Annotated in this window: 57 protein-coding genes and 4 tRNA genes (1 of these 61 only partly in view); 23 read left to right on the top strand and 38 right to left on the bottom strand. The window is 64.0% G+C overall.

What is annotated here, in order from left to right; genetic code table 11:
- Both H578_RS0109505 and H578_RS0109500 read right to left on the bottom strand, forming a co-directional pair.
- Positions 1–13, bottom strand: partial view of a prenyltransferase/squalene oxidase repeat-containing protein gene (locus H578_RS0109505; RefSeq protein WP_022873452.1) — the beginning only. The gene continues 1337 nt to the left of window position 1, outside the view; only the first 13 of its 1350 coding nucleotides appear in the window; it begins with the start codon at positions 11–13; the stop codon falls past the left edge of the window.
- Entirely contained in the window at positions 3–695 is a 693-nt protein-coding gene (locus tag H578_RS0109500; protein ID WP_022873451.1) for a phosphoribosylanthranilate isomerase, read from the bottom strand. Before H578_RS0109500 ends, H578_RS0109505 begins: the two co-directional genes overlap by 11 nt.
- 16 nt (positions 696–711) lie before the next feature.
- Here H578_RS0109500 and H578_RS0109495 point away from each other — a divergent pair, with 16 nt between their 5' ends.
- Positions 712–1392 carry a class I SAM-dependent methyltransferase gene (locus tag H578_RS0109495; RefSeq protein WP_022873450.1) on the top strand — a complete coding sequence of 227 codons (681 nt, stop codon included), beginning with the start codon at positions 712–714 and terminating at the stop codon, positions 1390–1392.
- An 18-nt stretch (positions 1393–1410) separates the two neighbouring features.
- On the opposite strand, the gene H578_RS0109490 is transcribed toward H578_RS0109495, so the two are convergent.
- Together H578_RS0109490 and H578_RS0109485 are read right to left on the bottom strand one after the other, a co-directional pair.
- Entirely contained in the window at positions 1411–1698 is a 288-nt protein-coding gene (locus H578_RS0109490; RefSeq protein ID WP_022873449.1) for a hypothetical protein, read from the bottom strand.
- A gap of 537 nt (positions 1699–2235) precedes the next feature.
- Positions 2236–3522 carry an adenylosuccinate synthase gene (locus tag H578_RS0109485; protein WP_022873448.1) on the bottom strand — a complete coding sequence of 429 codons (1287 nt, stop codon included), beginning with the start codon at positions 3520–3522 and terminating at the stop codon, positions 2236–2238.
- Positions 3523–3641: 119 nt separating this feature from the next.
- On the opposite strand from H578_RS0109485, the gene H578_RS16210 reads away from it, so the two are divergent.
- On the top strand, positions 3642–3788 hold the full coding sequence (locus tag H578_RS16210) for a hypothetical protein (protein WP_022873447.1): 147 nt from the start codon (positions 3642–3644) through the stop codon (positions 3786–3788).
- A gap of 34 nt (positions 3789–3822) precedes the next feature.
- Entirely contained in the window at positions 3823–5319 is a 1497-nt protein-coding gene (locus H578_RS14540) for a hypothetical protein (RefSeq protein WP_022873446.1), read from the top strand.
- Between the two features lie 609 nt (positions 5320–5928).
- Here H578_RS14540 and H578_RS0109470 read toward each other — a convergent pair.
- The 8 genes from H578_RS0109470 to fbaA form a co-directional block, all read right to left on the bottom strand.
- The gene (locus H578_RS0109470) at positions 5929–6354 is read right to left on the bottom strand and encodes a DUF3151 domain-containing protein (protein WP_028464134.1); all 426 of its coding nucleotides are present in this window, start codon (positions 6352–6354) and stop codon (positions 5929–5931) included.
- A gap of 240 nt (positions 6355–6594) precedes the next feature.
- On the bottom strand, positions 6595–7818 hold the full coding sequence (gene phnE, locus H578_RS15695) for a phosphonate ABC transporter, permease protein PhnE (RefSeq protein ID WP_022873445.1): 1224 nt from the start codon (positions 7816–7818) through the stop codon (positions 6595–6597).
- Positions 7815–8891, bottom strand: a complete 1077-nt coding sequence (locus H578_RS15690; protein ID WP_156837284.1) for a PhnE/PtxC family ABC transporter permease — start codon at positions 8889–8891, stop codon at positions 7815–7817. The genes phnE and H578_RS15690 overlap by 4 nt, the downstream gene beginning before the upstream one ends.
- Positions 8892–8896: 5 nt before the next feature.
- Positions 8897–9757, bottom strand: a complete 861-nt coding sequence (gene phnC / locus H578_RS14525) for a phosphonate ABC transporter ATP-binding protein (RefSeq protein ID WP_022873443.1) — start codon at positions 9755–9757, stop codon at positions 8897–8899.
- Between the two features lie 128 nt (positions 9758–9885).
- On the bottom strand, positions 9886–10968 hold the full coding sequence (locus H578_RS14520) for a phosphate/phosphite/phosphonate ABC transporter substrate-binding protein (RefSeq protein WP_022873442.1): 1083 nt from the start codon (positions 10966–10968) through the stop codon (positions 9886–9888).
- A gap of 137 nt (positions 10969–11105) precedes the next feature.
- Positions 11106–12005 carry an HAD family hydrolase gene (locus tag H578_RS0109445; protein WP_022873441.1) on the bottom strand — a complete coding sequence of 300 codons (900 nt, stop codon included), beginning with the start codon at positions 12003–12005 and terminating at the stop codon, positions 11106–11108.
- Between the two features lie 20 nt (positions 12006–12025).
- Positions 12026–14713 (bottom strand): HAD-IC family P-type ATPase, encoded by a 2688-nt coding sequence (locus H578_RS0109440; RefSeq protein WP_022873440.1) that lies wholly within the window; start codon positions 14711–14713, stop codon positions 12026–12028.
- A 123-nt stretch (positions 14714–14836) separates the two neighbouring features.
- Entirely contained in the window at positions 14837–15859 is a 1023-nt protein-coding gene (gene fbaA, locus H578_RS0109435; protein WP_022873439.1) for a class II fructose-bisphosphate aldolase, read from the bottom strand.
- Between the two features lie 211 nt (positions 15860–16070).
- Between fbaA and H578_RS14515 the strand changes: the two genes are divergently transcribed.
- A complete protein-coding gene (locus H578_RS14515) occupies positions 16071–17078 on the top strand; it encodes a universal stress protein (RefSeq protein ID WP_022873438.1) in 1008 nt (335 codons plus the stop codon).
- Between the two features lies 1 nt (position 17079).
- Here the strand turns inward: H578_RS14515 and H578_RS0109425 are convergent, their stop codons facing one another.
- Both H578_RS0109425 and H578_RS14510 read right to left on the bottom strand, forming a co-directional pair.
- Positions 17080–17391: an AzlD domain-containing protein gene (locus H578_RS0109425; RefSeq protein WP_022873437.1), complete on the bottom strand. Its 312-nt coding sequence runs from the start codon at positions 17389–17391 to the stop codon at positions 17080–17082.
- Complete coding sequence (locus H578_RS14510; protein ID WP_084710148.1) at positions 17388–18191, bottom strand: AzlC family ABC transporter permease; 804 nt, start codon at positions 18189–18191, stop codon at positions 17388–17390. Before H578_RS14510 ends, H578_RS0109425 begins: the two co-directional genes overlap by 4 nt.
- Positions 18192–18346: 155 nt before the next feature.
- Between H578_RS14510 and H578_RS15685 the strand changes: the two genes are divergently transcribed.
- Positions 18347–19411 (top strand): DUF4349 domain-containing protein, encoded by a 1065-nt coding sequence (locus H578_RS15685; RefSeq protein WP_022873435.1) that lies wholly within the window; start codon positions 18347–18349, stop codon positions 19409–19411.
- Positions 19412–19465: 54 nt separating this feature from the next.
- Here H578_RS15685 and H578_RS0109410 read toward each other — a convergent pair whose 3' ends face one another.
- Together H578_RS0109410 and H578_RS0109405 are read right to left on the bottom strand one after the other, a co-directional pair.
- Entirely contained in the window at positions 19466–19996 is a 531-nt protein-coding gene (locus H578_RS0109410; RefSeq protein ID WP_022873434.1) for a DoxX family membrane protein, read from the bottom strand.
- A gap of 184 nt (positions 19997–20180) precedes the next feature.
- Positions 20181–20459, bottom strand: a complete 279-nt coding sequence (locus H578_RS0109405) for an amphi-Trp domain-containing protein (RefSeq protein WP_022873433.1) — start codon at positions 20457–20459, stop codon at positions 20181–20183.
- 125 nt (positions 20460–20584) lie between these two features.
- Here H578_RS0109405 and H578_RS0109400 point away from each other — a divergent pair.
- Positions 20585–20660: transfer RNA gene (locus H578_RS0109400), tRNA-Ala, on the top strand.
- Between the two features lie 47 nt (positions 20661–20707).
- On the opposite strand, the gene H578_RS0109395 is transcribed toward H578_RS0109400, so the two are convergent.
- Together H578_RS0109395 and H578_RS14500 are read right to left on the bottom strand one after the other, a co-directional pair.
- On the bottom strand, positions 20708–21772 hold the full coding sequence (locus H578_RS0109395; RefSeq protein WP_022873432.1) for a PDDEXK nuclease domain-containing protein: 1065 nt from the start codon (positions 21770–21772) through the stop codon (positions 20708–20710).
- 291 nt (positions 21773–22063) lie between these two features.
- Positions 22064–22711, bottom strand: coding sequence for a TrmH family RNA methyltransferase (locus H578_RS14500; RefSeq protein ID WP_022873431.1), 648 nt, complete (start codon positions 22709–22711; stop codon positions 22064–22066).
- 111 nt (positions 22712–22822) lie between these two features.
- On the opposite strand from H578_RS14500, the gene H578_RS0109385 reads away from it, so the two are divergent.
- A complete protein-coding gene (locus tag H578_RS0109385; protein ID WP_022873430.1) occupies positions 22823–24010 on the top strand; it encodes a MalY/PatB family protein in 1188 nt (395 codons plus the stop codon).
- Positions 24011–24049: 39 nt separating this feature from the next.
- Here the strand turns inward: H578_RS0109385 and pyrE are convergent, their stop codons facing one another.
- Positions 24050–24598, bottom strand: a complete 549-nt coding sequence (gene pyrE, locus H578_RS0109380) for an orotate phosphoribosyltransferase (RefSeq protein WP_022873429.1) — start codon at positions 24596–24598, stop codon at positions 24050–24052.
- A 134-nt stretch (positions 24599–24732) separates the two neighbouring features.
- On the opposite strand from pyrE, the gene nadE reads away from it, so the two are divergent.
- On the top strand, positions 24733–25560 hold the full coding sequence (gene nadE, locus H578_RS0109375) for an ammonia-dependent NAD(+) synthetase (protein ID WP_022873428.1): 828 nt from the start codon (positions 24733–24735) through the stop codon (positions 25558–25560).
- 27 nt (positions 25561–25587) lie between these two features.
- Positions 25588–26391, top strand: a complete 804-nt coding sequence (locus H578_RS0109370; RefSeq protein ID WP_022873427.1) for an exodeoxyribonuclease III — start codon at positions 25588–25590, stop codon at positions 26389–26391.
- A gap of 75 nt (positions 26392–26466) precedes the next feature.
- Here H578_RS0109370 and H578_RS0109365 read toward each other — a convergent pair whose 3' ends face one another.
- The 4 genes from H578_RS0109365 to H578_RS0109350 form a co-directional block, all read right to left on the bottom strand.
- Complete coding sequence (locus H578_RS0109365; protein ID WP_022873426.1) at positions 26467–27222, bottom strand: DUF4282 domain-containing protein; 756 nt, start codon at positions 27220–27222, stop codon at positions 26467–26469.
- Positions 27223–27397: 175 nt separating this feature from the next.
- A tRNA-Phe gene (locus H578_RS0109360) sits at positions 27398–27470 on the bottom strand.
- A gap of 22 nt (positions 27471–27492) precedes the next feature.
- Positions 27493–27566 (bottom strand) — tRNA-Asp (locus tag H578_RS0109355).
- Positions 27567–27649: 83 nt separating this feature from the next.
- Positions 27650–27722 (bottom strand) — tRNA-Glu (locus H578_RS0109350).
- Positions 27723–27910: 188 nt separating this feature from the next.
- Here H578_RS0109350 and H578_RS0109345 point away from each other — a divergent pair.
- Both H578_RS0109345 and H578_RS15680 read left to right on the top strand, forming a co-directional pair.
- On the top strand, positions 27911–28276 hold the full coding sequence (locus tag H578_RS0109345; protein WP_051130851.1) for a metallopeptidase family protein: 366 nt from the start codon (positions 27911–27913) through the stop codon (positions 28274–28276).
- 381 nt (positions 28277–28657) lie between these two features.
- Entirely contained in the window at positions 28658–30856 is a 2199-nt protein-coding gene (locus H578_RS15680; RefSeq protein ID WP_022873424.1) for a C40 family peptidase, read from the top strand.
- A 148-nt stretch (positions 30857–31004) separates the two neighbouring features.
- Here the strand turns inward: H578_RS15680 and H578_RS0109335 are convergent, their stop codons facing one another.
- From H578_RS0109335 to H578_RS14485, 4 genes are all read right to left on the bottom strand, one after another.
- Complete coding sequence (locus H578_RS0109335; RefSeq protein WP_022873423.1) at positions 31005–32060, bottom strand: universal stress protein; 1056 nt, start codon at positions 32058–32060, stop codon at positions 31005–31007.
- 63 nt (positions 32061–32123) lie between these two features.
- Positions 32124–33128 (bottom strand): glycerophosphodiester phosphodiesterase family protein, encoded by a 1005-nt coding sequence (locus H578_RS0109330; protein ID WP_022873422.1) that lies wholly within the window; start codon positions 33126–33128, stop codon positions 32124–32126.
- Positions 33129–33270: 142 nt separating this feature from the next.
- Positions 33271–34365: a hypothetical protein gene (locus H578_RS15675; protein WP_022873421.1), complete on the bottom strand. Its 1095-nt coding sequence runs from the start codon at positions 34363–34365 to the stop codon at positions 33271–33273.
- A gap of 58 nt (positions 34366–34423) precedes the next feature.
- Entirely contained in the window at positions 34424–35791 is a 1368-nt protein-coding gene (locus tag H578_RS14485) for an endonuclease/exonuclease/phosphatase family protein (protein WP_022873420.1), read from the bottom strand.
- Between the two features lie 223 nt (positions 35792–36014).
- Between H578_RS14485 and H578_RS14480 the strand changes: the two genes are divergently transcribed.
- Positions 36015–38177, top strand: coding sequence for a BCCT family transporter (locus H578_RS14480; RefSeq protein WP_022873419.1), 2163 nt, complete (start codon positions 36015–36017; stop codon positions 38175–38177).
- A gap of 166 nt (positions 38178–38343) precedes the next feature.
- Here the strand turns inward: H578_RS14480 and H578_RS0109310 are convergent, their stop codons facing one another.
- The 4 genes from H578_RS0109310 to H578_RS0109295 all read right to left on the bottom strand — a co-directional run bounded on the left by H578_RS0109310 (position 38344) and on the right by H578_RS0109295 (position 41770).
- Positions 38344–39174: an aldo/keto reductase gene (locus H578_RS0109310; protein WP_022873418.1), complete on the bottom strand. Its 831-nt coding sequence runs from the start codon at positions 39172–39174 to the stop codon at positions 38344–38346.
- A 116-nt stretch (positions 39175–39290) separates the two neighbouring features.
- On the bottom strand, positions 39291–40061 hold the full coding sequence (locus tag H578_RS0109305; protein WP_028464130.1) for a LytR/AlgR family response regulator transcription factor: 771 nt from the start codon (positions 40059–40061) through the stop codon (positions 39291–39293).
- 49 nt (positions 40062–40110) lie between these two features.
- Positions 40111–41283 carry a histidine kinase gene (locus H578_RS14475; protein WP_022873416.1) on the bottom strand — a complete coding sequence of 391 codons (1173 nt, stop codon included), beginning with the start codon at positions 41281–41283 and terminating at the stop codon, positions 40111–40113.
- A gap of 4 nt (positions 41284–41287) precedes the next feature.
- Positions 41288–41770: a hypothetical protein gene (locus H578_RS0109295; RefSeq protein WP_022873415.1), complete on the bottom strand. Its 483-nt coding sequence runs from the start codon at positions 41768–41770 to the stop codon at positions 41288–41290.
- Positions 41771–42052: 282 nt separating this feature from the next.
- On the opposite strand from H578_RS0109295, the gene H578_RS14470 reads away from it, so the two are divergent.
- The 3 genes from H578_RS14470 (at position 42053) to H578_RS14465 (ending at position 44509) form a co-directional block, all read left to right on the top strand.
- On the top strand, positions 42053–42367 hold the full coding sequence (locus H578_RS14470) for a DUF4212 domain-containing protein (protein ID WP_022873414.1): 315 nt from the start codon (positions 42053–42055) through the stop codon (positions 42365–42367).
- Between the two features lie 5 nt (positions 42368–42372).
- Positions 42373–44031, top strand: a complete 1659-nt coding sequence (locus tag H578_RS0109285) for a sodium:solute symporter family protein (RefSeq protein ID WP_245554966.1) — start codon at positions 42373–42375, stop codon at positions 44029–44031.
- Between the two features lie 127 nt (positions 44032–44158).
- Positions 44159–44509: a helix-turn-helix domain-containing protein gene (locus H578_RS14465; RefSeq protein WP_022873412.1), complete on the top strand. Its 351-nt coding sequence runs from the start codon at positions 44159–44161 to the stop codon at positions 44507–44509.
- 4 nt (positions 44510–44513) lie between these two features.
- Here H578_RS14465 and cutA read toward each other — a convergent pair whose 3' ends face one another.
- Positions 44514–44876, bottom strand: coding sequence for a divalent-cation tolerance protein CutA (cutA, locus tag H578_RS0109275; RefSeq protein WP_051130850.1), 363 nt, complete (start codon positions 44874–44876; stop codon positions 44514–44516).
- A 287-nt stretch (positions 44877–45163) separates the two neighbouring features.
- Here cutA and H578_RS0109270 point away from each other — a divergent pair, with 287 nt between their 5' ends.
- The 3 genes from H578_RS0109270 to H578_RS0109260 all read left to right on the top strand — a co-directional run bounded on the left by H578_RS0109270 (position 45164) and on the right by H578_RS0109260 (position 50360).
- Positions 45164–46438 carry an ATP-grasp domain-containing protein gene (locus H578_RS0109270; RefSeq protein ID WP_022873411.1) on the top strand — a complete coding sequence of 425 codons (1275 nt, stop codon included), beginning with the start codon at positions 45164–45166 and terminating at the stop codon, positions 46436–46438.
- Between the two features lie 98 nt (positions 46439–46536).
- The gene (locus H578_RS0109265; RefSeq protein WP_022873410.1) at positions 46537–48567 is read left to right on the top strand and encodes a CocE/NonD family hydrolase; all 2031 of its coding nucleotides are present in this window, start codon (positions 46537–46539) and stop codon (positions 48565–48567) included.
- An 80-nt stretch (positions 48568–48647) separates the two neighbouring features.
- On the top strand, positions 48648–50360 hold the full coding sequence (locus H578_RS0109260) for an ABC-ATPase domain-containing protein (RefSeq protein ID WP_028464128.1): 1713 nt from the start codon (positions 48648–48650) through the stop codon (positions 50358–50360).
- A gap of 26 nt (positions 50361–50386) precedes the next feature.
- On the opposite strand, the gene H578_RS0109255 is transcribed toward H578_RS0109260, so the two are convergent.
- The gene (locus H578_RS0109255; RefSeq protein ID WP_022873408.1) at positions 50387–51073 is read right to left on the bottom strand and encodes an IMPACT family protein; all 687 of its coding nucleotides are present in this window, start codon (positions 51071–51073) and stop codon (positions 50387–50389) included.
- 102 nt (positions 51074–51175) lie between these two features.
- Between H578_RS0109255 and H578_RS15960 the strand changes: the two genes are divergently transcribed.
- A complete protein-coding gene (locus H578_RS15960; RefSeq protein WP_084710138.1) occupies positions 51176–51478 on the top strand; it encodes a type II toxin-antitoxin system mRNA interferase toxin, RelE/StbE family in 303 nt (100 codons plus the stop codon).
- Positions 51475–51975 carry a GNAT family N-acetyltransferase gene (locus H578_RS0109250; RefSeq protein ID WP_211215195.1) on the top strand — a complete coding sequence of 167 codons (501 nt, stop codon included), beginning with the start codon at positions 51475–51477 and terminating at the stop codon, positions 51973–51975. Before H578_RS15960 ends, H578_RS0109250 begins: the two co-directional genes overlap by 4 nt.
- A 207-nt stretch (positions 51976–52182) precedes the next feature.
- Here H578_RS0109250 and H578_RS0109245 read toward each other — a convergent pair whose 3' ends face one another.
- From H578_RS0109245 to H578_RS16205, 5 genes are all read right to left on the bottom strand, one after another.
- Positions 52183–52599, bottom strand: a complete 417-nt coding sequence (locus H578_RS0109245) for a type II toxin-antitoxin system VapC family toxin (protein ID WP_245554962.1) — start codon at positions 52597–52599, stop codon at positions 52183–52185.
- Positions 52596–52847, bottom strand: a complete 252-nt coding sequence (locus tag H578_RS14460) for a type II toxin-antitoxin system Phd/YefM family antitoxin (RefSeq protein WP_022873405.1) — start codon at positions 52845–52847, stop codon at positions 52596–52598. The genes H578_RS0109245 and H578_RS14460 overlap by 4 nt, the downstream gene beginning before the upstream one ends.
- A 251-nt stretch (positions 52848–53098) precedes the next feature.
- A complete protein-coding gene (locus H578_RS14455; protein ID WP_022873404.1) occupies positions 53099–53767 on the bottom strand; it encodes an RES domain-containing protein in 669 nt (222 codons plus the stop codon).
- Positions 53768–53802: 35 nt separating this feature from the next.
- Positions 53803–54192: a hypothetical protein gene (locus tag H578_RS0109230; protein WP_028464127.1), complete on the bottom strand. Its 390-nt coding sequence runs from the start codon at positions 54190–54192 to the stop codon at positions 53803–53805.
- Between the two features lie 52 nt (positions 54193–54244).
- Positions 54245–54412, bottom strand: coding sequence for a hypothetical protein (locus H578_RS16205; protein WP_156837282.1), 168 nt, complete (start codon positions 54410–54412; stop codon positions 54245–54247).
- 18 nt (positions 54413–54430) lie between these two features.
- Between H578_RS16205 and H578_RS16200 the strand changes: the two genes are divergently transcribed.
- The 3 genes from H578_RS16200 (at position 54431) to H578_RS0109215 (ending at position 55295) form a co-directional block, all read left to right on the top strand.
- Entirely contained in the window at positions 54431–54616 is a 186-nt protein-coding gene (locus H578_RS16200) for a hypothetical protein (RefSeq protein WP_245554965.1), read from the top strand.
- Between the two features lie 65 nt (positions 54617–54681).
- Positions 54682–54882 (top strand): maleylpyruvate isomerase N-terminal domain-containing protein, encoded by a 201-nt coding sequence (locus H578_RS0109220; protein ID WP_156837281.1) that lies wholly within the window; start codon positions 54682–54684, stop codon positions 54880–54882.
- Complete coding sequence (locus tag H578_RS0109215) at positions 54879–55295, top strand: HXXEE domain-containing protein (RefSeq protein WP_022873400.1); 417 nt, start codon at positions 54879–54881, stop codon at positions 55293–55295. The genes H578_RS0109220 and H578_RS0109215 overlap by 4 nt, the downstream gene beginning before the upstream one ends.
- Positions 55296–56016: the final 721 nt, after the last annotated feature.

The raw sequence follows: 56016 nt of genomic DNA, 5'->3' as shown, positions 1-56016 counted from the left end.
TCTCAGTGGCCACGGCTCGCCTGACGTGCCTGGTTCAGCATGGCGGCGACTTTCTGAGCCGATTTTTTACCGCCGGTTTCCACCCCGCTGTTCACATTCACCGACCACGGCTGTACTGCCGCCACTGCTTCTGCCGTGTTCTCCGGTCGCAAGCCCCCAGAGAGAATCACCGGCAGCGGACAGCGACGGACAAGCTCTGCGGAGAGATCCCAGTTATGCGTCAGTCCTGTACCACCAATCCGGGCAGCACTCGGGTCTACCGAATCCACGATGAGCGCATCGACGAGCTCATGCCACACCGAAGTATCCGGCACGGTCTCGGCAATCGGGACTGCTTTGATGAGGCGCAGGTCCGGGCGTTCTGCGCGGATGGTAGCGACGTCCTCAGGGGAGATCTCGTCGTGCAGTTGCAGTGTGTCGATGGCCAGTGCGTTGGCTCCTGCCAACGCCTCCTCTGCAGTGACCGCATGAGTGACGGCATACCGCCCTACATAGGGCGGAACTCGCTTCAGCAGCTCAGCGGCAGTATCAAGCCCTACGGCATCTTCGGCTAGATGGCGCACCTGAATGAGCACCCCGACGGCGTCGGCGCCACCGGACACACAGGCGTGGATGTCCTCAGGACTTTGGTTGGCGCAGATCGATAGCCGCATGCATTCCTCCTCGGTGCGCCAGTGGTCCGGCGAATCGGTCATATAGGAGAATCATCGGGTGGCCCTTTATGACTCTCATGCCGAATCCTATGATGCCCACGCCCAGGTCTCGCCTTTCAACGCACTGTATGACCGGCCTGCCCTGCTCACTCTGCTGGGCGACGTCGCTGGGTTACGGGTGCTCGACGCCGGCTGCGGCTCTGGCCTCTACGCGCGTGAACTCATTGCGCAGGGGGCTAAGTTAACGGGGTTCGATGCCAGCGGGGAACTTCTTCAGTTAGCACGCCAACGGCTCGGCGAAACTGCCGAACTCCGGGTGCATGACCTAGCTGAACCCTTGCATTGGGCCGAGGATGGCACCTATGACCGAGTTCTGATGGCGCTGGTGCTCCACTACCTTCCAGATCCGGTGCCGGCACTGCGAGAACTGCATCGTGTCCTCACCGATGACGGCAAGCTAGTGCTCTCCACTCACCACCCTTCGTGGGACTGGGCACGCCTAGAGGGTAGTTACTTCACTGACACCATGATCGACGACGAGTGGTCCATCGGATTGAAGGTGCGCTACCGGCGTCGTCCTCTCCAAACTCTGGTGGATGAATTCAGTGAAGCAGGCTTCATAGTGGAACGTCTGGTGGAGCCCCGGCCCGTGAAGGCAATGGCGAAGACTCACCCGGAAATCTACGAGCAGCTCACCACCGAGCCAGGCTTCATCATGTTCCAACTCGCCAAGCGATAGCCGGAACCGTGGTGAGCGTTAAGCCGCGGCTTTGAACCCATGGGCAATAAGGCGGTCAACGTAGTCCTGGACCTCTGGATATCCTTCTTCTTCGAAGTCATCCTGCGTGAACCACTTCTGGATCTGGGCCAAATGATCCTGACTCAACCTCACGCGCGCTTCCGCTAGTTCCGGGAACAACTCCACAGCCGCACTGACGTATTCACGCCGACGCATGTCGCCCCTTGTATTGCGAACTACGTCTTGGGGCAAGGCGGGGCCATGCTCTACCAGCAACGCCTCAAGCAGTTGGCTGCGGTTGTCCATGTCTTGCAGTTTACGCCTCTCACGAGTCCATCTTGAAGTCTGGGTCGATAAAGGTTCGGTACTCTTCAAGTGTCGCAATGTGCACTAATTTTCCGCCATAGTAGGGAGTACCCCAGACATCTCGGCCGTACAGGGGAAATGCTGTGGTCACGCGGTGACGCTGATTGACCCGCACTTCGAGCCAAAAACCCTGAGTCTCCCCACGCAACCTGGTACCAACTCGTCGATGCACCACGTACTGGGGATTTTCACGAACGGCGAGAGTGGCACAAATGATGTCCCGCGGCGTCATCCCCGCTGGAAAAGTCGTTTTCCCTGGGTAATTTACTCCCGGACGATGGCCACCCTTGAGATCCCCGGAACGGTCCTTGTGCCCCTTCCAGATGTGATGACTTGTTTTGGCCGTCACCCATTCGGGCTCAATCGGCCAAATCTCTCCCGCATAGATCGCGCTAGGCCCGGCGTCGTATGACGGGTTACTCGAACCGGGGTCCTCCGGAGGCGTGAAGTCTACGTGTCGAGACATCACTGGGTGGTTTAGTCGATGAGGTCGCGGATCTGGATGACCTGGTCGCGGCCAGGGCCAACACCCACCGCGGAGAACCGAGTCCCCGACATCTGCTCCAAGGTGAGCACGTAGTTCCGCGCATTGGGCGGCAGATCCTCCAGGCTCCGGGCACCGGAGATGTCCTCTGTCCAGCCCGGCAGGTACTCGAACACCGGTTTGGCGTGGTGGAACTCCGTCTGCGTCATGGGCATCTGGTCGTGCCGGACACCATCGACGTCATAGGCCACGCACACCGGGATGCGCTCGATCCCGGTCAGCACGTCCAACTTTGTCAGGAAGTAATCGGTGAAGCCGTTGATCCGCGTCGCATACCGGGCCATGACGGCGTCGTACCATCCACAGCGGCGTGGCCGGCCCGTGTTCACCCCGAACTCTCCACCCACGGTCTGCAGGCGCTCCCCCCACTCGTCGAACAGTTCCGTGGGGAACGGCCCGGCCCCGACCCGCGTGGTGTAGGCCTTGATAATGCCAATGGACCGGGTAATCCGCGTCGGCCCAATCCCCGAGCCCACTGAAGCGCCCCCCGCCGTGGGATTCGACGAGGTCACAAACGGGTAGGTGCCGTGGTCGACGTCGAGATACGTGGCCTGTCCACCCTCCATCAGCACCACTTCCCCGCGGTCCAGCGCATCGTTGAGCAGGATTGTGGAGTCCACCACCATGGGGCGCAGTTGCTCGGCGAAGCTCAGGAAGTACTCGGCGATCTCATCGACGGTGATCGCCCGGCGGTTGTACAGCTTGACCAGCAGCTCGTTCTTCTGCCGCAGCGCTCCCTCGATCTTCTGCCGCAGGATGGACTCATCGAAAATATCCTGCACCCGGATGCCCAGCCGGCCCACCTTGTCCATATACGTGGGGCCAATCCCCCGCCCGGTCGTGCCGATCGCCCGCTTGCCGAGGAACCGTTCAGTCACCTTATCCATGGTCTGGTGGTAGGGAGCCACCAGGTGGGCATTCGCGCTGATCCGCAGCTTGGAGGTATCCGCCCCGCGCGCCTGGAGCCCTTCGATCTCGTGGAAGAGCGCTTCCAGGTTGACCACCACACCGTTACCGATCACCGGGGTCGCATTCGGTGAGAGGATCCCCGCCGGCAACAGCTTGAGCTCGAACTTCTCCCCGCCAACCACCACGGTGTGCCCGGCGTTATTACCTCCGTTGGGCTTGACCACGTAGTCCACGCGGGAGCCAAGCAAGTCTGTGGCTTTGCCCTTTCCCTCATCGCCCCACTGGGCGCCGACGATGACGATGGCGGGCATGGATGGTCCTTCCGGGGGTGTGCTGTAGGCCGCATTGAGTCTACCAACGCGCGGCACGCAGAGACCGTCAACCCGGTATCCAGCCGACATCGAGACGCACTGACTAGGGTGTTCGCCACATGGGTACAGCACTGAAGAAGATTCTCGCGACCGCTCTGAAAGCCCGCGTGCTGGCAAAGTTCGGCATGCCGAAGGTCCTAGCGCTCATCGCCGCCTACAAGGCGCTGCGGATGGTGCTGCGGTGGGCCGGAAGCCGCAGGGGGTGAGCAGGCACTCAGAATGGGTCAGAACAGGAACACTATGGGTCACCACGCGCAGAAGACCGGCGCACATCAGGTCACAGACTTCGAATCCTCCATTAACGCGGTCCGGGCTGTTTCCGGATTCCTCACCGGTGGCGGACACCCGGCCATGGGCACCGGCCCCAGTTCGGAGACGCTCGCGAAGCTCGCCACCCTGCCGCCACGCCGGGTGCGGGAGAAGGCCTTTGAACTGGCTGGCCGCAGTGAGGCTCTGCCGCAGCGCCACATCCCGGAGATCGATGTCGACGCGATCGATGCATGGGTTATTGGTGAGTACGACGACGCCATCTCTGCTGAGACGACCTACCCTGCCGTCGTCGTCGGCGCCGTCTCCGGTGCCGCGTTCTTCCTCTCCGCAGCTCTGGGGGTGCCCTATCTGCCTCAGACCACGTTGGTCTCGGTACGCGATGGCGAAACCCACCCCGATGAGATCACCTCCGCGATGGAGGCCTGGGCGCCGGCGGCCGAGCAGATCGCGCGCAATAACCCGCGGGTGAGCGTCTATCACATGCACGATCCGGCCCAAGATCGCCCCATGATGGCGCAGTCGGCGTTCTTCCGGCTCAAGCGGCGGGAACTGGGCGAGATCTACGCGGACTTTCTGCGCCGGCGTCTGGCACCCGGCGGGGTCATCATCACCCTAGAGAACACCCGCACCTGGCGGGTGACTGACACCTCCCAGTCCGCTGAGACGGCGCAGCGCAGTTGGTTCCAGTTCGGTTGTCTCGGTGGTCTGCCGGAGGAGGAGTACACCACCGGCAGCGAACGGGTCGCCGCCTTCCTTGAGGATCAAGGTTCGGAGCACCGGAGCTGGCAGGCCCCGGACCCGACCGGCCGGGTGCCCGATGGCGAATGGGGCTGGGATCCTGCACTCGGCGCGGAGATCGACGCGTTCGCCACCGAACACGGATACGCACGACGTCGGCTGCACCAGAATGAGCCCCAGGACGCCTCCGCGTTCCTCGCCGAGCTGTACCGGGACTGGTACCGCCGACTCGGCTGGCAGGACAATCGCCTCCTGGCCCAGACGTACACGCACCTAGACCCGTGGTGGACACTGGCGACCGGGTCGGTGCCGTTCTGGAACCGTTTCCACATGGAACCCAGCTTCCGGGTACTGCAGGAGTACTTGGAGAACAGTGCCCCCTACCGGGAGATCCTCATCAGCCTGTTCTCTCACGGGCTGGTCTCCCCTGGCCTGGTGGAACCGCAGCGTTGGCGTCAGTTGGCCCGAGCGCATGCGCAGGAGCGCGGCGAGGTGATCGGGATTGACGAGCAGGCCTATCCGGCGGACACCGGCGGGGCTTTCCGTTACCAGGAGGCGATGAAAACCGCTGGCGAGCATCGGGAGTTGCCCGAGCCCCTCAGCGTGCAGGACGTTGATGCCTTCGCCGAGCGGTACGGGGTCGCGGCGGGCTCAGCGGACTCGCTGCCGGAGCACACCGACGACGTCGAAGGGCACGGCCTCCGCAACCCCATCCGCTGGGCCCGCTGAAGGCACCACCACCCCAACCACTGGGCCCGCCAATCCCCTGTGCCACCTGCTTCCCACCCAAAATGACGTTTCCCACCGGAATTTCCGTGGGAAACGGGAATTTGGGTGGGAAACTCGGAGGTTGGGAAGGGGTTGAACGGGGTGAAGCGAAGGGCGGTCACCCGGATCAGCCCCGGAGACGGGCCATCACTTACCAGGCACCAGGATCGGAGTAGCGATCAGCCGCGGATACGGGCGATCACTTCCCGGGCAACAGGGTCGGAGTCGTCAAGCAGGGTGCGGAGACGGGCCATCACGTCCCGGACAATGGGGCCGGGGCGCAATCAGCCGCGGATACGGGCCATCACTTCCCAAGCAGTGGGCTGAGTTCTCGCAGGAACCGTTGGCGGCGCCGCGGAGACGGGCGGTCACTGCCCGGGCAACAGGGTCGGGGTCGTCAAGCAGCGTGTGGATACGGGCCATCACGTCCCGGACAATGGGGCCGGGGGCGCACTCAGCCGCGGATACGGGCCATCACTTCCCAAGCAGTGGGCTGAGTTCTCGCAGGAACCGTTGGCGGCGCCGCGGATACGGGCGGTCACGTCCCGGGCAGCGGGGCCGGCTGCGCGATCAGCCGCGGATACGGGCGATCGCTTCCCGGGCAACAGGGTCGGAGTCGTCAAGCAGGGTGTGGATGCGGTGAACTTCGTCGGTCTCCCCGATGGCCGCCGCCGCCTGGCCCAAGGCCGCCAGAGCACGCAGGAACCCGCGGTTGGGTTCGTGGCTCCACGGCACCGGCCCCTGGCCCCGCCACCCGGCTTTCCGCAGCGCGTCCAACCCCCGGTGGTAACCAACCCGAGCGTAGGCGTAGCCCTCCACGGTGTAGCCGGCGTCGAGCGCCTCTTCTGCCAGCAGCGCCCACACCAACGACGACGTCGGATGCTTCGCCGCCAAATCCACCGGTTCCTCACCAGCAGCCAGGGATTCGATGACCTCCGGCTCCTCGGGCAGCAACGTGGGGTCAGGCTCCATGAGGTTACGGCCAATCATGCTCATGCCCCACAGCCTAACCGCTGATCCCACCCTTTCAGCGCACGACGTCGGCGCGAACGCTCAACCATTCAACTCGCCGAAGTGCCCGGCCGCTTACGCCGAAGCCACGGTGCACCAGAACGGCCGACGCCAGTACTCAGCGGGGCTCTCAAGCAACCGGCACTCCACCGCAGCGGGGCTCAGCAGCGGGGTTTTAGCAACGGAGCTCTCCGCAAGCGGGGCTCTCAGCACAGCCGCGACCCCTTACACGGGGACCGCGGCGGCTTTGGGTCCGCCCTCATCAGGGGCGGGGTCGCCAGCGGGATCGCCACGGCGGGCAGGTCCACCCCCGCCTCGGGATTTCTTCTGGCGGACCCGTTTGCCGTGGATCACCCGATGCCGCACGAACGCGGAGATCTGGTCCACCGCCATGGTGATGACGATGATGACAAACAAGGTGATCCCGATTTCCTCCCACGGGTAGGGCCGTTGACCGAACAACCCGTTGGGCGGGCTAATCAGCCGGCCGATACCCCCGGCCCCCAGGGCACCGAGGATCGCCGAAGCCCGGATGTTCACTTCAAACCGGTACAACCAAATCGCCAGCACCTCCGGCAGCACCTGAGGCAGCACCGCCCACCGGATCATCTGAGCGTGAGTGGCGCCCGAGGCCCGGGAGGCCTCCAACGGACCGGGGTCAACCCCCTCGATCGCCTCGGAGATCAGCTTGGACAGGGTCCCGATCGAGCTGATCCCCAGGGCGAAGGCACCCGCCATGGCGCCACCGCGTTCAGCGGCCCCCACCCCCAGCAGCGGGATGAAGATCGCCACAGCGAACACGATCTCCGGCACCGCGCGGATGATTGAGAGAATGAACCGCATAGGGATGTACACACTCAGCGTGCTCATATTCCGGGCAGCGAGGATCCCGCACGGCAGGGAGAACACCGCCCCCACCAGCGTGCCGATCCAGGCGATCGCTACCGATTCGAGCATCGCGTCAAAGGCTGAACCCCAGGCGCTTTGGAGCTCCTCATCCGGCACCTGGAACACCCCGGAGGCCATCGCAGTGCTGAACTCCCACATCCGCGCGGGCATATCGAGGAAGGCCCGCAGTTCCATACCGGTGCCGGCAGCGGAGCTGACAAAGATCACCGCCACGGAGATCAGCGCCAGGTTGTACCAGAACTTCACCGGCTTCACCGGGCGCATATCCAGTCGGTCCGGGGTGTACTGCCCGGGGCGTTGCGTGCTCCCCGCCGACTGCCGCACAGCCTCTTGGGCACGTTGTTTCCCGGTGGCTGCATACGCCAACCCGTAGACCGCCAGCCCGAGCGCCACCACGCCGGCACCGGCGGCCAGTCCCCACATGGACCGGTAGAACACATCAGAGGTCGACGACGCCGGAGCACCCGTGAGCAGCACAGCCGCCGCGGCCACGAGCACCGCCCCGGTCAGCCCAACAACGATCTTGTACCCGTAACTCACAGCAGCTTCCTCCGGATCCACAGTGAGAGCAGATCCACCAGCAGCACCACCAGCACCAGTGCCCACAGGATCGCCCCGACGTTCTCATACCCCTGGGACATGCGGTTGATCTGGCGGCTGAGCTCTCCACCGATCCCGGCGACCCCGACGACGCCGAGCGCCGCCGAAGCACGGATGTTCAGCTCAAAGACGTAGAGGCTATAGGAGATGAAGCTGGGCATGACTGCCGGCAGCACGGCCACCCGGTCTCGCTGCAGCAGGTTCGCCCCGGAAGCATCAGCCGCCTCAATGGGGCCAAGCGGGATGGCGTCGATCGATTCGCCGAGCAGTTTGGCGACGATCCCGATATTGAACATGATGAGCGCCAGCACTGCGGCCAGCGCCCCGTACCCGTAGGCAGTGGAGCCGATAAACACGGCGAACAGCAGTGCCCAGGCGACGTCGGGAATCGAGCGGATCACCGAGTTGGCGGCCTTGATGGTCTGGCTGGTGGCTTTATTCGGGCTGGAGACCGGGGAGGCGGCCATCGCCAGCAGCAGTCCGATGAAACAGCCCACGATCGTCGCGACCACAGCCATACACAGGGTGATGAGCCATTCACCCCAGATGGGCCGGGATGTTCCGGCCACATTACTGAACAGCAGGTACTGCCAGTCCGGGTTGAAGTAGCCGATGAGCTGATCGCGGGTGTTGCCTCCGGTGAGCCGGCCGGGCACATCCACAATCCGGTCCAGGAAGTAGATATTTGATCCGGCCCAATAGGTGACAATCACCACCGACAGCGCACCCAGGGCACCCATGGGCCCGGTGCGGGTGAACCAGCAGAACCCCAGCACCGCCAGCATCACCAGGAAACCGATCAGCGGCCATTGCGGGGCCCACAGGGTGGTGAACCCCAGCGGCAGGAAAAGAACCGAAGTGTCCTCGCGGGTCCACCAGAAGAACGCGAAGGCCGCCACGGCGATGAGCACTAGACCCAGGTAGGCCCTCAGCGGTGGTTTCGGTGGTTGAGGCCGCTGCGGCGTCGTCGTGCTCGACGACGTCGTGGTGGTCGGTTCGGCGACTGCGGTCACGTGCCTCAGCGCTTCCCGTCGGCGTCGCCTGCGGCCGCGACGGCTTCTTCAAGATCCTCGACTGTGGCACCCTCAGGCAGGTCATCGAGGCTGATGGGCGCATCGAGGCTGGCGACATCCTCGGCGGTGAGGGAGCGCTGGTACACATCCTCAATGACGGCGTCGGTGGCTTCCTCGGTCCGCCCGTCGAAGACCACCTGGCCGGCACGCATCCCGATGATCCGGTCAGCGTAGTCGCGGGCGAGATCCAGGTGGTGCATATTCACAATGCAGGTGATGCCCAAGTCCTGTTGGATACGGCGCAGGTCACCGAGGACCTTACGGGCGGTGGGCGGATCCAGGGAGGCAACCGGTTCGTCGGCGAGGATGACCTCCGGGTCCTGGGCGAGCACCCGGGCGATCGCCACGCGCTGCTGCTGGCCTCCGGAGAGGGATGAGGCACGGTCGTAGGCCTTCTCCACAATGCCCACTCGTTCCAGGGATTGGAAGGCGACTTCCTTATCCGCCTCGGAGTACCACCCGATGAGTGAACGCCAGGTGGGGGTCACCGCAGAACGGCCGATGAGCACGTTGTTCAGCACACTGATGCGGCCCACATTATTGAACTGCTGGAAAATCATGCCCACTTTGGAGCGCAGCTTCCGCAGCTTGGATTTGTTCTTAGGATCCACCACGGTCTCCCCCACGGTGAGCACCCCCGCGGTGTAGGGGACCAGGCCGTTGACCGCCCGGATGAGGGTGGACTTGCCGGCGCCGGAGAGCCCGATGATGGCCACGAACTCGCCCTGGCTGATGTTCAGGTTGACGTCGTCCAGCCCTTTGAATCCATTGGGGTAGACCACATCGACGTTCTCGAACTTGATCATAGTTCTCTCAGGCCGCCGGGACGCCTCCGCCGGGGCGGAACACCCTGCCTCGTGGGGTGGCCCGCCCCGGCGTGGAGCGCGAGCGGCTTCTCCTCTCGGGGACGGAGGTGCCGCGGGTTGGTTACAGGTTACTCGTCGTCGCCGAACTCGTGGTAGACCTCACGAGCCAGGTCGAGAGCTTCGAGGTCGGCTTCCACCAGACCCTCAATCTCGTAGACCTGGTAGAGCGGGTCACCCTCAGTGCCTTCGTCCTCGTCAGCGACCTCAACCTCTTCACCGAAGCTCAGCCACGCCTCGGTGATGATCTCGAGTTCTTCATCGCTGAAGACATCGGCGGCGACGATTCCGTCATTGGGGATGGGACCAGCCCAGGCGAAGACCACGACCTGCTCGCCCACATCGGGGTAGTCCTCTTCGATGTTGCCGCGGGCGTCGTCGAAGGAGGTACCGATGGGGAACTCGCCGTTGTAGACGTTCTCCACGGCGGCGTCGTGGCTGCCGGCGAACTGAGCGTCAACTTCCACGCCGAGTTCGTTGAGCTGAGTCTGCGGGAAGTAGAACCCGGAGGCCGAGCCTTCCTCCACGTAGGCCACCGGGGTGCCGTCCTCGATCGCTTCCAGACCGGCCTCACCCAGCGGACCGGGCTCAGAGTCCGGGGTGATCCCGTTGCAGAAGAGGTAGCCGTCGATCTCCTCGGGCTCTTCCTCCACGCAGTAGGTGTCCGGGTCGTTGGTGAACCACTGGGTGACGTAGAGGTCGGAGCCGTGGCGGATGGACTGCAGGATCGGAGTGGCGTTGGCCTCTTCCTCAGCCTGAATCAGGCCGATCGGACCAGACATCACCAGGTGGATATCCCCGGACTGCATCCCTTGGATGACGCCGACGTAGCTGTCGGCCACATCGATGGCCACCGGGTGCCCGCCGAGGGCTTCGGAGAGCTGCTCGGCGATCTCGTCGGCGGCCTCTTCCTCAGCTGCGGCTGCTTCCGTGGAGGGGACCAGGCCGATGACGATCTCGTCGACGGATTCGATGCCGCTGCCGGCGTCAGCGTCGTCATCGCCGGTGTCGTCGGTGCCGTTGTCCTCGTCAGTGTCGGCGACGTCGTCGTCATCGTCGTCAGTGGTGACGTCCTCTTCGTCACCTGCGCAGGCGGTGAGCGCCAGAGTCAGCACACTAGCCAGGGCGAACGCAGACTTGGTGGTGGTACGCATGTGGAACTTCCTTAAGTTCGTCAAGATGCAGGTGCGGATACAGCCCACGGAGCCCCGCGGGTCTGGGCATCAGAGTAAGCGGTGGTGAACCTTGCCACAACCTGTGAGCGCCCGGTTCGGCAAGCTGTCACCTGTTGTTAACTTTCGGTTTCCGCCGAGGTGATGTGGCCGTGACGAAGTCCCGCCCAAGCGCTGAGGATGGGCGCAGCTTCAGCCCAGGAACGCACCCGGTGATCGGGGGTCCCGAGCCCGGTGGAGAACCGGTCGATAAGCACGGTGGTCCCGCCGCGGGCGTGGACGTGGGCAAGGTCATTGCCCCAGATGTCACCGACGGAGCAGATCGCTGTGTCATCGATGGGGGCAGGCGCAGCCTTTCGGGCCGAGTCGAGGGCCTCCGGCATGCCGAAAGGTTTGCGGGCGTCGTTGATGACGGCGTCGAAGGCCTCCTGCAGCCCGAGGGTTTCCAGCCAGGGGGTGAAACCAGCGGCCGGGGAGTTGGTGATGAGTACGACGACGACCTCGCGCCTCAGTGCCGCCAGAAGCCGGCGTGCCCCGGCAGGGGCGTGGAGATCGGTGTGCTCTAAGCCGGCGGTGACCAGGCTGTCCCGGGCGGCGCGGAAGGCGGCGGAGGATTCCTCGATGGGCAGCCCCGCCTGGGTGGCCAGTAGTTGCACCAGCTGGTAGCCGTCCTGCAATGGCCAGGCGACCGGGTGGGCGGGGGCAACCGCTGCGGATCCAGCACCGGGTGAGACCGCACCCGAGGGGAGACCAGCTCCGGAGGCAGAACGAGCACTGGGCGCCGACGGGGTGACTGCAGTGGGGTGGCCTGCCTGGGTGTAGGTGATGTCCTCGGCTAGCAGGGAGTCGGTGGCAAAGGCCTCGGCAACGATCTGCCGCACGGGGCGGGGCAGGTTGGTGGCGCGACCGGTGGCGGCCAACCGGGTATCAACCTGTTCGGCGTACGCCAGGACCGGGTCCTCACCCAGGCAGAGGGTGCCGTCAAAGTCCAGCACGAGCAGCTTGTCCCGCACACTCATCTGATGGTCCCCTTATGCGTTCAGGCGGTCTGCACCCGACGGTACATGGCCAGCTTGAAGACCTCGGTGATGAGGAAGACGATCACCCCGGCCCCGGTGATGATGAGCAGGTGGGCCGGGTCCAGGGCGGTGGAGTCGAACAGTGCCTGCAACGGTGGGGCGTAGATGAACAGCACCTGCAGCCCGGTCAGTCCCGCCACACAGCCCCAGGCCACCCGGTTGTTGAACAGGCTGGCGAGGTTCATACTGCTGGTCTCCAGCGCCTTGACGTTGAACAGGTAGAACGCTTGGCAGACCACCAGCACGGTAGTGGCGATCGTGCGGGCGGCGTCGAGCTCATCTCCTGCGGCGATCCGCCATTGGAAGACCCCGATGGTCGCTGCGGCGATGAGCAGCGAGACCACGGCAATCTGGACCACGTGACGGACTTCAACGATCCCCTTGGCCGGGTCCCGCGGAGGCCGCTTCATCAACCCCTGTTCGGCGGGTTCGAACGCGAAGGCGAAAGCCAGGGTCACTGCGGTGACCATATTGGCCCACAGCACCTGCAGCGGGGTCAGCGGCAGGGTCCACCCCAGGGCCACGGCAAAGAGCACCACTGCTGACTGCGCCCCGTTGGTGGGGAGCAGGAAGACGATGGCCTTGCGGAGGTTGTCGTAGATCCGCCGGCCCTCTTCGACGGCAACCTCGATACTGGTGAAGTTGTCATCGGCCAGGACAATCTCGGCCGACTCCTTGGTCACCTCGGTGCCTTTGACCCCCATGGCGACGCCGACATCGGCCCGCCGCAGGGCGGGGGCGTCGTTGACACCGTCACCGGTCATCGCCACGACTTCCCCCTCAGCCTGGAGGGCGGTGACCAGCCGGAGTTTGTGCTCCGGACTGGTGCGGGCAAAGACGTTGTGCTCGGTGGCTAGCCGACGCAGTTCGTCGTCGTCGGCTGCCTCGATCTGCGACCCGGAGACGGCCCCGGCCCCGTGGTCGAGTCCCATCTGCTGCGCGATGGCGGTGGCGGTACCAACGTGGTCGCCGGTAATCATCTTCACGCTGATTCCGGCCTCGTGGCAGACCTCCACCGCGGCGATGGCCTCCTCCCGTGGCGGGTCCACAATCCCCACGATGCCCAGGAAGGTCAGGTCCTCACCGAGGGAGTCGATGGTGAGTTTCTCCGCATCCGCGGAGGTGGCTTCGCGTTCGGCGGCAGCGAGGACCCGCAACCCCCGGGAGGAAAGCGCATCGATGTGTTCCTCCCAGACGGCCCGGTCGAGGGGTTCGCGCTCCCCGGCGGGCGTCAGTTGGCCGCTGGAGCGGTCTAGCAGCCGGTCGGGAGCCCCTTTGACGAGCACTCGGCGGGGCTCCATCTCAGCCACCGTGGCCATGAGTTTGTACTCGGAGCTGAACGGCAGGGTGGTCAGCCGCCTCGTGGTCTGCGGGTCCACCTCGAGTTTGCCGGCCAGGGCCATCAGTGCGCCTTCGGTGGGTTCACCGCTGATGGTCCACCGGTCCTGCTTCTGCACCAGCTGGGTGTCATTGGCGATACTCATCGCCGCCACGAGCCGTCCCAGGCTGGGGTGCTCGGCGGTGACCGGGGACCCCTCGGCGGTGAGCACCTGACCTTCAGGGGCGTACCCGCCACCGGTGACGCTGAATTCTTCACCACCGACGACGACGTCAGTCACGGTCATCTCGTTCTTCGTCAGCGTGCCGGTTTTGTCAGAGCAGATACTCGTCACACTGCCGAGGGTCTGCACTGCTGGAAGCCGCCGGGTGATCGCATTGCGGCGGGCCATGGTTTGGACCCCCAGCGCCAGGGTGATGGTGATGAGTGCCGGCAGACCTTCGGGGATGGCGGCCACGGCGAAGCTGGCCGCGGCCTGCAGCAGCTCGCCGAGATCAGTGCCGTGCACCAGGGCGCCGATGAGCACCAGCACCACGGTCATGGCCACCACGCCCAGGGCCAGCAGCCGACCGAACGCCGCAATCTGCCGGGTCAAGGGAGTCTGGAGCGATTCGACCTCGCTCATCATGGTGTTGATCCGCCCGATCTCCGTCTGGGAACCGGTGGCGGTCACCACTCCGAGCCCGGCCCCGGAGGAAACCATCGTCCCTGAGTAGGCCATGCCTGCCCGGTCACCCAGGGGAGCCTCCGCCTCCACCGGGTGGATGGTCTTCTCACTGGGCACTGATTCCCCGGTCAGCGCGGACTCTTCGATCGCCAGGTCATGGGCCTGCAGCAATCGCAGGTCCGCGGGCACTTTGTCCCCGGCCCGCAGCCGGACGACGTCACCGGGGACCAGTTCCTCAGCGGGGACGGTGGTCCAGTTCCCCTCCCGGCGGGCGGTGGCCGTGGGAGAGAGCATCTGCCGGATGCCCTCCAGGGCACGTTCAGCTCGACCTTCCTGAAGGAAACCGACCGTTGCGTTGACCACCACCACCGCGAGGATGACCGCAGTGTCCACCCAATGCTGCAGCAGAGCGGTGAGTACGGCAGCCCCAAGGAGCACGTAAATGAGCACATCGTTGAGGTGCCGCAGAAAACGGACGACGACGCTGTCCTTCTCCGCAGCGGGCAGCTCGTTGGGCCCAACCTCGCTGAGGCGCTGGGCCGCCTCGGCACTGTTCAGCCCCGCATCCGGATCCACCTGGTGGAGACGCAGAACCTCCTCAGGGGAAAGAGTGTGTGCTTCAGCTGCGGGGGTGAGCGTCATGTACCATCCTCGGAGATCATTTCTACGCACAGTAGAAATACAGTGTAGTAAATAACTGTTCTCCCCCGACGGTCGGTGTCATCTCACCCTGAGACCGACCGCTCCCCCGGCTGACGTGGGCGGCTAGCCGATGGTCTTACCGGCACTACCTAGGCTCTGGGCGGCTTCGACCACGCGGGCGGCCATGTTTTCCTCCGCCTTCTTACCCCAGACGCGCGGGTCATACGTCTTCTTATCGCCAACTTCACCGTCGACCTTCAGGACGCCGTCGTAATTGCGCAGCATGTGGTCAACCACCGGCCGAGTGAAGGCGTACTGGGTGTCGGTGTCGATGTTCATCTTGATGACCCCATAGCTGACGGCGTCCTCAATCTCCTGCTGGGTGGAGCCGGAGCCACCGTGGAAAACCAGGTCGAAGGGACGTTCCACACCGAACTTCTGTGCGGTGGCTTGCTGGATCTCGTCGAGGATCTCCGGGCGCAGCTTCACATTGCCCGGCTTGTAGACCCCGTGGACGTTACCGAACGTCAGCGCGGTGATGTACCGGCCTTTCTCCCCCGTTCCCAGGGCTTCCAGGGTCGCGATACCGTCCTCAACTGTGGTGTAGAGCTTCTCGTTGATCTCATTCTCCACGCCGTCTTCTTCACCACCGACGGTGCCGATTTCGACTTCGAGGATCTGCTTGGCCGCAGCCGTGCGGGCTAAGAGCTCTTCGGCAATGCGGAGGTTCTCCTCCAAGGTCTCAGCGGAGCCATCCCACATATGGGAGTTGAAGATGGGGTCCCGGCCAGCGGCGACCTCCGCCTCCGAGGCTTCCAGCAGGGGCAGGACGAAGTCATCCAGCTTGTCCTTGGGGCAGTGGTCGGTGTGCAGGGCGATGTTCACCCCGTAGTTCTTGGCCACTTCCTTGGCGAAGGCAGCAAAAGCCTTGGCCCCGGTGACCATGTCCTTGATGAAGGGGCCAGACCAGTAGGCGGCACCACCGGTGGAGACCTGGATGATGCCGTCTGATTCAGCGTCAGCGAAGCCCTTGATCGCAGCGTTGAGGGTCTGGGAACTGGTGACGTTGACCGCCGGGAAGGCGTAACCGCCGGACTTGGCGGCGTCGATCATCTCGCTGTACTTGTCCGGTGTTGCAATGGCCACGCTGCACTCCTTTGTCACGGGGGTCGTTGTCCGCTTGCTTTGCTCTGCCAATCCTAGCCGCCACCTCAGAGAAGAGGGAGAGCCGGACCACACCGGATTTCTACGGCGTGTAGAACAAGGAGGTAGAATGAAGCCGACGGGGATTGTTTCACCAGTCGGGGCGGCCGTCCCCGCCCATTGACGACCTCACGCCCCGCAGGAGAGGTCCACCATGAACAACGGTGTTCAGACAACCTCAGGCACAACTGGGTTCACCACCGAGCACCGCCCCCTCGGCGTGGTGGTCGGCTATGACGCCTCCGAACAAGGCACGCTCGCTCTGCACTACGGGGCCCGAGCCGCCCAGCGCCGGGACATCCCACTGACAGTGGTGACAGCATTCACCATCGCACCGGCGGTCTACACCACCCTGGCTGCAGTCCCCGATGTTCCCGAAGAGCAGGTCAAGCGCGAAGCCACGGAGAAGGTCCTGGACCAGGCCCGCGAATACCTGGCCGATTATCCCGGTGAGGTGCATTACCGGCCCGCCGAAGGCGACGCCGCCGGTGTACTCGTCAAGCTCTCATCCTCCGCTCAACTGGTGGTGGTCGGGGCACGTGGACGCGGCGGCTTTCTGGGCCGGCTGCTCGGTTCGGTCTCCTCCGCGCTACCGGCACACGCCGAATGCCCCACTGTGGTGGTCCCCCGCAGCTACGCCGCTGTAGCCGGCGAGGGCACCCAACGGTTCGCCCCCAGTGACCGGACTGAACCCGTCGTCGTCGGGATCGATGGTTCCCCGCAGAGCCGAGTGGCCGTACTGCAAGCCGCTGAGGCCGCCGCCGAGCGCGATGTGCCGCTGCGACTCATCTTGGTCCTGCCCCCGCTGGACAGCGCCCTGATGTGGTACCCGGATATGGCCCCGCGGGGCGCCGAGGACACCGATCGGCGCGCCGCGGAATTACACGAAGCGCTCGAAGCCGAGCGGCGCTGGGTCCAAGCCCACTACCCGGATCTGGAGATCACCGCGCATGTGGAACCCGGTGACCCCGTTGACGTGCTGCGCGAGATCAGCGCCGATGCACAGTTGACCGTGGTGGGGACCCGCGGCCGGGGTGGAGTGGCCTCGGCGTTGCTGGGCTCGGTCTCCCGGGCGGTACTGGCGCAAGCAGCCGGTCCGGTCATGGTGGTGCCCCCACTGGAGGACGAACGTCTCGCCGACCAGCCCGAGTTCACCCGCTGAACTACGGGACTCCGAGCAGACGCAGCCCGGCTGCCGCCGCAGCCCCGACGATCACCACCACGATGAACGGGGCGCGCAGCATCAGCGCCACCGCAGCGGCAGCCAGGGCACCCAAGCGGGCATCGAAGGTGATACCCCCGTCACTGGAGAAGGTGTTCATCGCCACCAAGGAGGCGAGCAGCCCGATCGTCAGCAGCCCGGAGATCCGGCCCACCAGCGGGTGGCTCAGCCACGCGCCGGGGACCAGGTAGCCCAGGATCTTCAGCGCGAACGCGGCGGCGGCACCCACGAGCACCCATGCCCATAAGCTCATCCTCTGCTCCTGTCATCTGTGACCGTGGCATCCTCCGAGCCGGATCTGCCCTGCTGACCGGTGAGGGCTTCAGCGGTCGTGCCGGTTCCTGCGGTCATGTCAGTTCCTGCGGAGGCGTCGTCGTCGGTGGTCAGTGAGGCGCGGGCTAGTGGGGGTTCGGCCGGCTTCAGCCGCGCGGAGACCATCCCCCACCCGATGGCCACGACTGCGGCAATGAGCACCGGCAACCCGGCCGGCACCACAGGCATGGTCAGCGTGGTCACCAGGGCCGCAAGCACCGCCAACGCCCACGGTTCCGCAGATTTCAGCCGTGGCCACAGCAACCCGAGGAAGGCGGCGACGACGGCGCCATCGAGCCCGAATGCCTCCGGGTCAGCGATCACATCCCCCAGCAGAGCCCCCACGGCGGTGGCGGTGCTCCACCCGATCCAGATGCCCACCCCCGTCAACCAGAAGCCCCGGCGTTGCTCGGCAGTGGTCGGCTGGGCGGTGGCTGCAGCCATTGACTCATCGATGGTGACCTGCGCGGCGAGCAGCTTCTTCCACCCCAGAGGATTGAGCAGCGCCTTGATCTGCACCGCGTAGAGCGTGTTACGCACTCCCAGCAGAGTGGCACTGCTGAACGCGGCCGCCGGGGAACCACCAGCGGCGATGACCCCAATGAACGCAAACTGGGATCCGCCGGTGAACATCAGCACACTGAGCGCCACGGTCTGCCAGAACGTGAAACCGGCCGCTACGGCCAGGGCACCAAAGGAGATGCCGTAGAGGGACACGGCGGTGACGATGGATGCCGCCATGCGGGCTGCCGGAGTCAGTCGCAGCAGCCGGCCGTCGTCATGCTCTTCAGCCGCGGTGGCGTCGTCGTTGGTGCTCACAGCCGTATTCTGCCCCACCAACGCGTTGTTCACCCACCGCGATGGACAGGTCTGCAGGCTCGGTCTATCGTGACCTCATGGGACGGGGTATCTCACAGATCATGGCAGTGCTCGTGGCGCTGCTGCTGCTGGCGGCCTGCGGAACATCGGACGACAACGGTGATAGCAGCGCTGAGGCCGAAGACGCTGCGGCGGCACCAGAGGAAGCAGCCTACGACGACGCCGAGGCCGACTCAGAGTCACTGGCGGGCGAACAGGTCGACCGGCAGGTCATCACCAACGCCTCAGCGGAGGTGATCGTCGATGACCCTGCCGAAACGGCTGAAGAGCTCATTGCCACCGCAGACAGCGCCGGCGGACACGTGGAGGACCGCCGGGAGATCTCCGAAGACGAGGACACCACCACTGCCCGGCTGACATTGCGCATCCCGGAGGAGAACCTCACAGAGATCCTCGAAGGGCTCAGTGAGTTCGGGGAGGTGACCGAACTCAGCCAGAGCGCCGAAGACGTGACCGGGGTAGTGCGCGACCTCGAAGCGCGCATTGAGGCCTTAGAAGTCTCCGTGGAGCGCCTCCAGGGGATCATGGAAGAAGCCGCCAATGCCGAGGAACTGTTGGAGGCCGAAGAGGTTCTCAGCCAGCGGCAGGCCGATCTGGAGTCTCTCCAGGCTGAACGCAATGCCCTGGGGGACCAGGTGGAGATGTCCACGCTGCACGTGAGCCTCATCGCCGACGAGGTGGCTGAAGTCGAAGCCGACGGTTTCCTCGGCGGGCTGCAAAGCGGATGGAACGGGCTGGTCACGGTGACCAACGGGCTGCTCGTGGCTCTCGGTGCTCTGCTGCCGTGGCTGGTGGCACTGGGGGTTCCTCTTGCGCTCATTGCGTGGGGGTCGCTGCGGCTGTCCCGCCGGCGCGGACGATCCGGCCCTCCCGGTGGCCCTCAGGCCGGTAGCTCGACGGGCCCGAGTTCTGGACCTCGCCCGGGGGCGCCGGTCCCCCCGACTGCCGCCAGTACTCACGCGGCCTCTGACCGGCCCCCGCACACGCAACCCCCGCACACGCAACCGGGCCCGCCGCAATCGTCGCAAGCGACGGAGCAACGGGCCCCGGAGGGTGAAGGCGAGCCCCGGGACACACCTTAAGTCCCGGCTGCGGCGCCACTCACCGCTGTGGCGCTCTCGCCCGGTACGTGGTGATTAGTGCAGCCAGTGCGCCTTGGCGGTGAGCCGCTGCCACGGCTCGGCCAGGCTGAGTTTCTGGTGCGCCAGGATGAAGGGGAACACCAGCACGATCACCGCGTTGATGAGGTTGTAGTTAACGAACGGGTTGGCCTCAATGGGGAAGGCTGCGGTCCACATCAGCAGCAGCATCGCAGCCCCGGCGATTGCGGAGATCCGCACGGCCACCCCGGCCATCAGACCGATCCCGACGCCGAGCAGACCGGCCATGAACAGCACTTCAACGATCCACATCTCCGCCAGTGGCTGGTAGAGCCAGTCGAGGGCTCGTTCGGCACTGAGGTAGCCGTAGGTCGGGGAGACCCCGTTAATCCAGGCCTGGCCTGGCGGGGTGTAAAAGTGCAGGCCGAAGGTTTTGTCGAGGAAGGCCCAGAGGAATTCGAACCCGATGAGGATCCGGACGACGGCCAGGATGTACCAGGCAGCCGAGTGAACCCGGCCGGTGGTTTCAGTGGGTGGGGCGGTGCGGACTGCGGCATCTGCTGCCATGATGAGTCTCCTGCCCAGGGGCCTGCAGGTGGAGTGACGTCGACGGTGGCCCCCGATGCGGTCCATCGCCGTCACTTTCACCCTACAGTTTTTCTACAAGCCGTAGAAGAGAAAGTGTCCAGCTTCACACCCCTGACGACAGCGCCCTGATACCCAGGGATCCGGTGCTTGATGGAACCTTGCTCTACTGGATCCGCAGTTCACCGGATTCAGCGGCGGCTTCCCCTTCATACCAGGAGACTTCCACCTCAAGTTCGAGCTTCGTTCCGCGGGTTTTGGTCTCCCGGGTGACCTCGAGGTCCACTTCGGTCCGTTCGGGGATCTCTAAGGAAACCTGGTTTGTTTCTCCGGCGTGAAGTTCGGCACGTCCCTGCCGGATGCGACCGGCGACTGTCTCCAGCAGTGTGGCCAGGCCTTCGCGGTCCAGGGTTTGGGAGCTTTTCATCAGACGTTCACTGGGCATCGTTGCCTCCTGCATTCCTAGGTCTCTGGCAGCGTCTTTGCTGACCCCACGCTACCGCCCGCTGCCGCAGATCGGGTCTTTCCGTGGGGCTCGGTGCATCCAGTATCCTGGGATGTCGAAGACTTGGGGCTATAGCTCAGCTGGTAGAGCGCGTCGTTCGCATCGACGAGGTCAGGGGTTCGACTCCCCTTAGCTCCACCATGACACCCTTGGACACACCAAGACCGGTTTCCGCTGCTTCGATGAATTTAGCCATTTGTTCCCTCATGTTTATCTTCTATACCGTCTTCGAGTTCGCGTTCGATCTGCTCGATGGTCGGCAGGTTCGTCTTAAGGCTCTCCGGCAGCGATTCGGTCAACTGGTACTCAGCCACACCCAAGGGCTGGCTCTCGTCTCGCAGCGCGTATTCAGCGACGACTTCATTCTTGCTCTGACACAGCAGCAGCCCGATAGTCGGAGAATCCCGTTCATCTGCCATCTCCCCATCAACTGCTGCTAAGTAGAAGCGCAGCTGACCGAGGTGCTCAGGCTTGAACTTGCCCGTCTTGACCTCGACCACCACATAGCAGTGAAGTTTGACGTGATAGAAGAGCAGATCGATGAAGAAGTCATCGCCGCCGACCTCCACGTGGACCTGTCGACCCACGAAGGCGAAGCCGGCGCCGAGTTCGAGCAGAAATTCCTCGACGTGCTCGATGAGGCCGCGTTCGATCTCACGTTCCTGGGCTTCATCGCCGAGACCGAGGAAGTCCAGCTTGTATGGGTCCTTCAGCGACTGGACTGCAAGATCAGAATCTGGCTTCGGTAGAACCTCAGAGAAGTTGGTAGTCGCCGCGCCCAGGCGCTTATGTGCGCCGGTGTCAATCTGCATCGCCAGGACATTGCGGGACCAGCCACCCTCTAGGGCCTTCTGGGCGTACCAGAGACGGGTCTCGGTGTCTTTGAGCTTGCTCAGGAGCATCAGATTGTGACTCCAGGGCAATTGTCCAACGGCCTGTTGGACAATTGCGTCCTGAGGCCAAGCCTCGGCAAAAGAGCGCATATGGAAGAGGTTGGAACGAGAGAATCCTTTCATATCTGGGAACTCGTTACGCAGGTCCGCCGCAAGTCGTTCCAGAACCTTGCTACCCCACCCCTGGTCGCTCTGGCGCTGAAGGATGTCGTGCCCGATGTCCCAATACAGGCGAATCAACTCAGTGTTGACCTTCAGCGCAGCTCGCTGCTGCGCCTGGTAGACACGCTTCTTGAGATCTGCGAGCCAGTCGGCATAACCATCCGGGGCTGGGATCAACGATGGTGGCTGATCAGGCATAGGTGGGGTTCTCCTGCGCGGTGAAGCGCGATTAAGTGGTTCTCCTGGTCCCAGCCTATCCGGGCGCACTGACATGCTTCTGCGCCAGAAGGAGGGGCTGGAGTCGAAGCTGCAGCAAGTAGGAGTGGCAACTCAGAACCACTGCTGCGAACTGTTCTTAGTTAAACATATTTTGGCTTGGCCGAAAAGGCTATTTCCCCTTCTCATCGCACCGGCAGATTCGCCTGGCAGGTCAGCTCCTTCTGCTCCCCGGGCAGACGTGGCCAGGGTCCACGGGTCGCCTAGGGCCACTCAATGCAGGGGTGGCGACTGGGCGTGCTGGCGGATCCAGGCGTGCATGGCGATTCCTGCCGCAACCCCGGCATTGATCGACCGTGTCGAGCCGAACTGCGCAATCGACAATGTCGCTTCAGCGGCATCGCGCATCTGCTCGCTGAGCCCCGGCCCTTCCTGACCAAACACCAGCACGCATTCCCGCGGCAGTTCGAAAGTCTCCAACGGAACCGAGTCGGGGAAGAGGTCGACGCCGAAAACGGGCACGCCGGCGTCGTGCGCCCATTCCACGAACTCCTCCACCGAGGCGTGGTGCCGGATGTGCTGGTACCGGTCGGTGACCATCGCCCCCCGCCGGTTCCACCGTCTCTTCCCCACAATGTGGACTTCCGCAGCCAAAAAAGCATTCGCCGTTCGGACCACGGTGCCAATGTTGAAGTCGTGCTGCCAGTTCTCGATCGCCACGTGGAACGTATGCCGCCGCGTGTCCAGGTCAGCAACAATCGCCTCCCGTGACCAGTAGCGGTACTCATCGACCACATTGCGCCGGTCACCCTCACGCAGCAGCTGCTCATCCCAGTGGTCCCCTTCCGGCCAGGGACCCTCCCAGGGTCCGACGCCGACCTCGCGCGACGTCGTCTCCGTCTCCTCAGGCTGCTCACTCACCTGCGCGAGATTACCGCAGAGCGTTCCCCACCCCGATCCCACCGGCCCGCGCCACTACGCTGGTCGCTTCCCCACCTGACCGGTGCTGCCGTGGTTCTGTAGGCTCAGACTATGGGAGAAGAGCAGAATCCTCTGGAAGTCCTCAGCCTCGAGCAGCTCAGGCAGCGCCGTTCCGCCAAGTGGCGCGCCTTCGGTGACGATGTGCTCCCCCTCTGGGTGGCGGAGATGGATGTGCCCCTGGCGCCACCGGTCTCCGATGCACTGCACCGGATGGTCGAACTCGGTGACACCGGCTACCCCATGCCCGCCGCCTACGCGGAATCACTGCAACGGTTCGCCGCCCAACAATGGGGCTGGGAGCCGGACATTACCCAGATCCGCACAGTTCCCGACGTCATGCGCGGAGTTGTCGAAGCACTGAAGATCGTCACCCAGCTGGCCGATACCGTCATCGTCAATTCCCCGGTCTACCCACCGTTCTTCAACTATCCGGTGAACTCCGGGCTACGGGTGGTGGAAGCACCCCTGGGTGAGGACGGACGCCTGGACTTCGAGATGCTCGAGGAGTCCTTCAACCTGCGGACCCTCGGCGGGACAGCGGTCTACCTGCTGTGCAATCCACACAACCCCACCGGTGTGGTCCACACCCGGGAGGAACTGCAGAAGGTCGCGGCCCTGGCCGAGGACTACGGGGTCCGGGTGGTGGCCGATGAGATCCACGCCCCCATCGTTTATGGCGAGGCCGAGTTCGTCCCCTACGTCACCGTGGATCCCAAGGGGTTTTCCCTGGTCTCAGCCTCGAAGGCGTTCAACCTGGCCGGCCTGAAGGCGGGGCTGCTGGTCAGCGGGACCGAATCCGCCGCGGAGCTCTCCGAACTGCCCAAGGAGTCCGCCCACGGGGCCAGTCACGCCGGGGTCCTGGCCCAGACGGCCGCATTGAACGAAGGCTCCGCCTGGCTCCACGCCCTGACCCAGGGGTTGGAGGCCAACCGGCGGCTGCTGGGTGACCTGCTCGCCGAGCACGCACCGGAGGTGACGTGGCGCCAACCGGAGGCCACCTACCTGGCGTGGCTGGACTTCAGTGCCTATGGGTTCGACGACGACGAACCCACCCCGGGTGCCGAATCTCCAGTACACGGGCCGGCTAAGTTCCTGTTGAAAGAAGCCAAGGTGGCACTGACCGCCGGTCACCCCTTCGGCACCGGTGGGGAGCGTCACGCACGGTTGAATTTCGCAACCTCACCGGAGATCCTCACCCAGGCGGTGGAGCGGATCGGTCAGGCCCTGGCGCGTCGGTAGGCAACGCGGCGGCTGAAGCGCCCAGCCCCAAGGCCCCGCTCAAAGACCCAGATCGGTCTTGGAGAACGCGTAGAGGTAGGGCACCCCCGCCTGGCGGGTGATGCGCTCGGCGGCACCGGTATCCCGGTCTACGATGACCGCGACCGCCCGAATGTCACCTCCAGCGGCGCGCACTGCCTCCACCGCCGTCAGGGCTGATTCCCCGGTGGTGGAGGTGTCCTCTAAGACCACGACCTTCCGCCCGGCGATATCGGGTCCTTCGACCTGCCGACCCATCCCGTAATCCTTTTGCTTCTTCCGCACCACGAAGGCGTCGAGGGCCCGCTGCTGCGCGGCCGCTTGGTGCATCATCGCGGTGGCCACCGGGTCAGCCCCCATGGTGAGGCCACCGGCGGCTTCGAATTCGATACCGGCGTTGTCGAGCATGGTGAGCATGACCCGCCCCACCAATGGTCCGGCGTCGTGGTGGAGAGTGACCCGGCGCAGGTCCACGTAGTAGTCGGCCTCTTCACCGGAGGAAAGCGTCACTCGCCCCCGAACCACGGCGAGGTCGGAAATCAGTTGCACGAGACGGTCGCGATCAGTCATGAGCTTCACCCTATCGCTGCCGCAGGCGCCCCAGCCGCCTGTTCGTGGTCACCATCGCCCGCTGTGTGCCCGCTTCAGGCGGTGACCAGGATTTTTTAACGCTGCCGCAACCTGCACCTCGATAGACTCGCTGTATGCGTGAACTCCAAGCAGCGATCGTCGAGGAAATGGGCGTCAAGCCGCAGATCGACCCGGCTGAGGAGGTCGAACGGCGCAGCAGCTTCCTGGCTGACTACACCCGGGCTGCTGGCGCCAAGGGTCTGGTGCTCGGTATTTCCGGGGGGGTGGATTCGTCCCTGGCGGGCCGGCTCAGCCAGCTGGCGGTGGAGAAGCTGCGCGCCAGCGGTTATGAGGCGCACTTCCACGCGATGCGCCTGCCCCACGGTATTCAGGCGGATGAGGACGACGCCGCCCGCGCTGTGGAGTTCATCGCCCCGGACTACACCCACACCTTCAATATTGAGAAAGCGGTCACCGGTGTGGATGTCGCGTTTACCGAGGACTTCGGCCGGCGTCTGGCGGATTACCACCGTGGCAACGTCAAGGCACGCCTGCGGATGACCGCCCAGTACGCCGTGGCTGGAGAGTATGAGGCTCTGGTGGTCGGCACTGACCACGGTGCGGAGTCCATCACCGGGTTCTTCACCAAGTACGGTGACGGCGGAGCGGATATCCTGCCGAATTTCACCCTTAATAAGCGGCAGGTGCGCCAACTGCTGAAACACCTGGGTGCCCCGGAGTCCCTGTGGAGCAAAGCACCCACTGCGGATCTGCTCGATGACAACCCCGGCCAGCTCGATGAGACGGAACTGGGGATCACCTACAACGAGATCGACGACTACCTCGAAGGCCGCCAGGTCCGTGAGGAAGCCGCTGTGCTCATTGAGCGCCGGTACCTGGCGACCCGGCATAAGCGCACCGTGCCGGTGACGCTGCTCGATGACTGGTGGAAGAGCCAGTGACCACGGTGCCGTTGGTAGTGTGGCACCGTGAAAATCGCGACCTGGAACGTTAACTCAATGCGCGCCCGGGCTGACCGGGTGGAGGCCTGGCTGGAGAAGTCAGGGGTGGATGTTCTGGCCATCCAGGAGACCAAGTGCAAGGACGATAACTTCCCCTGGGAGGTCTTCGAGCACAACGGGTACGACGTCGCCCACTTCGGTTTCAATCAGTGGAACGGGGTGGCGATCGCCTCACGGGTGGGGTTGAAGGACGTCGAACGCACATTCCCGGACCAGCCCCCCTTTGGTAAGGGGGACCAGGACCCTGTGCAGGAGGCCCGTGCGATCGCCGCCACCTGCGGTGATCTGCGGCTGTGGAGTCTTTACGTGCCCAACGGCCGTGCTCGGAATGACGAGCACATGGTCTACAAGCTCGCCTGGCTGCGTCAGCTGCGTGAGCACGCCGCTGACTGGCTCCGCGAGGACCCCCAGGCTCAGATCGCCCTGGCTGGGGATTGGAACATCGCCCCGCAGGACGACGACGTCTGGGATATCGAGTTCTTTGAGGACAACCAGATGACCCACGTCACCGAAGACGAGCGGGCTGCTTTCCGTGCGTTTCTCGAGGCCGGTTATGCCGACGTCGTCCGTCCCCATACTCCCGGTCCGGGGGTGTACACCTACTGGGACTACACGAATCTGCGGTTCCAGAAGCGCCAGGGCATGCGCATCGACTTCATTCTGGGCTCACCGGCGCTGGCGCAGCGGGTCCGTGCGGCTCATATCGACAAAGATGAGCGGCGCGGCAAGGGTGCCTCCGACCACGCACCGGTGGTCGTCGAACTCGACTAGCCCGGAGGAGACAGCTCAGGGGCGGGCTCGGCACTGCGCCGAAACCGCCCCTGAGTCCTGGAGCGAGGGGTTGTCTTACTTCTTCTCAGCCACTTTGGACAGTGCCACAATTACTTCCAGCCCCAGGCGGGCGAAGATGATGGTCAAAAATGGCACGATCCAGCCGAAGAGCATGGGCCGCAGCAGGCTCCAGGCGTCAAAGCTGTTGTAGCTGGAGGCCACCACGATGCCGCTGATGATGTTGGAGAGCCACCACAGTGCCGCGACCGCGACAATGAGGAAGAAGAAGAACTTCGCAAAACGCTGCACCTGCAGCTGGTTGAAGTTCGGGGCGAAGAGGGAACCCAGTGCGCTGGGCTGGCTGGGCTGGCGCTGCTGCTGGGGCTGTTGCTGCTGGGAGGCGTCCCCGCCGGGGTACCCGTAACCCTGCTGCTGTTGCTGGTACCCCTGCTGCTGGCCGTAGTCACCCTGCTGACCGTAACCACCCTGGTACTGACCCTGGTCATAGGATCCCTGGTAGTCGCCCTGCTGGGGGTACTGCCCGCCCTGCTGTCCGTAGCCGTAGCCCTGCTGTCCGGGGTAATAGTCCCCCTGCTGGGATTCGGGCTGCTGGCCGGAGTAGTCACCTGGGGCGCTCTGGCCGTACTGTTCGCCGTACTGGGGTGCCGAAGCCGGGCTCTGCGCGGAGTCCTGCGGCTGGGCGGGGGATTCCTCCGGGGATGAGGGGGCCACCGGTTCGGGAGGAACGGGCGGCTGGTTCTCCGCCGGGGGGTTCTCCTGCTCGCCCTCGGGGCGCTCGGAGCCGTGGGGGTTATGGGGGTCCTGCGTCATGTCTGCTGCTCCTTAAGCTCGGTTGCTCGGGCACTATGGAAACCCGGGGCTTCCTCCAGTACACAACTTACACGCGCGAGGGGCATAGCAGCAGGGGCAGTCACCCAGCACTGGGCTACACAGACGAAAACCCCTGGAATGACCAGGGGTTTTCGTACCGAACACCGGCTCTTCGTGGCTCCGACCGGCGTCGATCCGGTGACCTTTCGATTTTCAGTCGAACGCTCTACCAACTGAGCTACAGAGCCTTGCTGAAAACCGGTGTCCTTGCGACCCTGACGGGACTTGAACCCGCGACCTCCGCCGTGACAGGGCGGCGCGCTGACCAACTGCGCCACAGGGCCTTGATGCTGTTGTTGTGCACTTTGGCACGATCGGCAACTCTATCACAGATAGACCTGCTGATTCCCAGGCGATGAGCCCGGAGTACCCCCAACGGGATTCGAACCCGTGCCGCCGCCGTGAAAGGGCGGTGTCCTAGGCCGCTAGACGATGGGGGCCCGTTGCCCTTTCGAAGGGCGTGGTGTATCCCGTAGGGGAACCTGTATGAGTCTAGTAGTTCCAGGCCCGCACCGGCAAATTCTTCCACGCGCGTTGTCTTCGCCCACGTTCGTTTCTCTCCGGCACGGCGACGCCAGCAACCTCCTTGCCCGCCGTCACCCCCGGCTCACCGCTTAGACTGGCACCCATGCCGGTTCAGATGAGCGACGAGGAATTCGACGCCGCCGTCGAACAGGCTCTGGCTTCTATTCCGGAGCACCTGGCCCGCCGGATCGACAATGTCGCCGTCTTCGTCGAGGACCGCTATGAGCCCGAACCGTGGGAGGATCCCGACACGACCCTACTGGGTCTCTACGAGGGCATTCCTCTGACCGAACGCGGCTCCGAACCGTGGGCCTTGCCTGATCGCATCACCCTCTATAAGGAGCCGATCCTGCAGATCTGCCAGACCCGTGAAGACGTCGTCGAACAGGTCACCATCACCGTGGTCCATGAGGTGGCTCATTTCTTCGGGATCGACGACGAAACCCTCCACCGGTTGGGGTGGGGTTAAGGTCCACTACAGGTGGCGTGAGGGCATATCACAGACCTGTGATGTTCCTTGGGAGGCGTCAACCTTCAACCTACTTGAAGGTTACTCGAGACCGATTTGTGACCTTAGATCCCTGTAATGACGCGGAAGTAGGGCTCACAGCTTCATCACAGGAACGACGCGCGCTCTTGCCGTCGTGACTTTTTCGCAACTATCTTTAAGGCGTCAGCTCCGCGAAGGACCGAAGAGGCGTTAGCGCTTCCCATCGCAGACCGTCACCTGAGGAGTTTCCCAGACTCGCCCAGGGCCGGTGACGCGTCGCTTCGGCTCAAGAGGGGTCCTCGCATCATGCGAAGGCTCTGCGTGGGCGCTGCGCCCGTGAGGAAAAAGTGAGGATCTGCTGTGAAACACCGCAATCTGACGGTGGCGGCCGCTACTGCCGTCGTCGTATCTGCCGCGCTTGTCGGGACCACCCTGCCCGGCATCGTCGCCGATCGCACCCAGTCGGTCGAACAGCATGAGGGCGATCTGGCCGAGGTCGGCGTCGTCACCGAGCTGCCCGAGGTTCCCAGCGCTGATGAGATCTCCAGTGCCCGGAACTCCTCCGAGGCCACTGAGTCGATGATCGTCGAGATCGCCAGCCGAATCGACCAGGCCAGTCAGCGCGCCCTCGAGCTGGAGACCGAGCTGATGCGCGAGCAGGCCGCCGCCTCGGCTCGCATCCAGGAAGCCGAAGAAGCCCGCGAACGCGCCGAGCAGGCCCGCGCCGAGGCTGAGGAAGCCCTCGAGATGGACACCGACGAGGAAGACACCTCCGCCGCCGATGTCCTGCTCTCCGAGGATGACCGCCTCGCCGATGACGCCACTGACCAGCAGCTTGACGACCAGGCCGAGCAGAATGCCGTCGAGGCCGAGCAGGCCCGCGCTGAGGCCGAAGCCGAAGCCGCGCGCCTGGAAGCCGAAGCAGCCGAGGCTGAAGAGGCGGCCGCAGAAGCCGCTGAGAGCAGGGTCGCAAGCCTCTCCGAGGTCGGCGAGAACATCGCCGAACAGCTCAAGGCCCTCAAGGAACTCGAGGAGTATGAAGGCAGCCTCGAGAGCTTCTACGAGATGGTCCTGGGCAATGACGACTTCCTCGATGAAGACGGCAACATCGACTACGAGAAGCTCGCCGCCCGGGTCCAGTACCTGCGCTCCGCCGCCGAGCAGGCCCAAGTCACCACTGAAGACCTCGAGGACGGGGACGATTCAGGAGCCCAGGCGGCTTCGAACGATGCGGAAGGGGAAGCCGCATCGTCCGAGGAGCCCGAGCCCACTGAGTCGTCCTCGCCCTCGGAGACACCCTCCCCGAGCATCCCGAGTATCGGGTCGCTGACCGAAGAGCAGCGCGAGCTGCTCGCCGAAGCAGGTGAGTTGGAGAACGGCTACAGCGCCTCGGACTACTACGCCCTGGTACTGAACAATGACGATCTCACCAACGACGACGGCACGGTCGACTGGGACGCTCTGGCCTCTCACTTAAGCCACCTGCAGTCTCAGGCGGAAGAAGAGTCTGAGCCGAGCGAGACCCCCACCCCGACGGAGTCCTCGACTCCGACCGAGTCCTCCTCGCCGACTCCTACACCGACCCCCTCGGCCACGATTCCCTCGTTCGATGCGTTGAACTCCGAACAGCGGGAACTGCTGGCTGAAGGTGCCGAACTGGAGACCGACGGCGCCAGCGCGGCGAACTACTACGAGCTGGTTAAGGACTCCGACAGCCTGACCAACAGTGACGGCACCGTGGACTGGGATGCTCTCGCCCAGCACGTGGCCTACCTGGAATCCCAGGCGGAGGCCTCAGCGAGCCCCAGCCCCTCGGCGACCCCCTCCCCGAGTGCCTCCTCCACGCCAAGCCAGACCCGGACCTCGACGCCGACCCCGAGCCCGACGCCGACCATTCCCTCCTGGGACAACCTCAGCAGTGAGATGAAGCGTCTGCTCAACCGAGGTGCTGAACTTGAGCCGCAGTTCGACGGTACCGGCGGGGACTATTACCGGGCTGCGCAGCGCAACGCGGACCTGACCGACAGCCACGGCCGGGTGGATCTGCAGAAGCTGACCTGGCACGTGAACTCCCTGGAACGCAACCACGCTCCGCAGCAGACCCGGAGCCAGACCCAGCAGCCCACCCAAAGCCAGACCCAGAGCCAGAACAACAACAATGGCGGCGGCCAGCAGCCGGCGAACAACTCCGGCGGGAATGCGGCACAGATCGCCATCAACTGGGCCACGAACACTGCCTCCCGCAGTGATGTGTACTACCAGCTGGGCGCCAATGGCCCCAACGGCTACGACTGCTCGAGCTTCGTGCAGGCTGCCTACCGACAAGCCGGGGTGAACCTGCCGCGAACCTCCTCAGCACAGTCTCAGACGGGGCAGGCCGTGGCCTGGGCGAATAAACGCCCCGGTGACCTGATGTTCTGGTCCGACGCTCGCGGTGTGTACCACGTGGCCATCTACATCGGCAACGGGCGCATCGTGGATGCGGGTAATCCCTCGGTGGGTGTGGTGGTCCGGCCGATCTTCGGCACCCCGAACGGCACATTGCGCCGGGTGGCCTGAAGCCGATAGAACCCCCGTGGTGCGGCTCCCGTGCGGTAGCGGGATCAGCGCCACGTACAACTGAATAACGAAGGAAGCCTCCGGATCGGACACCGGGGGCTTCCTTCGTGAGCTAGCGAGCCGCCAAGAGGGCTCGAAAGAATAAGGGCTAGAGAACGGGGCCGAACTCGGCGCGGTCGGAGAGCCTGTCGTCGTCGTTCTCTGGAACCACCATAAGGGGGCCTTCAGCGTGCTGGAGCACTCCCTGGGAGGTCGAACCGAGCAGCATGCCCGCGAAACCTCCGCGTCCGCGGGTGCCCAACACAGTCAGCTGGGCACGGCGGGTTTCGTCCACGAGCACGTCCACCGCGGTGCCGGAGATGACCTCGTATTCGATCGGCACCTCGGGATAGTGGTAGTTCAGCCAGCGCCGCCCGGCCTCGAGCTTCTCCTCGAGTTCCTCTACGGCTGCGGAGTCATCAATGTGGGTGGGTACCCACACCAGGGTGGCACCCACCGGTGGCATGGCGCAGACGAGCCGTAGGCTTGTCTGCCGTTCAGAGGCTTCCCGGGCGGCGGTCAACGCAGCCACGCGCCCGTAGTCCGAGCCGTCGACGCCGGCCACCACGGGGCGTTTGTCCCGCTCCCGAATGGGTCGGGCCCCCTGCTCCACCAGGGATGAGGGCGCTTCGGCCCCGGGCTCCCCCGCCGCAGAGACGATGGGGATCGCTCCGGTGGCGGTGGTGACGGCGTTCTCCTCCTTAGAGGAGTACTGCAGCGGCACCAGCACGGTGGGGCACTTGGCGTGGGCCGGTAGCGCTGAGGACACTGAACCGAGCAACCGCCCGAGGAACCCGCCCCGCCCTCGGGTGCCCACGACAAGCACCGCGGCGTTCTCGGAGTGTTCCAGTAACACGGTGGCCGGGTCCCCGGACTCGATCCGGTAGTCGACCTCGCCCGGGTAATCACGCAGGAATTCCTGGGCCTGTTCGATGACCCGTTCGGCTCCGGCCCGGAGAGCGGAGTCGTCCATCATCGCGTAACCGCCGTCCATCGATGAGGCGGCGAAGGCGGGAATGGAGTATGCGGTCAACACGGTCAGCGGCAGGCCCCGGCGGTGCGCTTCCGCGGCGGCCCAGTGGGCGGCACGCAGCGACTGCTCGGAACCATCGACGCCAGCGACGACGCCGCGCGCGGCAGGGTAGTTCTCGGACTGTGAAGTCATGGCGACCTCCCATCTGTGGTGCCCTACATGGTACTGCAGCCCCACCCGGGAGTGTCACACCTCTCAGACCGTGACGGCCTCGAGGGTCCGATGTGGATAGTTCGTCGTGATCTCCTGAACACCCAAGGAGAGCAGCAGGGCGACGTCGTCGGGCTCGTCCACCGTCCACACGCGCAGCCGGCTGCCACGGGCCAACCAGGCCTTGACCTCCGCCTTATGGGAGCGCACGTAGCTGATGGCCGGGCCGGCCAGACCGGCGGTACGGTTCCACACCAGCGCCTCGGAGTCCTTCATCGCCCCGCGCATCACCGCGGCCACCACCGGCTTGACTGCCGCCGAAAACCGCAGGTGCTCCAGGCGCTTAGCCACATGAGCCTCTGTCACCGTGCCGAAGAGGGCACAGAGCTTCTCCGCCGGGACCATCTCCGCCAAGTGCAGCACCGACCCGGGTGCGAAACTCATGAACGAGACCTCCACCCGGTGCTCCCCGGCGGGAATCAGTGAGGTCTCCGGATCCCACCCGAAGGTCAGCAAGATCTGCAGCACCCGCTCCTCCAGCCGGTGACCATACGGCGAAGGGTGCTTCATCTCCACGGCCAAGCGCATATCCCGCCCCGCCTGACCCAGTAACTCCAGGGTGTCCTGCAGCGTCATCAACTGTTCATGCCGAGCCCCGTACTCTCCCGGCAGTTTCGGCGTCTTCCAACTGGAGACATCCAACCGGCGCAACTGAGCCAATGTGAGATCAGCCAGGGGTCCGGATCCATCGCTGGTGCGTTCCAGTGTCGGGTCGTGGAAACAGACCACCTCACCGTCACGGGTTAAGTGCACATCGATCTCCAGCCCGTCGGCCCCCTCCTCGATGGCACGCAGGTAAGCGGCACGGGTGTGCTCGGGGAAGAGACCAGAGGACCCCCGATGGGCGAAGACCGCCGCGCGGCGCCGGATTCCGGTCAGCCTCCGGGGAACGCCGACCGCATCGAGGTCTTCAGGGATGGTGTGGAGCACCGGGGCTGGAACCCGGCTCAGCGGCTGAGCCTGCTGGACTTCAGCGTTGGGGAACGTCACGTGCAACAGGCTAGGAAGACCTGGTCAACAGCAGGCTAAGGACAGGCGAAATGGCGGGGGAACTTCCGGTGAACAGTGCGTGAACGACGTCGGCTCCTCACCTTACGGTGTCACTGGCCAGTCGGTGCTGTTCCACGGGGCATCAATCGCGGTGCGTTTCGGTCTCACCGGCGATGACCCGCGGTTGACCCGGGTTGTTCTCCTCGGACTTCTTCCCACCGGGTTTTTTCTCATCCAAGGCCTGCTGCTGGGCTCGCTGGGCCTTCTTGACTTCGCGACGTTCCTTGCGCACTGCTCTGCCCTCGGCTTTCAGCTCGCGCTTACGGCGGCGGCGCTCTTTCCGGTCGGTGCGCAGCCGTTCGCGCTCCAGTCCGCGGGCAAAATCCTCCACCAGGTTCTCTGGGGTCTCCTCCGGCAACTCCCCGAACGCCCGGTGGGCAGTGGTGATGACTTGCTTAGCCAGAGCCCGGTTGCCGGCCCCGCCGATGACCGCTCCGATGCCGTACGGAATCGCGCGGGCCAGCATGCTCGTGCCCTGGCGGACAAAGAACCGGCGAATGAACTGGCGTTTGATCTGGTGAGCCACCAGCCCCGCCATCGAGGACGACCCGGCGAATCCGCTAGCCGGCGAGGACAGCGGCACCATCGTCCCGATGGGTCCGGTACCGCGCCCGCCGGCCTGCTGGGAGAGCTCAGCGAGCAGCTGACGCCCCTCTTCCCCGAGCATGATCCCCATGACCAGGAATTTGGCCCGCTGCGGGTCCTCGGTGGTCACTCCCGAAAGCTCGGCGATGGACTGGGCGTAGAGAGCGCACAGTTCCAGGAACCCTCCGGTAGCGAAGGCCGAGAGCCCCAGGGAAGCAGCCGTACCGACGCCCGGAACCGCGGCGGTGGCTCCGATCACCGCCCCAGAGCCAGTCATGGCGCGTTTGAATTCCTTATCCAGCTCGTAGGCGAGCTGACGGTTGGTGTGAGTGGGGTGGGCTTTACGCAGGCGGCGCAAATTCGCCAACACCACGGGACGCTGCACAGTCACCGCGCGGGTCAGCCAGCTCTCTGCAGCAGGGGTGAGCCGGCCATCCTCGGTGAAGGCCTGTTTCGAGACGATCTCCACCGTCTTGGTGGCCAGCAGGCCCGTGGCGGCGGTGCGGATCACCGGCTTGGCCTTGCGGGCCGGCGCAGGCGCGGACACCGGGGCCGTATTGTCTGAACTGAAGGGCACCAGGTTCTTGGCCATGGGGGTCAGTCTAAGTCAGGGCACACCGTGAGGGCAGGCCAGCCGCCACTACAGCGGCTCAGTCCTCGAGACTGAGGTCTGCCCAGACGAGTCGGTCACTTAAGGCGTACTCGGATTCGGGGTTGACCACCCGGTAGCCGTATTCACCCTCACCGGGCCAGAAGACCGCCGAATCGGTGACCTCAAGCCCCGTGGTCGGCAGCACAAAGGAGGCGCGCTGATCTTCACCCGCCTCGATATAACGGGTGGCGGTCTCATCGGTGGCGTCCTCACCACCGGGACGGGTCTCCAACGGCACCTCGGTCAGGGCCTCCGGTTGGGGGTCCTGCACACCGTGGTGGGTGGTGAGCGTGCTGGAGTCCACTCCGGGGATCAAGGGGGTGCCGACGACGACGGCATCAGAGCCGTACGGAAGGCCACCGGTTTCGCCCTCGTCGTCATAGATGTACCAGGCGTCCCCGGAGACGTAGTCGGTCATCAGGCGCATGGTGTCCTCAGCCCGGGCGATGTCCACCTCCGTGGGGTCTTCGGGCGCGGCTGCGGAGGTGGCGACCACATGCAGGTGGGAGTCACCCTCGACCTCCACCGGTACGTCCCAGACCGTGGTTTGCGCTAACCGGAAGATGGATTCTTCCAGCTCGGAGTAGCGATCCTCGGGCATGGAGGAATCCGGCATATCCCGCCAGAGGAAGTGCTGGAAGGTGCGAACCTCGTCTTCGATGATCGGGTACTTGGAGAAGACGATCATCCCGTGCTCACCGGGGTAATCGCCATGACCGATGGCATCCCCAGGACCGCCCACACTGCCGTCACCGTCAAGGTCGGCTCCGGAGTCCACCCCGGAGTTCGTCCCGGCGGTGAAGACATGCGGGTAATCGATGCCGGTTTGACCGTACTGGCCGCGCGCTAAGTAACTGCGCAGCGCCTCAGCGACTTCGCCGTCGTCGTCGTAGCTGACTCCGGTGAGCACCAGCACGTCCGGCTGGTTGATCTGAACCGTCTGGGCCACAGTGCGGGCCTGTTCGTGGTTACCGTCTTCGCTCAACGAGTCGACGAAACTCTCCAGGGGGTCACCCACATCGCCGACCGGGTCGGCGGTGAGGTCCGCGTGAAGGGTAGCGACGCGGACGTCATCGTCATTCTTCTCAGAGGTGGTCACCTCAGGGTCCCCGCTGGGATCCGGGGTACGGGGTTGGCCGGGAGCTGGGTAGGTTGACTCGGAGGTCGCGGCATCCCCCGCGGCCTCATCATCATCCTGTGCGGACTGCGCAGCCGGAGCTGTTCCGAGAAGGAAACTGGCGGCGAGCACGGCAGCCGAACCGACCGCCATGATTCCCCTCTTCCGGTGCGCAGGCTTATCCAAGCCCTGTGGCATGTCCACCACCGTAGCGCTGGAGCCTTCCAGTTCCAACCCCTGGAAGCGCATCACCGGTAAGCGTTATCAATTTGTCACTGTATGGTTCCACCCGCCAATGTCATGCTCTATCAGGACCACACTGCGGACAGGTACGGTGATGCACTGGATGATGTGCGCCGACTGGGGCATGCGCACCACCTCTGGCGCACTGCGTGTTTGCATGTGAGAATCACACGTCATCGCCGTTTGAACTGACACGAGGCTTGAACTGACACAAGGAGGACGACGAGCCATGGGGTCTCAACCCGAACGGAAACTACGGGACTGGTCCATATCGGATGTCTGGTCCGGACTGAATAAGCCGGTCTTCATTCCCGCGGTCATCATCATCGTCGGGGGGCTGATCTTCGCCACCTGGTTCGGCGCCACCTACGGCGAGGGGGCCTTCGAGACCCTCAATGACGCGATCGTCGATGGCATCGGCTGGTGGTACGTGCTGCTGGGTGCGGCGTTTGTCGCCTTCGCTTTCTGGGCAGGACTGTCCAAGGCCGGCAATATTCGCCTAGGCCGCGACGACGAGCAGCCCGAGTTCTCCTTGGGTTCTTGGTTCACCATGCTCTTCGCCGCCGGTATGGGCATCGGACTGGTGTTCTGGGGTGTGGCTGAGCCCCTGTGGCACTTCATCGCACCCCCGGAAGTCAGCGGGAACGTCGGGGTCTTCGAAGAGGAGTTCATTGGCGCCACTGACTCCGAGTTGCTCGGCACTGCCATGGGCCAGACCGTCTTCCACTGGGGCCTGCACGCCTGGGCGATGTACGTCATCGTCGGACTGGGCCTGGCCTATATGACCTTCCGCCGCGGCCGGCCGCTGACCATCCGCTGGCTGCTGGAGCCGATCTTCGGCCGCAAACTCATTGAGTCCTGGATCGGCCATCTCATCGACATCGTCGCCATCGTCGGTACTGTCTTCGGGATCGTGACCTCGCTGGGTCTGGGTACCCAGCAGATCGCTGCAGGTCTGGGCTTCATGGACTGGGCCGACCCGGAGGCACCCTGGCTGCTGACCGTGCTGGTCATCGTCATCATGGCAATCGCCACGTTCTCTGTGGTCACCGGGGTCAACAAGGGTCTGAAATGGCTGTCGAACTTCAACATGTTCATCGCCGCCCTCATGGCCCTGTTCGTGCTCATCGCCGGACCCACCCTCTTCCTGCTGCAGGGCTTCGTCTCCAACATCGGTGAATACCTCATGGCGTTCCCGCAGCTGGTCTTCGAATCCGGTGCCGAATACGCCGGCGTCGAAGACCCCGAGACCACCGGCGGCTGGTCGGCTGACTGGACCATCTACTACTGGGGTTGGTGGATGAGCTGGGCGCCGTTTGTCGGCATGTTCATCGCCCGCATCTCCCGGGGACGGACCATCCGTGAGTTCGTGCTCGGGGTGCTGCTGGCTCCCACCATGCTCGGTGTGATCTGGTTCTCCATCTTCGGCAGCTCCGGGCTGTGGCACCTGGTCACCCAAGGCCCTGAGACGATGCTTCTGGAAGTGGAGAACCCCGACGACGCCGACTACATTGACGAGGCCGGGCAAGGCTGGACAGTGGGTAATGACGAATCCCTGTTCATGCTGCTGGAGAATCTGCCGCTGACCAGCGTGCTGGCTGTGGTCGCGATCATGGTGGTCACGATCTTCTTCATCACCTCCGGTGACTCCGGTTCGCTGGTGACCGATGTGCTCTCCTACGGTGGGCGCACCGAGACCCCCAAGCTGACTCGCGTGTTCTGGACGGTGCTGATCGCCATCACGGCCATCGTGCTGCTGGCTGCCGCCCAAGACCCGGATGCCTCACTGCGGGTGCTGCAGGTAGCCTCCATTGCTGCCGCCGCGCCACTGTCGATCGTCTACGCGCTGGCGATGATCGCCCAGATCCGCCTGTTCGTGTACGAAGGTCGCACGATGCCCCGGTATGTGCGGGTCCGCCGCCACGCCAGCAAGGCCGCGCTGGTCAACACGGCCCGGGAGCGCGCTGAGGATGCCGAGGACAGCAAACAGGTCGAACGCACCCTGTTGCGCATCCTCAACCGGCAGTCCAAGGCGCTGCGTGGCCTCTTCGCCTCCAGCTCGGCGACCCTGGCCGGCCTGCCACCCAGTGCCGGTGGCTCGGTGCCGGGTCAACGCCAGAAGAACAACGACCTCGTCCTCGCGGTGGAGGATGTGCCTGCCCAGGCCACCCATGTGGACCCGGAGACCGGCATCCTCAGCTGGGACAGCGCTGATGGCTACCGTGACCCGATCAGCAGTGAAGGCTTCGAGACCCCCGAGTACTCGGAGTCCTACACCGGATGGGAGCAGGAGTCCGAGCAGTTCTTCGATGAGACGGTCGCCACCGGCTCCATCGACGTCGTCAACCCCGACGACGCCGAAGACTCCTCCGAGGAGGACAACACCGCGTAACCAGCGGCCTACTCCGGCCCGTCCAGCTCGTCACTGGCGAGCGGACGAGTCGCTTCAGAGATCCACACACCACGAAGCAGGGCCCCAGCCGGATCATCCGGCTGGGGCCCTGTGTTGTTCACCGGTATTGTTCACCGGTCAGCGGTCACCCGCCGCCGGGTCAGGATCACCCGGGGTTCAGTGTGGCGGGATCTCCGCCGATCCGCTCACCGCGTTCTAGGTCGTCGATCGCGCGCATCTGCGCTTCGGAGAGTTCGAAGCCGAAGACATCAAAGTTGCTGCGGATCCGCTCTGGAGTCACCGACTTAGGGAAGAGGATCCGACCAGCCTGAAGGTGCCAGCGGATGACCACCTGAGCGGGGGTCACCCCGTGCTCTTCAGCTGCTTGAACCACTGGGGTCTCCTCGAAGACCTTCCCTTGGGCCAGAGGGCTCCAGGCCTGGGTGGCGATCCCGTGCTTGCGGTTGGCCTCCTGGATCTCGCGCTGCTGCAGGATCGGGTGAATCTCCACCTGGTTGACCGCGGGCACCTCACGACCGGCGGCAATCACCTTCTCCAGGTGGTCGGGCAGGAAGTTGGAGACCCCGATGCTTCGGGTCAGCCCTTGGGCTTTGAGTTCCTCCAGGTCCAGCCACGCTTGGACGTACTTCTCATCCTCCGGGGAGGGCCAGTGGATGAGGTAGAGGTCCACATAGTCCAGTCCCAGCTTCTCCAACGACGTCGGCAGGGCATCCTTGGTGCGCCCCTGCTTGAAGTCGGTGACCCACAGTTTGGTGGTGATGAACAGGTCCTCACGGGCCAGACCGGATTTCGCGATCGCAGCGCCCACACCTTCTTCATTGCCGTAGATCGCAGCGGTGTCAATGTGACGGTAGCCGGTCTCCAAGGCGGTGGTGACCACCTCTTCAGCGGAGTCCGCCGGAACCTGCCAGACCCCAAAGCCCAGCTGGGGGATCTGGTGGCCGTCATTGAGCGTGATGTTCGGTACAGCAGTCATGTGCGTGGATCATCCTCTCGATGGATCGTCGGGGCGTCCTCACGCCCCATTGCAGCTGAACCGCAAAGGCCCAGCGTTCATTCCGCGACCCTCGGCACTGAGGGAACGTGCGGGCTTTAGACGCCGAGCCGGCGTCGTAGTTCCCGTGCCTGTCGGCGGGAGACCTCCACCCGGGAACGCTGCCGGTCTCCCATCACCAGGGTGAGCCCACCGGCGCCCGTGGAAACCAGCTCCCGGACGTATTCGAGGTTGACCAGGCAGGAGCGGTGTGCCCGGAAGAACCGCCCGGTCAGTCGACGCTCCAATTCGTTGAGTGAGTAGGAGACCAGCACTTTCTCTTCAGCGAGCTTCAGCGATGAATAGCCCCGGGCGGCTGCGGCGTAGACGATGGCTTCGCCTTCGACGAGCACTGTGCGCCCCCCGTTTTGCACTGGCACCCGGTTGAGACCGGCCTCCGATGCCGGGGCGTGGGATGAGGCGGCGGCCGGGACACTCTGCGGTGTCACTGCAGCAGCGGCGAGGGCCCGCTGCACGGCCAGATTGAGCCGGCCGGCGTCGATTGGTTTCACCAGATAATCAGCGGCGGCAACATCGAAGGCTTCCACCGCGTGGTCTGGGTAGGCAGTGGTGAAGATGACCTGGGGCCCATGTCCGGAGGCACTGACCCGGGCGGCAAGTTCCAGCCCGGAGAGTCCCGGCATCCGGATGTCACAGAAGACCAGATCGTAGTCCACCGAATCCATCAGCAGCAGGGCTTCTTCGGCGTGGGCGGCCTCACCGACGACCCGCACCTGAGCTGCTGGACCGTCGGTGGCCTCCTGGAGGAGGTAGCGGAGTTCTTCACGCGCCGGGGCCTCGTCGTCGACGATCAGCGCTGTGGACACCATGACACCAGCATAGTCCATTATGTGACCTGGAACACTTAAATGGCGTCTATCAGGAATGAGGAGGTGCCAGGTGGCCTCCTGCCGGGGGCTCGGCGGGTAACCGCAGCCGGACGGTAGTGCCGGTTTCCCCCGAGGTCAGGCGCATCTGAGCTGCACTGCCGTAGAGCGTCTCCAACCGGGCTGCGATATTGGGAAGCCCGACGCCGGCGTGCTCCTCCTCAAGCGGGTCACCGGGGTAGTCAGCTTCAGGGGAGTCCAAGACCCGCTCAGCGAGCTCTGCTGCCATACCGACGCCGTCGTCGGCGACTTCCACCAGGATCTCATCCTGCTCACGCCGCACACTCAAGCGCACCGTCCCGCCGGCCTTCTTCGGGGCGATGCCGTGCTTGACGGCATTTTCCACCAGCGGCTGGATGGCAAGAACTGGCACCTGCGCAGAAAGAGCTGTGGGATCGACGTCGTACTCAGTACGCAGCCGGGCACCGAAGCGGGCCTGTTCCAAGGAGAGGTAGGTGCGCACGAAGTCGCACTCCTGACGCAACGGGGCGAAGTGCCCACGCTGGTGGACGCCATGGCGGAAGAAGTCAGACAGTGACCGGATCAGCCCGCGGGCCTCCTCCGGGCTGGTGCGCGCCTTGGAGGCGATGGTGTTGAGGATATTGAACAGGAAATGGGGGCTGATCTGGGCCCGCAGCGCATCGAGCCGAGCAGCAGTGGCCAGTTGTTTGGCGCGGTCCAGTTCGGCCAACTCCAAATGCAGGGAGAGCACACTGGCCATGTCCTCGACCAACTTCACCGGCGGGGTTTCGGCGCGGGCCTGGAAGACCCCGAGGGTGCCGACCACCCGGGAGTCGACATACAGCGGGGCGATCACCGCAGAGACGAGCGGACACCCGGGGACTCGGCAACCGAGGTCATCGGCATCGGCCACGACCACCGTGGAGCCGGTACGCACCGCCCGAGCCGCAGCCTCAGTCTGCATGGCCCCGCCCACCCGGTGGTGGTCCTCCCCCGGGCCGACGAAGGCGAGGATGTCCGCGGTGTCGGTGATAGTCACCGCATCCCCGGAGAGCATGGGCCGCACGAGTTCTGCCGTACGACGGGCGGCCTCAGCGGTGAGACCGGCCCGCAGCGGGACCGAACGTCCAGCGGCAGCCAGGCTGCGAACGGCGTCGCGGCCGGTCAGTGCATCCCCCTCGGCCGCAGGGTCATAAGCCGTCACGGTGTCATGATGCAGGCCAGCGGGTCCACATCGTGTGGGTGGCCTTCAGCAGCAGCACTGCCCCGCCGGCTGCGAGCACCAGTCCCATGCCGGGCAGCAGCACCCCCCATTCCACCCGGACTGAGGGGATGATGATCCCGGCGATGATCTGCCACAGACACAGTGCGGCCACGAGCACCCCGGGAATGGCGGCGTGGAGAAGGGCTAGCTTGCGCTTGGGTACGAATCCGCCAGCGAAGGCCAGGAATCCCACAGAGATCGTCAACAGGCCCGGGCCGTCGAGACCGCGGAAGGTCAACAACCCGCCAAAGTGGATCCACGGCAGGAAGGTGGCGAAGATGAGCATCATCCCGCCGATGAGCATGAACCAGCTGCCGGGATGGAAGATCCCATAGCCGTGCTTGCGGCCTTCGCGGAGCCGGGCCCAGACTCCGGCGAGACCTTTGTCTTCGGTGCGGGCGGAGGAGTGCTGCGTGGTGGTCGTCATACCAGCATCGTAAGGGTGATGGCGGTCACATGCATGGTCGAGGTGGGCTGCCGGCGTCGAACGCTTCATATTCGGCGATGAACGGTTCTTTAGCAACGATGAGCGGATCACCCCGCTCACAGGGTCCGCTCATCGCCTCTATGACACCGCCTGCAAACACAGATATGCCACCTATCCGATACAGCTTGTGACGCCCGTCACACAGGTGTTGGCTACATGTCAGGCATCCGCACGAGGACGTGCGGGTGTCGCCCGCACTGACGCAACCTAAGGAGCCTCTTTATGTCCGATGCGACACATGAGAGCACAGCGGAGGAGCCAGATAACAGCTGGCGGCAGCGCTACTGGAAAAAGAACGTTCGCGTTCTGGTGGTGCTGCTGACCATCTGGGCGGTGGTATCCCTCGGCTGCGGCGTGCTCTTCATCGAGCCGCTGAACACCATCGAGATTCTCGGCTTCCCCCTGGGGCTGTGGTTTGCCCAGCAAGGATCTGTGTACACCTTCGTGATCCTCATCCTGGTCTACGCACTGTGGATGGACCGGATCGATGACGAGTTCGGAGTCGCCGAGCGCAATGAGGACGGTGGTCGACTGTGAGCTCGATGCAGTTTTGGACGTTCTTCTTCCTGATCCTGACCTTCGGGATCTACATCTACATCGCCTGGCGCTCCCGTGTGAAGGAGACCAAGGAGTTCTACGTCGCCTCCCAGGGCGTGCCGACAGTCGCCAATGGTGCCGCTGTCGCCGCGGACTGGATGAGCGCGGCCAGCTTCATCGGAATGGCGGGAATGATCGCCTTCCTGGGCTCCGACGGCTCGGTCTACATCATGGGCTGGACCGGTGGCTACGTGCTACTGGCCCTGCTGCTGGCACCGTACCTGCGCAAGTGGGGGAAGTTCACGGTGCCAGAGTTCGTCGGGGACCGCTACAGCGACACGGTGCGTGTGGTCGCAGCGATCTCGGCCATCGTGGTCTCCTTCACCTACGTGGTGGGGCAGATGACCGGTGGCGGTGTGGTCTTCGCCCGCTTCCTGGGACTGGAGTCACACTGGGCGGTCATCGTCGCTGCTGTGGTCATCTTCTTCTACGCCGTGCTCGGCGGGATGAAGGGCATCACCTACACCCAGGTGGCCCAGTACATCGTGCTCATCACCGCCTACCTCATCCCGGCGGTGGCGGTCTCCCAAACCATCGGCGGCTTCCCCGTCCCCCAGGTGACCTACGGCACGATCCTGGCCGAGCTGGACGCACTGCGCGTGGAGTTCGGACTCGATGAGTTCACCCAGGCCTTCGCCGGACGCGAAGGCGGGATGATCGATGTCTTCCTGGTCACCGCTTCACTGATGCTGGGGACCGCAGGGCTGCCGCACGTCATCATCCGCTTCTACACCACCAAGACAGTGCGCGGGGCGCGCTTCTCCGCTTTCTGGGCACTGTTCTTCATCGCGCTGCTGTACCTGACCGCCCCGGCGGTGGGTGCCTTCACCATGCTGAACCTGCTGCGCGGGGCCGAAGGCTCCACCGCGGACGATCTGCCCGGCTGGATCGAACCCTGGCAGGAGGCCGGCTATGTGGAACTCAATGCTGAGGACGGTGTCATCCAGTCGGTGAACAACGACGCCGCCTCCGGCGCTGATCTCATCGTCTCCAACGACATTCTGGTCCTCGCCAGCCCGGAGATCGGCGGACTGCCAGCTCCGATCATCGGCCTGATGGCCGCCGGTGGTATGGCCGCTGCGCTGTCCACGGCTGCCGGTCTGCTGCTGGTGATCTCCTCGGCCGCCTCCCACGACATCTACTACCGGATGATCTCCAAGGAGAAGGCCTCGGAGAAGACCCAGATGCTCGTGGGCCGGTTGGCGATGACCGCTGCAGTGCTCGTGGCGATCATTGCCGGGCTGAACCCGCCGGCGTTCGTGGCGCAAGTGGTGGCCTTCGCCTTCGGTCTGGCGGCCTCGACCTTCTTCCCGATCCTCATTCTGGGGATCTTCTGGAAGAAGGCCAACGCCAAGGGCGCGGCAGCCGGGATGTTGACCGGTCTGCTGTTCACCTCCACGTACATGATCTACACCTTGGAGGTCTTCGGCACCAGCGCGAACGATCACCTCTTCAACATCTCCCCCGAGGGCATCGGTGCCATCGGCGCGGTGGTGAACTTCACCGTCACCATCGTGGTCTCCAACCTCACCAAGCCACCCAGCCAAGAGGTCCAGGAGATGGTCGAAGAGATTCGCTACCCGCAGGCCCAGAAGGTGCAATAACCCAGCTCCAGGCAGGCGAATGCGTACGCGGGCCCCGTTTCCTCACCATCAGGGGACGGGGCCCGCGCCCACACTCCGGCCGGAACAACACGCCGGCCGGTGACACCAGAACAAGGAGGGCCGAAACATGTCAGGACTGCTGGACGCGGCGGCCGTGCTGCGCCAGACCCTTGAGCGAGAGGAGGACGAGGTCACGGTCACCATGACACTGCCCCGCTCCGCGGCGGTCAAAGTGCTGGACTTCCTGGAAGCAGAGGCCTCCACCGGGGCCACTGTGGTGCCGGCACGGTGGGTGTTCACCACCACCGAGGCCGCCCAAGTACTGGGGATGTCACGCTCAAAGCTGATGCTGCTCATCAAGGACGGGGAAATCGAATCTCATATGGTCGGGTCCCATCACCGGGTGACCGCCGAGGCGATCGCCGAATACCGGCATCGCGCCCGTGGGGAGGGACAGCACCCGGTCCGTAGCTGGTGACCCCTCAGAGGCCGCGGCTGTTCTCCCCGACCCACTCCAAATAGGTCTGACTGCCACCGATAATTGGCAGCACGATGAGCTCCGGCTCGTCATAGGGGTGCTCGGCGGCGATCAGCTCACGCAGCTGTGGCACCGCACTGAAGCTGGTCTTACAGGTCAACAGCAGTTCGGTATCCTGCTGGACCGCCCCGACCCAGTGATAGACGCTGCGGATCTCGGAGATCTGAACGCAAGCGGCCAGCCGCTTCTCCACCAGGGTGGAGGCGAGCCGTTCGGCATCGTCGTGTGTCTCCACGGTGGTCTGCACGGCCACATACTGTGCCGGCTGGTTGCTCTGCTGCGGTATCTGGTTCGTCTGGTCACTCATTCTCTTACCTTTCGGTGATCTCGATACCTGTGGCACGGTTGGCCTCTTTTATGCGCCTGTCACTGTTGGCGTCTACCTCTCTTACGTGCTGCCTCTTACGTGTCTGTTCAGCACATTATCCAGGTCACCCGGTGTACAGGATCCGTTCAGCCAACTCAGTGGATTCTCAGTGAAAGAACAGTAAAACCCCAGGTCAGAGGGTGGTCCGGGGTGATTCTGGTGTGTTAGCTTCACCGCTGAAGGTCGAACATCCTGCGGATGAGAGGACTGGAGGAGAAAAGGAAATCATGGGTCTTAATATCTTTGTACTGGGTCTCGACGAACTGAACCACCGGGCACTGCGCGCACTCCCCGGAGCCGAGGAATACACCTTCCACCAAGTCCTCACCTTTGATGAACTGCAGGGTGGCACGGTCTCGGTCAGCGAACTACTGACTGAAGCGCAGAAGCGGCTGGACGCGTTCCCCGGTTCCATCGACGCGATCGTGGGGTACTGGGATTTCCCCGTCACCGCGATGGTTCCGATCCTGTGCCAACGCTACGGACTGCCTTCGGCGAACCTCTCCGGGATCGTCACTGTGGAGCACAAATACTGGAGTCGGCTCGAGCAGCAGAAAGTCATCGACGAGCACCCCGGATTCGGGCTTATTGACCTCAACGATCCCCACGCCACACTACCGGGGCACATGTCGTATCCGGCGTGGATCAAGCCGATCAAATCGACGTCGTCGGAAGGCGCCTACCGGGTGGAGAACGACGAGCAGCTGCGCGAAGCGCTCGCAGAAGAGCGCGAAGTGGTCAACCGTTTAGGTGGCGGTTTCAACGAGGTCATGGAGATGATCGATCTGCCCCCGCAGATCGCCGAGATCGGCGGGAGCGCCTGCATGGTGGAGGAAGAGGCCACCGGGCAGATGCTGACTGTGGAGGGATTCAGCTACAACGGCCAGGTCGAGGTCTACGGAATCATTGACTCCCACACCTATGAGGGCACCTCGAGCTTTCTGCGCTACCAGTACCCTTCGCAACTGCCTGACCACGCTCAGCAACGCATCACCGATGTCTCCCGCCGGGTCATCGAGGCAGTGGGATTGCACCACAGCACGTTCAACATCGAGTACTTCTGGGATCCGGAAACCGAGCAGCTGAACCTACTGGAGATCAACTCTCGGCACTCCCAGTCCCATGCGCAGCTGTTCTACCTGGTGGATGGGCGACCCAACCACGCCTGCATGGTGGACTTAGCCCTGGGGCGCCGCCCGGCGATGCCGGCCCAGAACGGACAGTTCCGCACCGCCTCCACCTGGTTCCTGCGTCATTTCAAGGACGGCTACATTCACCGGGCTCCCACGGAGGAAGAAGTCGCCGCACTGGAGAAGAAATACCCTGGCACCACCATCCAGATCGACAAAGAAGCCGGCCGGTGGCTCTCCGGTGACCCGGCGGAGGATTCCTACAGTTTTGTTCTGGCGGAGATCTTCACCGCTGGACAGTCCGAGGAGGAGATGATCGAGACCTACAACAAGGTGGTCGAGGAACTCCCGTTCGAGATCGAAGACAAGTAGGTCAGCCACACCCACACCATCCTCGGGTGTGCTGACCGGCACCGTAGCGGCCGGTGAACAGGCGGCGGGAGCTGTGCCCGACGCCGGGAAGGAGACTGATGCGTACTGTCACCTCCCTGCCCTATGAAGTAGAGGAGACGGAGCACCTGTGGATCCCGATGTCAGATGGCACCCGGTTAGCTGCCCGGCTGTGGAAGCCGGCGGCGGCCGAGGCCGAGCCGGTGCCCGGCATTGTGGAAGCGATCCCCTACCGCAAACGTGACCTCACCGCGGTGCGGGATTCCATCCACCACCCGTATATGGCCGGGCACGGGTACGCCTGCCTGCGCGTGGACCTGCGCGGTTCCGGAGACTCCGAAGGGGTATTGGAGGATGAATACCTCGAACGCGAGCTGATCGACATTGAGGAAGTGCTCGCCTGGTTGGCCGACCAGCCCTGGTGCAGCGGCAGGACGGGGATCATGGGGATCTCCTGGGGCGGGTTTAACGGCCTGCAGGTGGCCGCTCGCCGCCCGGAGAGCCTGGGTGCAGTGGTCACGGTGGCCTCCACCGATGATCGCTACGCCGACGATGTCCACTACATGGGCGGGTGCCTGCTCACTGACAATCTGTCCTGGGCTTCGACGATGTTCGCCTACACCTCGTGCCCGCCGGACCCAGCGATCGTCGGGGAACGCTGGCGTGAGATGTGGACTGAACGTATCGAGGGTTCCGGACTATGGCTTCAACAGTGGTTGCGTCACCAGCGTCGCGACGACTACTGGAAGCACGGTTCCATCTGTGAGAATTTCGACGACGTCGACGTTCCGGTCTTCGCCGTCAGTGGCTGGGCTGATGGGTACTCCAACGCGGTATTCCGCCTGCTGGAGGGGCTCAACACCCCCACCCGTGGGCTCATCGGCCCCTGGAGTCACAAGTACCCCCATCAGGGTGAACCCGGTCCGGCTATCGGCTGGCTGCAGGAAGTCGTCGCCTGGTGGGATCACTGGCTGAAGGACAAGAAGGACAACGGCGCCATGGACGGCCCGGAACTGGCCATTTGGATGCAGGACACCGTCGCGCCGGCCACTGCCTATGACGAGCGTCCAGGCCGGTGGGTGGGTGAGCCCAGTTGGCCCAGCCCCCGGATTCAGCATGTGCGCCACCCCCTGGGACGGCACAGCATCCGTCCCCCGGAGGACCCCGAGGATTCCCCCGAAGTGAGCATCTCCTCACCCCTGTCTGTGGGACAGTTCGGGGGCAAATGGTGCTCCTACAATGCTCCGCCGGACCTGCCCTATGACCAGCGTGAGGAAGACGGCGGTGCGATGATCTTCGATACCGAGCCGTTGGACGAGCGTCTGGAACTGCTCGGCGCCCCTGTAGTGGAGCTGACGTTCTCGGTGGATCAGCCGGTGGCGCAGGTCGCCGTGCGGCTGTCTGATGTGGCACCCGACGACGCCGCCACTCGGGTGAGTTACGGGGTGCTCAACCTCAACCATTACGCCGGTCATGACAATCCCCAGCCTCTGGAACCTGGCCAGAAGCGCACGGTCCGGGTGCAGCTCAACGGGATGGCGCAGTCCTTCCCCGCCGGGCACCGGCTGCGACTATCGGTGTCGACGTCGTACTGGCCGGTGGTGTGGCCATCCCCGGAGCCGGTACGGCTCACCGTGGATCCGAATCACAGCGCCCTGATTCTGCCGGTGCGGCCGCGCTCCAATGATGACGACACCTCTCTGATCCCCCGGTTCGGCGAACCCGAAGGCGCCCCGCCGCTGACGACTACGCAGATCCGGCCCGGGGAACAGGACTGGAAGGTCTCCCGGAACCTGGTGGATCTCTCTGGTGCACTGGAAGTCGTCAAGGATTTGGGTGTGACGCACTTCGACGCCATCGACCTTGATGTCACCCGGCGGGCCTATGAGAAGTACAGCTTCACTGACCGGGACTTCAGTTCGGTGCGCGGGGAGACCGAGTGGACTATGGGGTTTGCCCGCGGTGACTGGAATGTGGAGGTACGGACCAAGACGGTGCTGACGTCAACGGCGACGGACTTCCATGTCTACGCCGAACTCGACGCCTATGAAGGCGAACACCGGGTCGCCTCAAAGACCTGGGACACCACGATCCCCCGGGACCATCTCTAGGCAGGGACTATCTCTCAGAACACCGCGTGGGAAGACCACGGCCGCTTCAGAGCGGGGCATAGCGAAGGAGAGTGAACGGCGTGCGTTACGGTGCGCAGTTACAACGCACCCTGAGTGGGCTCGACGGGCGGGGTTACGCCTCGTATCGGCAGATCCGGGGGCAGTACCGGCTCGGGGTGATGACTCTGCACGTCGATCATGTCCAGACGGACCCGTTCGCCCCGCCGTCGTTGATGCGGATCAGCGTGCCCCGGGCAGAGGCCGGGTTGCCCCCGGAACTAACCGATGACCATCTGGGACGTGTGGCCACTGCGGATTTCCTCACTCGACGGTTTGCCGAGCAGGCGGCAGCACTGACCCCGTCCTCCTCGGGAACGGGGAACTCCGGCAGTGTGAGCATTGGCCGGCCGGGCCAGCAGGTACTCGAGCGGACCACAGTACTCATCAGTCAGGATCGCGTGGAGGCGCGGATCGTCGTCGGGCTCCCCGCTTCGGGACGGAAAGCCCGTGGGAAGCAGGCCGCTGCGCTGCTGACCGATGTTCTGCCCCAGGTGGCGGAGAAGAGCCTGTTCCACCGTCACCTGGATGCCTCAGCGTTGGAAGAGCATGTCACGCTGTACCGGGATCAGGAGCACCTGCGCGGACAGCTGGCTGAGGCCGGCCTGGTGGCATTCGTCGGTGATGGGGCAATTCTTCCCCGCAGATCCGGTGACTCTGACCTGCCGATGAGCGCGGGGGCTGGTGGAGACGAGCCGGTGCCGTTTACGTCACCGGAGTCGCTGCGGGTCTCGTTCACCCTGCCCAGCGGAGGCACGGTGACCGGCATGGGAGTGCCGGAGGGTATTACCGTGATCGTCGGTGGTGGGTATCACGGGAAATCCACGCTGCTGCGGGGGATCGAACGTGGCGTGTATGCCCATGTGGCCGGGGATGGACGTGAGTGGGTCATCACTCGCGCCGATGCGGTCTCGGTTCGTGCTGAGGATGCCCGGGCGGTCACGGGAGTGGATATCTCTGCGTTCATCAGCGGTTTACCCTCCGGGGCGGATACTCGTCGGTTTTCCACCACGAACGCTTCCGGTTCGACCTCCCAGGCGGCCAACCTGGTGGAAGCGCTCGACGCCGGCGCCTCGGCTCTGCTGATCGATGAGGACACCTCAGCGACTAACTTCATGATCCGGGACGAGCGGATGCGGCAGCTCATTCCCGCTGATCGGGAGCCGATCACTCCGTTCGTGGACCGGGTTCGCCCGCTGTATAGCGAACGCGGGGTCTCCACTGTGCTGGTGGCCGGAGGTTCGGGTGCGTTCTTCGATGTCGCTGATACCGTCCTCGCTTTGGATGCCTATACTGCGCTGGATGTGACCCAGAAGGCTCGCGAGCTTGCCGGCGGCGGGCCGGATGCTCCGCAGTCGGCAGTGTTCTCTGCGACCACGCCCAGGGTTCTTCAGCCCGACTCATTGAACCCGGCGGGGAAGACCAAGCCGGCCAAAGCCCGCGGGCGCACCACGATTCACTATGGTCGCCAGACCATTGATCTGGCCGCTGTCGCCCAGCTGGTGGATCCCGATCAGACCCAGGCGATCGCCCGGGCCCTGGACCGTCTGGCAGAGCGGGTGGAGGGCCGGGTGAGCATCGCAGAGGCGGTGGCGGAGCTTATTGCCCGCATCGACGCAGAAGGCTTGGATGTTCTCTCCGGGCATCGGGGCCATCCCGGGCACCTGACCCGACCTCGGCCGCACGAGCTCCATGCGGCGGTGAACCGCTACCGCGGCCTGAAGCTGGAAGACTGAGGGCATGACTCCGCGGGCGCATTTCCTCATTCCCGGTCGACCCACTGGTGGCCCACAGCAGTGAGTTCCTGACGGCCTCGAGTCAGTGCAGCCACCCGACTGGCGAGCGCCTCGACGGCTTCCACGGAATCTTCCACCGCCAGTCGCATCTGCGCAGCCCCGGGTACTGCGGTGTAGTCAGTCCCGGGCACCTGGGCGCCGGCTGCCCGCAGTTCGTTCTCCCACCGTCCGGCTTCAGCGAACGGCACCTCCAGGGTGAATAGCATCAGCCGTTGGCGTTGACGGAACATGCGGTGCGCTGCGGCTTCATCCAGTGCGGCCAGCACCGAGTCGGAATAGGCGCTCACCAGACCCCCGGCCCCCAGCAGAGTCCCGCCGAACCATCGCACGACGACGACGGCGACGTCGGACAGGTTGTGCTCACCGGAGGGCATATCGGCTTTAGTCAATGCCTCCAGCATGGGAGCTCCTGCTGTTCCGGAGGGCTCGCCGTCGTCGTTGGCTCGTTGGACTCTTCGATCAGGGCCGATGACCCAGGCGCTGCAGTGGCGCCGGGCGGTGTGGTGCTCCCGGCGCAGCTCGTCCACCAGGTTTTGCGCCACCTGGGTCGACTCTGCGCGCTGCAAGACGGCTAGAAACCGGGACTTTTTCCGTTCGACCTCAGCCGTAACCCGCACGCCCGGCACCAGAACGGTATAGCTCGCTGAGGTCATACTCCCAGCTTATGCACCCCATATCTGGCATCCCGTCACCCGCTTCGAGAAGAACCTCACTGTCTCAGAGCGAACCAGAGACAACGGAGCAGAACAGGGCTGATGCAGGACCGGATGACAGTAGACCTGCCCACGGAGCTCCGGAAGCTCGACCCGCAGGTAGCCCGCCGCCTACGCTCCGCACTGCGTGCGGTGGCCTCCTTGGATGATCCTCGCGCCAGGGGTAAAGCTCTGACGGGAAATCTCGCCGGTCATTGGCGCTACCGAGTGGGGGACTACCGCATCGTCTGTGACATCCAGGACGAAAAGCTGGTCATCGTGGCTCTAGATCTTGGGCACCGTCGTACCACTGGCCCTCCTCGGCGCTTGAAATCGAATCTTCAATACAGGGCAGAATGGTCATGATGCTGCAACATGCCCACCTCGAGGACGCCCGAGCCCTTCATGCATTGCGGGAAGAGTTGGCCCACTGGCAAGAAAGCGCGGGGATTATCCAGTGGTCTCCTGGCGAGACCACATCGGCGGATTTTGAGGAGCAGGTTTCCCGCCAAGAGTGGCACCTAGTACGAGACAGCGGCCAGGTGGCGGCTGCAGTGCGCATTCTCGACGCCGACCCGGACATCTGGCGAGATTCGGACACAGCGCCGGCCGGTTATATCCATGGCCTCATGGTCGCTCGTGCTTATACCGGCCAAGAACTGGGCCGTCGGGTGCTCAGCGCCGCCGAATCGCTGATCGCCGAACGAGGACACACACTCGCACGCCTCGACTGTGTGGCATCCAACGAAACACTGCGCAGCTATTACCGAGCCCGAGGTTACACCGAAGTAGGCACGCACGAGTTCCCGCCCGAGCTGGGCTGGCGGCCCGTCACCCTCTTCGAAAAGAACCTCCCCGATTGAGAGTGAGCCAGAGGCCTTAGTCAATGACCAGCAAGTGATCTGGTGAGCCCTGGGGGACTCGCCCCCCGACCAGCGGATTAATAGTTCCAGTGAGCAGAGTCTGTGGGCGTCGGTGGGTGTCGGCCGGAGGCTGTGGATGTGGAGCGCCTTATGGGGTGCCGGACAGCCAAATCGATAACACCCTTGGTGTTTTCTGTCTTGACAAACCTAATCCTGCACGGCGTCGTCGGTGACGGGGTCGAGGATTTCAAAACCGAGTTCCTCCGCTATGGATCTCATGTTTCTGTCATGCGTCGCGATGACAAGGTCCTCAACGCCGCTGCGCAGAGCAGAGGCAAGATGAATGGCATCAAGAGTCTTGATGTGCGGAACGATCGCTTCCGCCTCCTGAAGCATGGCATGGTCCAGTGGCACCAGCCCGACGAAGTCGAGAATCTGAGACCTGCGATCAATGGGTTGTCGCAGGCGGCGCAAGGCCCGGGTCATCTCCGTGCGCAGGACTCGTGAGGAGATAACCGAGTCAGCAGGGGATTCCACAGCATCTTCAAACCAGAGAGCAGCCGCTGGAGAATCTCCGAGGAGAATCCGGAGAGCGACTGAGGTGTCCAGGTAGTAGGACGTCACCACTCGCCTTTCAGCTCTTCCAGAAGCTCATCCATGGTCATTTCGTCCGGAAGTTCGACTCGCGGCAGGAAGCGGACTCGGGGGCGTCCGGTCCGTTTCGGTGGGATCACACGGGCGGAGGATTCCGATGGGACGATTCGAGCAACCTCACGATTGTGCCTGGTCAGCACATACACTTCACCAGACTCGACGTCATCGAGCATCCGAGTAGGATTCTGACGCAAATCGCCTACTGAGATCGTCTTCATAGCACCAGGTTAGTGCTGTTTGTCTAGGCATGTCTACGGCCGTGAGGACAGCGGGTGACCTGAAACGGTGGGCCCTGCGGTGGGCCCTGCGGGGATCGAACCCGCGACCAGCGGATTAAAAGTTCCACTGATTCGAGTCTGTCGGTGTCGGTGGACGTCGGTCGATGTCCCCTGACCTGCGGTTTTGCGATTTGGCATGTCGGTAGACGTCGGCCGGAGTCGGTGGGTGTGGAGCAAAATGGCCATCAAAATCAGTGCAGGGTTATCCCCAGCAGGTGAGTTGCTGATTGGAGCTCTGGAGTCTCTCTGTTCAGTCCCACAGTCTGGAGATCGGTGACATGTGGAGTGATTTCTGGATCGCCAGGACGCTCATAGATGGCCCAGAGGGTGAAGTTGTCCCCATGGCGCGACCGGAACTCGATGCCATCACATAGATCGGTGCCGCTCTCAGTCTTGGCTTCCCACAGATATTGGGACACCTCCTGGGTCAATAATCGCGGCTCTGCGGTCTTCAGCGCAGCAGCATCAAAGTCAGGTAGTCCATAAGTCGCAGCGCGTGGCTTGAAGCGGGAAAACAGAGAGGCGATGGTCTCAGCATCGGTGACATCGCAGAATGTTCCGGTGAGCTGTGCCGTGGATGCCTGCCTGGGCGCCAACCACGCATCAAGATCCAGCACTCCGGGCTGTGCACCCATCTGCGACTCTTCATCGTTATCAACGATGGCATCTAGCTCGTGATTCAAGGTGGGATCAGGGCGGAACGGTGCGAGCACTTCAACCAGGCATGCCAACAGAGAATCACCGACATATAGAGTCCTGTAGAGACCGGCATCCAGCGCATCCCAGCGGCCGGAGAACCGCCCCGAAGTGCCAGCCCATCGCCAGTCGGGCCACGACCACGGTTCCGGAACGTAGCCCACGCGCCAGATTTGCTGGCGCTTTAGCGCACGGAGTTTCATCCGATGCGCGCGAAAGCGCGGGCAGCGGCCAGAACCTCCGGCCCAACGGCGTGGGGATCCCCTTCACGGATTACACGCGCGGGTGAACGATCTTCCAGCTGGGGATTCATCCCTTGGAACCACGCCTGAACCACGCTGGGAGCATTACCTGCATCTGCAATCATTCCGGCCGCTTGGAAAGCCAAGCGGAGACGCACTACTGCGTCGGAGGAGGGCCGACGGGATCCTTCAGCCCATTGCCGGACTGCCCGCGTCTCCCGCACGCCTCCGATATAGGCCACCAGCTTCGCACCAAGCTGCTTAGACAGGTGGGCTATCAGCTCAGCTTCACTGAGCCGCACAGAGTCCAGGTAGTACGGCATGCTCGGAGATGCGGTAGTTGTCATACCTCAATCATCTTTCATCCCACCCTAAATCACAAGAGGATGCCAGGGTGTTCTACTCGCTGTCGACGAAGTAGTGGATGGTCTTGAGCGTGGATCGCGCGTTGGCACCGCCGAAGCCGTGACCTGCCCCACCGATGACGAACAGTTCGGAGTTCTCGTACGCCTCATTGGCCCGAATGGAATACTCCAGCGGGACGCGAGTATCATGGGTGCCGTGCATGAGGATCACATCCCCCTCATAGGGGCTGATCTCCTCCCAGACGTCCATATCCCAGAGGACTTCCCAGAACTCATTGCCGACGTCGCCCGCGATATCTCCGGGCGGACCAATATCCCCGTGGTGCTCTACCCCGATTCCTCCCATCAGGTGGAGCCCGGCAATGCCGACGTCGAGGCCAAGCTCCGCGAGCTGAAGCTGATCTGAGGTGGCCCAGCGCACCGGGTAGAAAAGCTCTGTCGAATGCCACCCCGTGGGCCTACTCTAAGGTCATGGTGAAGCGCAGCCAGGCTATGAGGCTCTCCCCTGAGCAGGTCTGGCAGATGGTCCGGACCGAGCGGCTGCGATTGGTGGAGGATCTGGAAGAGCTCGAGCCCCAGCAGTGGAACACCGCTTCACCGTGTCCGGGGTGGGATGTCAGGGAGACCCCATCCGGGGCCGCCTATCCACCCCTGAAACAGGCACGACGATGATCCGTGATTCACATCATTCGCTCACCCGCCTATGGGTCCTCTTCCTGGGCTTGCTGGTGCTGCACAACCTGGAGGAGCTGGTGCTGGATCTGCCGGCCTGGAGCCGGGCTCATCCCGGGTTTCCCGGACTGCTGACCGGGAGCTACAGCACTTTTATCCCAGGGGTGCTGGTGGTGACGCTCACCGCTGCTGCCGTAGGGAGCTATGCGATACGGCGTCGGCCCCGCTGGAGCCGGACAGCCCTTATGGTGGCCACCGCGGTGCTGGGGCTCAATGCGCTCAGCCACCTGACCTTCTCCCTGATCACCCAGACCTTCATGCCCGGGCTGCTCACCAGCCTGCTGGCGATCCCGTTCGCAGTCTGGTCAGCCTGGTCCCTCTGGCCAAGGCCCGTGCCCCGCAGGTCGGAGTGAGGTCTCAACCGAACACCTGAAGTAAGCCGATGGCCTCGGGAGAATCTGTGTGCAGTACCACGCAGCGCAACGGGCTAGCACCTGAAAAATCCCGAGAGGAGCACGAATCGGGTACGACAACGGGACATATGAGGGGTCAAAGCATGCAGAACAGCAGAACGACCCTTCGAAACTCCCGCGGCACGGAACCCAGAAGTGCAGGCGCACTGAAAACAAGGTGGGCCCTGGGGGACTCGAACCCCCGACCAGCGGATTAACCTCCCACTTCGGCTTTCGCCGCCGCCCCGACGGGACGTTCGTGGTCTGGACTGTCCCTTCACCGTAGCTTGCGCCGTAGGTGCCACCCGTCCAGTCTCTACACCTTCCAGGACCTCATCCTGGCTTGGCTCGGGATTGCCATCTAGATGATCTAGGAAGGGTTCCCCGACTTTGAGTGGTGTCATCCCCAACGTTTCCGCTGAGGCGCTCCTATTGAAGTCCGATGCTCTACCAACTGAGCTAAAGGCCCAGAGGCAGCCCTATGAGCTGCCTCGCTATATTCAGTTGTAAACCCTCAGCCAGGCACGTGCAGTACGAGGCTCAGGGCGTCGTCCAGCATATCTCATCTCAGGCAGCTGATGAGAGCGCCGTGGTGCCTCACAGTCAAGTCCCCGGGAAATGACCCCTCGTGCCTCACCTAAAAATCCCCGCGTAATCGAGGGCCCTGGAGGGGGTTAGGCTG

The sequence above is a fragment of the Nesterenkonia alba DSM 19423 genome (assembly GCF_000421745.1).
Taxonomy (GTDB): domain Bacteria; phylum Actinomycetota; class Actinomycetes; order Actinomycetales; family Micrococcaceae; genus Nesterenkonia; species Nesterenkonia alba.
This window is presented reverse-complemented; position numbering and strand designations above follow the sequence as displayed.

Excerpts from the sequence above, each read along its gene's own strand:
- H578_RS0109270 (WP_022873411.1), top strand. The coding sequence starts at position 45,164 with ATGGGTCTTAATATCTTTGTACTGGGTCTCGACGAACTGAACCACCGG.
- H578_RS0109230 (WP_028464127.1), bottom strand. The coding sequence starts at position 54,192 with ATGACAACTACCGCATCTCCGAGCATGCCGTACTACCTGGACTCTGTG.
- H578_RS0109395 (WP_022873432.1), bottom strand. The coding sequence starts at position 21,772 with ATGCCTGATCAGCCACCATCGTTGATCCCAGCCCCGGATGGTTATGCC.
- H578_RS0109335 (WP_022873423.1), bottom strand. The coding sequence starts at position 32,060 with ATGACTTCACAGTCCGAGAACTACCCTGCCGCGCGCGGCGTCGTCGCT.
- phnC (WP_022873443.1), bottom strand. The coding sequence starts at position 9,757 with ATGATCAAGTTCGAGAACGTCGATGTGGTCTACCCCAATGGATTCAAA.
- H578_RS0109255 (WP_022873408.1), bottom strand. The coding sequence starts at position 51,073 with ATGACCTCAGCGAGCTATACCGTTCTGGTGCCGGGCGTGCGGGTTACG.
- cutA (WP_051130850.1), bottom strand. The coding sequence starts at position 44,876 with ATGAGTGACCAGACGAACCAGATACCGCAGCAGAGCAACCAGCCGGCA.
- H578_RS16205 (WP_156837282.1), bottom strand. The coding sequence starts at position 54,412 with ATGCACGGCACCCATGATACTCGCGTCCCGCTGGAGTATTCCATTCGG.
- H578_RS0109410 (WP_022873434.1), bottom strand. The coding sequence starts at position 19,996 with ATGGCAGCAGATGCCGCAGTCCGCACCGCCCCACCCACTGAAACCACC.
- H578_RS0109295 (WP_022873415.1), bottom strand. The coding sequence starts at position 41,770 with ATGACGACCACCACGCAGCACTCCTCCGCCCGCACCGAAGACAAAGGT.
- H578_RS14480 (WP_022873419.1), top strand. The coding sequence starts at position 36,015 with ATGGGGTCTCAACCCGAACGGAAACTACGGGACTGGTCCATATCGGAT.
- H578_RS0109305 (WP_028464130.1), bottom strand. The coding sequence starts at position 40,061 with ATGGTGTCCACAGCGCTGATCGTCGACGACGAGGCCCCGGCGCGTGAA.
- H578_RS0109470 (WP_028464134.1), bottom strand. The coding sequence starts at position 6,354 with ATGAGCATGATTGGCCGTAACCTCATGGAGCCTGACCCCACGTTGCTG.
- H578_RS14540 (WP_022873446.1), top strand. The coding sequence starts at position 3,823 with ATGGGTCACCACGCGCAGAAGACCGGCGCACATCAGGTCACAGACTTC.
- H578_RS14460 (WP_022873405.1), bottom strand. The coding sequence starts at position 52,847 with ATGAAGACGATCTCAGTAGGCGATTTGCGTCAGAATCCTACTCGGATG.
- H578_RS0109405 (WP_022873433.1), bottom strand. The coding sequence starts at position 20,459 with ATGCCCAGTGAACGTCTGATGAAAAGCTCCCAAACCCTGGACCGCGAA.
- H578_RS14520 (WP_022873442.1), bottom strand. The coding sequence starts at position 10,968 with ATGCGTACCACCACCAAGTCTGCGTTCGCCCTGGCTAGTGTGCTGACT.
- H578_RS14510 (WP_084710148.1), bottom strand. The coding sequence starts at position 18,191 with ATGGCGGCATCCATCGTCACCGCCGTGTCCCTCTACGGCATCTCCTTT.
- H578_RS0109440 (WP_022873440.1), bottom strand. The coding sequence starts at position 14,713 with ATGACGCTCACCCCCGCAGCTGAAGCACACACTCTTTCCCCTGAGGAG.
- H578_RS0109490 (WP_022873449.1), bottom strand. The coding sequence starts at position 1,698 with ATGGACAACCGCAGCCAACTGCTTGAGGCGTTGCTGGTAGAGCATGGC.
- H578_RS0109385 (WP_022873430.1), top strand. The coding sequence starts at position 22,823 with ATGGGAGAAGAGCAGAATCCTCTGGAAGTCCTCAGCCTCGAGCAGCTC.
- H578_RS0109445 (WP_022873441.1), bottom strand. The coding sequence starts at position 12,005 with ATGAGTGTGCGGGACAAGCTGCTCGTGCTGGACTTTGACGGCACCCTC.
- pyrE (WP_022873429.1), bottom strand. The coding sequence starts at position 24,598 with ATGACTGATCGCGACCGTCTCGTGCAACTGATTTCCGACCTCGCCGTG.
- H578_RS14465 (WP_022873412.1), top strand. The coding sequence starts at position 44,159 with ATGTCAGGACTGCTGGACGCGGCGGCCGTGCTGCGCCAGACCCTTGAG.
- H578_RS0109345 (WP_051130851.1), top strand. The coding sequence starts at position 27,911 with ATGCCGGTTCAGATGAGCGACGAGGAATTCGACGCCGCCGTCGAACAG.
- H578_RS14515 (WP_022873438.1), top strand. The coding sequence starts at position 16,071 with ATGAACAACGGTGTTCAGACAACCTCAGGCACAACTGGGTTCACCACC.
- H578_RS0109265 (WP_022873410.1), top strand. The coding sequence starts at position 46,537 with ATGCGTACTGTCACCTCCCTGCCCTATGAAGTAGAGGAGACGGAGCAC.
- H578_RS14470 (WP_022873414.1), top strand. The coding sequence starts at position 42,053 with ATGTCCGATGCGACACATGAGAGCACAGCGGAGGAGCCAGATAACAGC.
- H578_RS15675 (WP_022873421.1), bottom strand. The coding sequence starts at position 34,365 with ATGGCCAAGAACCTGGTGCCCTTCAGTTCAGACAATACGGCCCCGGTG.
- H578_RS0109365 (WP_022873426.1), bottom strand. The coding sequence starts at position 27,222 with ATGACGCAGGACCCCCATAACCCCCACGGCTCCGAGCGCCCCGAGGGC.
- nadE (WP_022873428.1), top strand. The coding sequence starts at position 24,733 with ATGCGTGAACTCCAAGCAGCGATCGTCGAGGAAATGGGCGTCAAGCCG.
- H578_RS0109220 (WP_156837281.1), top strand. The coding sequence starts at position 54,682 with ATGGTGAAGCGCAGCCAGGCTATGAGGCTCTCCCCTGAGCAGGTCTGG.
- H578_RS0109250 (WP_211215195.1), top strand. The coding sequence starts at position 51,475 with ATGATGCTGCAACATGCCCACCTCGAGGACGCCCGAGCCCTTCATGCA.
- H578_RS0109425 (WP_022873437.1), bottom strand. The coding sequence starts at position 17,391 with ATGAGCTTATGGGCATGGGTGCTCGTGGGTGCCGCCGCCGCGTTCGCG.
- H578_RS14485 (WP_022873420.1), bottom strand. The coding sequence starts at position 35,791 with ATGCGCTTCCAGGGGTTGGAACTGGAAGGCTCCAGCGCTACGGTGGTG.
- H578_RS16210 (WP_022873447.1), top strand. The coding sequence starts at position 3,642 with ATGGGTACAGCACTGAAGAAGATTCTCGCGACCGCTCTGAAAGCCCGC.
- H578_RS15960 (WP_084710138.1), top strand. The coding sequence starts at position 51,176 with ATGCAGGACCGGATGACAGTAGACCTGCCCACGGAGCTCCGGAAGCTC.
- H578_RS0109215 (WP_022873400.1), top strand. The coding sequence starts at position 54,879 with ATGATCCGTGATTCACATCATTCGCTCACCCGCCTATGGGTCCTCTTC.
- H578_RS0109285 (WP_245554966.1), top strand. The coding sequence starts at position 42,373 with ATGCAGTTTTGGACGTTCTTCTTCCTGATCCTGACCTTCGGGATCTAC.
- H578_RS15685 (WP_022873435.1), top strand. The coding sequence starts at position 18,347 with ATGGGACGGGGTATCTCACAGATCATGGCAGTGCTCGTGGCGCTGCTG.
- H578_RS0109310 (WP_022873418.1), bottom strand. The coding sequence starts at position 39,174 with ATGACTGCTGTACCGAACATCACGCTCAATGACGGCCACCAGATCCCC.
- H578_RS0109485 (WP_022873448.1), bottom strand. The coding sequence starts at position 3,522 with ATGCCCGCCATCGTCATCGTCGGCGCCCAGTGGGGCGATGAGGGAAAG.
- H578_RS0109500 (WP_022873451.1), bottom strand. The coding sequence starts at position 695 with ATGACCGATTCGCCGGACCACTGGCGCACCGAGGAGGAATGCATGCGG.